Source organism: Vreelandella subterranea, from assembly GCF_900111305.1.
Taxonomy (GTDB): domain Bacteria; phylum Pseudomonadota; class Gammaproteobacteria; order Pseudomonadales; family Halomonadaceae; genus Vreelandella; species Vreelandella subterranea.
This window is the reverse complement of the sequence record NZ_FOGS01000015.1, coordinates 1-49,438: the sequence shown is the minus strand read 5'-3', so window position 1 is coordinate 49,438 and position 49,438 is coordinate 1. Positions and strand designations below refer to the sequence as shown.

46 protein-coding genes are annotated in these 49,438 nt (G+C 56.1%); 16 read left to right on the top strand and 30 right to left on the bottom strand.

What is annotated here, in order from left to right; translation table 11 throughout:
• Together BMX75_RS17160 and BMX75_RS17155 are read right to left on the bottom strand one after the other, a co-directional pair.
• A partial coding sequence (locus tag BMX75_RS17160; protein ID WP_139197180.1) for a transposase occupies positions 1–233 on the bottom strand: 233 nt, incomplete at its 3' end.
• 143 nt (positions 234–376) lie between these two features.
• Positions 377–1,414 (bottom strand): restriction endonuclease, encoded by a 1,038-nt coding sequence (locus tag BMX75_RS17155; protein ID WP_175474765.1) that lies wholly within the window; start codon positions 1,412–1,414, stop codon positions 377–379.
• Between the two features lie 388 nt (positions 1,415–1,802).
• On the opposite strand from BMX75_RS17155, the gene BMX75_RS17150 reads away from it, so the two are divergent.
• Positions 1,803–3,218 (top strand): amidase, encoded by a 1,416-nt coding sequence (locus BMX75_RS17150; protein ID WP_092830801.1) that lies wholly within the window; start codon positions 1,803–1,805, stop codon positions 3,216–3,218.
• 2 nt (positions 3,219–3,220) lie between these two features.
• On the opposite strand, the gene BMX75_RS17145 is transcribed toward BMX75_RS17150, so the two are convergent.
• Positions 3,221–3,655 (bottom strand): hypothetical protein, encoded by a 435-nt coding sequence (locus BMX75_RS17145; RefSeq protein WP_092830799.1) that lies wholly within the window; start codon positions 3,653–3,655, stop codon positions 3,221–3,223.
• A gap of 181 nt (positions 3,656–3,836) precedes the next feature.
• Between BMX75_RS17145 and BMX75_RS17140 the strand changes: the two genes are divergently transcribed.
• From BMX75_RS17140 to BMX75_RS17115, 6 genes are all read left to right on the top strand, one after another.
• The gene (locus BMX75_RS17140; protein ID WP_092830797.1) at positions 3,837–5,573 is read left to right on the top strand and encodes a proline--tRNA ligase; all 1,737 of its coding nucleotides are present in this window, start codon (positions 3,837–3,839) and stop codon (positions 5,571–5,573) included.
• A 52-nt stretch (positions 5,574–5,625) separates the two neighbouring features.
• Positions 5,626–6,159: a transglycosylase SLT domain-containing protein gene (locus BMX75_RS17135; protein WP_092830795.1), complete on the top strand. Its 534-nt coding sequence runs from the start codon at positions 5,626–5,628 to the stop codon at positions 6,157–6,159.
• 118 nt (positions 6,160–6,277) lie between these two features.
• Positions 6,278–6,949, top strand: a complete 672-nt coding sequence (locus BMX75_RS17130; protein WP_092830793.1) for a cupredoxin domain-containing protein — start codon at positions 6,278–6,280, stop codon at positions 6,947–6,949.
• Positions 6,950–6,985: 36 nt separating this feature from the next.
• Positions 6,986–9,313, top strand: coding sequence for a bifunctional diguanylate cyclase/phosphodiesterase (locus BMX75_RS17125; RefSeq protein WP_092830791.1), 2,328 nt, complete (start codon positions 6,986–6,988; stop codon positions 9,311–9,313).
• Between the two features lie 27 nt (positions 9,314–9,340).
• Positions 9,341–10,201 (top strand): DUF3034 family protein, encoded by an 861-nt coding sequence (locus tag BMX75_RS17120; protein ID WP_217639894.1) that lies wholly within the window; start codon positions 9,341–9,343, stop codon positions 10,199–10,201.
• A gap of 20 nt (positions 10,202–10,221) precedes the next feature.
• Positions 10,222–10,656, top strand: coding sequence for a group I truncated hemoglobin (locus BMX75_RS17115; protein WP_092830789.1), 435 nt, complete (start codon positions 10,222–10,224; stop codon positions 10,654–10,656).
• Here the strand turns inward: BMX75_RS17115 and BMX75_RS17110 are convergent.
• From BMX75_RS17110 to BMX75_RS17065, 10 genes are all read right to left on the bottom strand, one after another.
• On the bottom strand, positions 10,640–11,788 hold the full coding sequence (locus BMX75_RS17110; protein ID WP_245748634.1) for a GGDEF domain-containing protein: 1,149 nt from the start codon (positions 11,786–11,788) through the stop codon (positions 10,640–10,642). The two genes, BMX75_RS17115 and BMX75_RS17110, sit on opposite strands and share 17 nt — an antisense overlap.
• Before the next feature lie 3 nt (positions 11,789–11,791).
• Entirely contained in the window at positions 11,792–12,292 is a 501-nt protein-coding gene (locus BMX75_RS18275; RefSeq protein ID WP_245748632.1) for a hypothetical protein, read from the bottom strand.
• A 123-nt stretch (positions 12,293–12,415) separates the two neighbouring features.
• Positions 12,416–12,820 carry a monovalent cation/H(+) antiporter subunit G gene (gene mnhG / locus BMX75_RS17100; protein WP_092830787.1) on the bottom strand — a complete coding sequence of 135 codons (405 nt, stop codon included), beginning with the start codon at positions 12,818–12,820 and terminating at the stop codon, positions 12,416–12,418.
• Positions 12,813–13,082, bottom strand: a complete 270-nt coding sequence (locus BMX75_RS17095; RefSeq protein ID WP_092830785.1) for an MrpF/PhaF family protein — start codon at positions 13,080–13,082, stop codon at positions 12,813–12,815. The genes mnhG and BMX75_RS17095 overlap by 8 nt, the downstream gene beginning before the upstream one ends.
• Positions 13,082–13,555 (bottom strand): Na+/H+ antiporter subunit E, encoded by a 474-nt coding sequence (locus tag BMX75_RS17090; protein ID WP_092830783.1) that lies wholly within the window; start codon positions 13,553–13,555, stop codon positions 13,082–13,084. The genes BMX75_RS17095 and BMX75_RS17090 overlap by 1 nt, the downstream gene beginning before the upstream one ends.
• Positions 13,552–15,153 (bottom strand): Na+/H+ antiporter subunit D, encoded by a 1,602-nt coding sequence (locus BMX75_RS17085; RefSeq protein WP_092830781.1) that lies wholly within the window; start codon positions 15,151–15,153, stop codon positions 13,552–13,554. Before BMX75_RS17085 ends, BMX75_RS17090 begins: the two co-directional genes overlap by 4 nt.
• Positions 15,150–15,497, bottom strand: coding sequence for a Na+/H+ antiporter subunit C (locus BMX75_RS17080; RefSeq protein ID WP_092830779.1), 348 nt, complete (start codon positions 15,495–15,497; stop codon positions 15,150–15,152). The genes BMX75_RS17085 and BMX75_RS17080 overlap by 4 nt, the downstream gene beginning before the upstream one ends.
• 18 nt (positions 15,498–15,515) lie before the next feature.
• The gene (locus tag BMX75_RS17075) at positions 15,516–15,947 is read right to left on the bottom strand and encodes a Na+/H+ antiporter subunit B (RefSeq protein WP_092830777.1); all 432 of its coding nucleotides are present in this window, start codon (positions 15,945–15,947) and stop codon (positions 15,516–15,518) included.
• Positions 15,940–18,291, bottom strand: coding sequence for a putative monovalent cation/H+ antiporter subunit A (locus BMX75_RS17070; RefSeq protein ID WP_092830775.1), 2,352 nt, complete (start codon positions 18,289–18,291; stop codon positions 15,940–15,942). Before BMX75_RS17070 ends, BMX75_RS17075 begins: the two co-directional genes overlap by 8 nt.
• 205 nt (positions 18,292–18,496) lie before the next feature.
• A complete protein-coding gene (locus BMX75_RS17065; RefSeq protein WP_092830773.1) occupies positions 18,497–19,015 on the bottom strand; it encodes an FKBP-type peptidyl-prolyl cis-trans isomerase in 519 nt (172 codons plus the stop codon).
• Between the two features lie 98 nt (positions 19,016–19,113).
• Here BMX75_RS17065 and BMX75_RS17060 point away from each other — a divergent pair, with 98 nt between their 5' ends.
• The gene (locus BMX75_RS17060) at positions 19,114–20,481 is read left to right on the top strand and encodes an AmpG family muropeptide MFS transporter (protein WP_092830771.1); all 1,368 of its coding nucleotides are present in this window, start codon (positions 19,114–19,116) and stop codon (positions 20,479–20,481) included.
• A 3-nt stretch (positions 20,482–20,484) separates the two neighbouring features.
• Here the strand turns inward: BMX75_RS17060 and BMX75_RS17055 are convergent, their stop codons facing one another.
• A complete protein-coding gene (locus BMX75_RS17055) occupies positions 20,485–22,314 on the bottom strand; it encodes an SEC-C metal-binding domain-containing protein (RefSeq protein ID WP_092830769.1) in 1,830 nt (609 codons plus the stop codon).
• A gap of 153 nt (positions 22,315–22,467) precedes the next feature.
• On the opposite strand from BMX75_RS17055, the gene BMX75_RS17050 reads away from it, so the two are divergent.
• Entirely contained in the window at positions 22,468–23,061 is a 594-nt protein-coding gene (locus BMX75_RS17050) for a GNAT family N-acetyltransferase (protein WP_092830767.1), read from the top strand.
• On the opposite strand, the gene BMX75_RS17045 is transcribed toward BMX75_RS17050, so the two are convergent.
• A complete protein-coding gene (locus BMX75_RS17045) occupies positions 23,058–24,305 on the bottom strand; it encodes an ABC1 kinase family protein (RefSeq protein WP_092830765.1) in 1,248 nt (415 codons plus the stop codon). The genes BMX75_RS17050 and BMX75_RS17045 overlap by 4 nt on opposite strands.
• A 172-nt stretch (positions 24,306–24,477) precedes the next feature.
• Between BMX75_RS17045 and BMX75_RS17040 the strand changes: the two genes are divergently transcribed.
• Positions 24,478–26,388 (top strand): DNA topoisomerase III, encoded by a 1,911-nt coding sequence (locus BMX75_RS17040; protein ID WP_092830763.1) that lies wholly within the window; start codon positions 24,478–24,480, stop codon positions 26,386–26,388.
• Between the two features lie 303 nt (positions 26,389–26,691).
• On the opposite strand, the gene BMX75_RS17035 is transcribed toward BMX75_RS17040, so the two are convergent.
• From BMX75_RS17035 to BMX75_RS17000, 8 genes are all read right to left on the bottom strand, one after another.
• Positions 26,692–27,186, bottom strand: a complete 495-nt coding sequence (locus tag BMX75_RS17035; RefSeq protein WP_092830761.1) for an MgtC/SapB family protein — start codon at positions 27,184–27,186, stop codon at positions 26,692–26,694.
• 66 nt (positions 27,187–27,252) lie between these two features.
• Positions 27,253–28,539, bottom strand: a complete 1,287-nt coding sequence (locus BMX75_RS17030; protein ID WP_092830759.1) for a cation:proton antiporter — start codon at positions 28,537–28,539, stop codon at positions 27,253–27,255.
• Between the two features lie 166 nt (positions 28,540–28,705).
• Positions 28,706–29,296 (bottom strand): O-methyltransferase, encoded by a 591-nt coding sequence (locus BMX75_RS17025; RefSeq protein WP_092830757.1) that lies wholly within the window; start codon positions 29,294–29,296, stop codon positions 28,706–28,708.
• A gap of 43 nt (positions 29,297–29,339) precedes the next feature.
• Entirely contained in the window at positions 29,340–29,579 is a 240-nt protein-coding gene (locus tag BMX75_RS17020; protein ID WP_092830755.1) for a hypothetical protein, read from the bottom strand.
• A 13-nt stretch (positions 29,580–29,592) separates the two neighbouring features.
• Positions 29,593–30,834: a S8 family serine peptidase gene (locus BMX75_RS17015; protein ID WP_245748630.1), complete on the bottom strand. Its 1,242-nt coding sequence runs from the start codon at positions 30,832–30,834 to the stop codon at positions 29,593–29,595.
• Between the two features lie 221 nt (positions 30,835–31,055).
• The gene (locus BMX75_RS17010) at positions 31,056–32,417 is read right to left on the bottom strand and encodes a CHAD domain-containing protein (protein ID WP_092830751.1); all 1,362 of its coding nucleotides are present in this window, start codon (positions 32,415–32,417) and stop codon (positions 31,056–31,058) included.
• A 53-nt stretch (positions 32,418–32,470) separates the two neighbouring features.
• A complete protein-coding gene (locus tag BMX75_RS17005) occupies positions 32,471–32,878 on the bottom strand; it encodes a DUF2784 domain-containing protein (protein WP_422822081.1) in 408 nt (135 codons plus the stop codon).
• Between the two features lie 19 nt (positions 32,879–32,897).
• Positions 32,898–33,509: a LysE family translocator gene (locus BMX75_RS17000; protein WP_092830749.1), complete on the bottom strand. Its 612-nt coding sequence runs from the start codon at positions 33,507–33,509 to the stop codon at positions 32,898–32,900.
• 242 nt (positions 33,510–33,751) lie between these two features.
• Between BMX75_RS17000 and BMX75_RS16995 the strand changes: the two genes are divergently transcribed.
• The gene (locus BMX75_RS16995) at positions 33,752–35,161 is read left to right on the top strand and encodes a DUF2254 domain-containing protein (protein WP_245748629.1); all 1,410 of its coding nucleotides are present in this window, start codon (positions 33,752–33,754) and stop codon (positions 35,159–35,161) included.
• Between the two features lie 142 nt (positions 35,162–35,303).
• On the opposite strand, the gene BMX75_RS16990 is transcribed toward BMX75_RS16995, so the two are convergent.
• Both BMX75_RS16990 and BMX75_RS16985 read right to left on the bottom strand, forming a co-directional pair.
• The gene (locus BMX75_RS16990) at positions 35,304–36,416 is read right to left on the bottom strand and encodes a mechanosensitive ion channel family protein (protein WP_092830745.1); all 1,113 of its coding nucleotides are present in this window, start codon (positions 36,414–36,416) and stop codon (positions 35,304–35,306) included.
• Between the two features lie 287 nt (positions 36,417–36,703).
• Positions 36,704–37,498: a 2OG-Fe dioxygenase family protein gene (locus tag BMX75_RS16985; RefSeq protein WP_092830743.1), complete on the bottom strand. Its 795-nt coding sequence runs from the start codon at positions 37,496–37,498 to the stop codon at positions 36,704–36,706.
• Between the two features lie 351 nt (positions 37,499–37,849).
• Here BMX75_RS16985 and BMX75_RS16980 point away from each other — a divergent pair, with 351 nt between their 5' ends.
• Positions 37,850–39,631, top strand: coding sequence for a putative bifunctional diguanylate cyclase/phosphodiesterase (locus tag BMX75_RS16980; protein WP_245748627.1), 1,782 nt, complete (start codon positions 37,850–37,852; stop codon positions 39,629–39,631).
• A gap of 125 nt (positions 39,632–39,756) precedes the next feature.
• On the opposite strand, the gene BMX75_RS16975 is transcribed toward BMX75_RS16980, so the two are convergent.
• Positions 39,757–40,731, bottom strand: coding sequence for a calcium/sodium antiporter (locus BMX75_RS16975; protein ID WP_092830739.1), 975 nt, complete (start codon positions 40,729–40,731; stop codon positions 39,757–39,759).
• A 119-nt stretch (positions 40,732–40,850) separates the two neighbouring features.
• Entirely contained in the window at positions 40,851–41,531 is a 681-nt protein-coding gene (locus tag BMX75_RS16970; protein WP_092830737.1) for a TVP38/TMEM64 family protein, read from the bottom strand.
• A 117-nt stretch (positions 41,532–41,648) separates the two neighbouring features.
• On the opposite strand from BMX75_RS16970, the gene BMX75_RS16965 reads away from it, so the two are divergent.
• From BMX75_RS16965 to BMX75_RS16950, 4 genes are all read left to right on the top strand, one after another.
• Positions 41,649–43,880, top strand: a complete 2,232-nt coding sequence (locus BMX75_RS16965; RefSeq protein ID WP_092830735.1) for a glycosyltransferase — start codon at positions 41,649–41,651, stop codon at positions 43,878–43,880.
• Positions 43,881–44,086: 206 nt separating this feature from the next.
• Complete coding sequence (locus BMX75_RS16960) at positions 44,087–44,698, top strand: exopolysaccharide biosynthesis protein (RefSeq protein ID WP_092830733.1); 612 nt, start codon at positions 44,087–44,089, stop codon at positions 44,696–44,698.
• Positions 44,699–44,730: 32 nt separating this feature from the next.
• The gene (locus tag BMX75_RS16955; protein ID WP_422822082.1) at positions 44,731–45,639 is read left to right on the top strand and encodes a PDZ domain-containing protein; all 909 of its coding nucleotides are present in this window, start codon (positions 44,731–44,733) and stop codon (positions 45,637–45,639) included.
• Between the two features lie 230 nt (positions 45,640–45,869).
• On the top strand, positions 45,870–46,352 hold the full coding sequence (locus BMX75_RS16950) for an invasion associated locus B family protein (RefSeq protein WP_340148054.1): 483 nt from the start codon (positions 45,870–45,872) through the stop codon (positions 46,350–46,352).
• Positions 46,353–46,600: 248 nt separating this feature from the next.
• Here the strand turns inward: BMX75_RS16950 and BMX75_RS16945 are convergent, their stop codons facing one another.
• The 3 genes from BMX75_RS16945 to BMX75_RS16935 all read right to left on the bottom strand — a co-directional run.
• A complete protein-coding gene (locus BMX75_RS16945) occupies positions 46,601–47,353 on the bottom strand; it encodes a Crp/Fnr family transcriptional regulator (RefSeq protein ID WP_092830727.1) in 753 nt (250 codons plus the stop codon).
• A gap of 515 nt (positions 47,354–47,868) precedes the next feature.
• Positions 47,869–48,927, bottom strand: coding sequence for a hypothetical protein (locus tag BMX75_RS16940; protein ID WP_092830725.1), 1,059 nt, complete (start codon positions 48,925–48,927; stop codon positions 47,869–47,871).
• A 189-nt stretch (positions 48,928–49,116) separates the two neighbouring features.
• The coding region (locus tag BMX75_RS16935) for a transposase (protein ID WP_139197179.1) at positions 49,117–49,438 on the bottom strand (322 nt) is incomplete at its 5' end.

Sequence of the window (49,438 nt, the reverse complement as noted above, 5' to 3'; positions counted from 1 at the left end):
GAGGTGATGCCTTTTGAGTAAGCAAACAGGATGATCTTCAACAAGATGGCCGGATCATAGGCCAGCCGACCGGTCGCGTCGTTTCGATACTTGGGATGGAAAACGGATAAATCGAGCTTGTGCTCGATCAGGTAGTGTACGGCGTGTTCGAAGGTGCCTGGCTGGAGCTGATCTTGGTAATTGATCACCACCATGGCGTTCTGATCGTAGTTATAAGCCTTGAAGCGCGGCATGCTGACCACTCCTCGTCTGTTTCCTCGATCCTATCAAAACTTAGGGGCCAGCGGGGTTTTTCTACAGCCTCAACGCCATGCGCAGCGGCCGTTTTGTTGCGCGCAGCGTGACAAAACGGTCCGACTGACGCTACTGGTTAGGCTCAAAGAACCCTGCATTCCAAACCGCCCATACTAGTGTAACCAAATTTCTCTTTTTCGTTGCTCCAGATTAATTGATCATTGAACGTTCTGATCAAAGGCGGCTGTTGATTTGTCCACCTATCAAACTCTGTCATTTCAGACAGGTCACCGATTCCGTAAAACGCATGAAAAAGAGGCTTTTTAAACAAAGTGTAGTATTCAGGATCATCAGGAGAATAGTAGTCTGACTGAGGTATCGTTATTTGAAGTTTGATATGCCAGACAACGTGGCCACCGTTAACACAGCACTCGTCAAGCTGATTCATAATATCGGAGGGAGACATAGCTGGCGGTTCTTCACACGGAACCAGATAATCAGCAGCAACGCTATAGAAAGGACCATTGGGCGTATCGTGCCAGATTGCACGAATTCGAAGGGACTCATTTTTGCCAAGATCCACGTTTTCAAGTTCACGCACAATCGACTCGAGGGCAACTAGTGATGGAGGCTCAATCCCAGAGCGGCTTTCAACATATAGAAAGTAGCCCTCAAAGTGCGCCATCCAACGCTCTTCTCGCTCAGTGTAGAACATTCTCCACGCTGGTGATGCTAATGAAACCGGAAAGAACTGCTGCGCTACCGAATAAGAAACTGGGTTGAGCAACAATTTCTCGATCGTTATTGAGTCCCAAACTTTTGTGGCAATACCGGTATTTTTGTCTATTTCATCGAGTTTTCGTGAAAGCTCAGATGAAACAGTTGTTGAACAAACTAAAAGAAATCCTTGTGTTCCGATACGCTCACACCTGTCACGAATATCGGTAACATCATTTATGCCAACTACCTTTCCGGATGCTGCATAATGCTTGCAGTCAACGAGCCAAAGCCGTTTCGTATTTTCTATTTGGCTATTCATTTCTTCTTCTACTAATAAGTCACGCCCACTATCTGGCCCAACTCCAGTCCAATGAGGTCTTAGCCCCTTCTTTAATAAAATCTCTCGAACGAGTTGCTCGAATCTCGTCCCATCCTTTGGTAGTTCTCCGAAATCTAACACCTTCACTCCCAATAATGATCAATCGATAGGCCTAACAGCGATTATACGTCCGACTGAACAATCTCAATGAAAGTGCCGATGCATTTATTGAGATTATCAAGCAAGTCTCCCCCTATAACCCATTGTTTTACAATGCATCAACCTGGCCACTTGGCAGCATATACAAAATTCGCGTGCCCGCTTGCTTTGCTTTGTTCCATCACACTCTATTCATAAATTTAGCTTAGGTCACGCCTTGGAAGGAATTTTTGTCCGCCACTTATCACAGGGCATGTACCGGTAGCCGACTTGGGTGATAAGTAGTGCGTGAGGTGGGTTAGACGCTGATCGACCCGTACATTAGGCTTTGGAGAGCCCCTTCTGAGTCATGACCAACAAGGAGAGTGAAATGAGTGATACGGACCTTGGCACCTTAGATGCGCAAACTCTCAACCAGCTCTTCGAGTCGCGAAAGGCATCCCCCCTTGAAGCCACTCGCGCCGCCCTGGGTCGCATTGACCGTTTTAACGAGGCTGTCAACGCCTATGTCTATGTGGATGCTGAAGGCGCCGAAGAGGCTGCCAAAGCCTCGACTCGTCGCTGGCAACAGGGGAAACCGCTGAGCCCTATTGATGGGATTCCAGTGTCAATGAAGGACTTGACCGAAGTGGCGGGCATGCCCTGCCGTGCGGGTTCATTGACGTCCTCGACGGCACTTTGCGATACCGATGCGCCGCCTGCGCGGCTGCTGCGCGAGGCCGGTGCAATTTTTCTCGGCAAGACCAACACACCTGAATTTGGCTGGAAAGCCGTCACCGATAATCGTGTTTTTGGCGCCACCTGTAACCCCTGGGATACCCGTCTGACGCCCGGCGGGTCCTCAGGGGGAGCCGCCGCAGCGGCCGCCCTTAACATGGGTGTCCTTCACCAGGGCGGCGATTCGGGGGGCTCAATTCGCATTCCCGCTGCCTTTACCGGCGTATTTGGCTTCAAGCCTACCTTTGGCTGGACTCCTCAATGGCCGCCAGCCCAAGAGCCAACGCTTTCACACCTGGGGCCGTTAACCCGCTCGGTACGTGATGCGGCGAGCATGCTGAACGTGATGGGACGCTATGACTATCGCGACCCTTATGCGACCAGAGGTCAGCCCGACTGCTGGGGAAGCGATTTGAATAAAAGTCTCGAGGGGCTTCGCATTGGTTACTCTGCCGATCTCGGCTACGCGAATGTCGATCCGCAGATTGCCAGCCAGGTGAAAGAAGCCGCCCATAAAATGCAAGCATTGGGTGCTGAAATCGTCGAAGTGGACCCTGACTTCACATCACCCCTGGATACCTTCCGCAAGATCTGGTTCACCGCTTCCCTGGCCCAATGGCAGCAAATGGATCAAGAAAAGCGTGACCAGCTCGACCCGGGCATGGTGGCCAATGCTCGCGAAGCCGAAACGTGGAGCGCCCTTGATCTCTTTCATGCGCTGTCGGACAGGGCCGAACTGACCCGGCGACTCGAGCATTTCAATCAGCAGTACCACCTGATCATGACGCCAGCGGTGGCCGTCATGCCGTTTGACATCAACCGGGAGGTCCCGCCGGGAAGCGGCATGCGCGATTGGGAAGAATGGGCACCGTTCTCTTACCCCTTCAATCTCAGCCAGCAACCTTCTGCCTCGGTTCCCTGCGGCTTTACTGACCGCGGCCTGCCGGTAGGTTTTCAACTGTCCGGCGGCAAGTTCGACGATGTGCGGGTACTTCGCGCCTGCCATGCCTTCATGGAAGCACATCCGCCGCGTTTCCCCTCTGTTCCCAACCTCCCTCAAAACGCTTGAAATTACATCGCCGATAGACGATCGTCATCCATGATGCCCGACATACGCACCATGGCCAGCGCTTCTTCGAGGCTATCCACCTGTTCGACCTTGACCAATTCATTCTTCAGCGTCACCGGCTGCCCAGCCTGTTCAGACAGCACCTTTTCCAGCGAGGCTATGTCCATGTCGTCACCCAGCGACTGCATCTCGATATCGCTGCTTGTCCGGCTGGGCAGGTAAATCGTGCCATTGGAGAAATCCACGGCGTAGGCAATCACGCCGGGGACAATAAAGAAGAGCAGCCCAACGCCATTGGCCACTGCCACGGCAGGGTCAATATCGCCACCCAATTGACCTTTTCTTTCCGGGTGAAAAAGCGTTCCGCAACCGCTGATGGCGACAACCGCCGCGCCAATGACGGCCCCCTTCAACCACTGGTTAACTGTGCGTTGCATGCAGGGTCTCCCCGTTAATAATCAATTGTGTATAGGGTTAAAACCCGCTGATTTTAGCACACCGAACGGATAAGTCAGCTTGGGTAATCTCAGCGCAATTTTGCCGCCTTAACCGCTTGGCCGTACAATGTCGCAACGAACGATAACGGGTCCACCCCATCAACAAGGAATGCTCTCGCCCATGCGCGCCAGCCAACTACTCATTGCCACCCTGAAAGAAACCCCGGCGGACGCCGAGGTGATCAGCCACCAGCTCATGCTGCGCGCGGGCATGATCCGCCGCCTCACCTCGGGCCTTTATACCTGGCTGCCGCTGGGCCTGCGCACGCTGCGTAAAGTGGAAACCATCGTACGAGAGGAAATGAACAACGCCGGTGCCCAGGAAGTGTTGATGCCCGCGGTTCAGCCAGCCGAGCTCTGGCAGGAATCCGGTCGCTGGGAAGAGTACGGTCCTGAGCTTTTACGCTTTAAAGACCGCCATGCCCGCGACTACTGCGTTGGCCCTACCCACGAGGAAGTCATCACAGACCTGGTGCGCAAAGAAATCGCCAGCTATAAGCAGCTGCCGATCAATTTCTACCAGATCCAGACCAAGTTCCGCGACGAGATTCGCCCGCGTTTCGGGGTCATGCGCTCGCGGGAGTTCATCATGAAAGATGCCTACTCCTTCCATCTGGACGAGGCATCGCTCAAGGAAACTTACCAGGGTATGTACGATGCCTACTCGCGCATCTTCACCCGTTTGGGTCTCGACTTCCGCCCGGTGATTGCCGACAACGGTTCGATCGGTGGTACGGGGTCGCATGAGTTTCACGTCCTGGCCGACTCGGGCGAGGACGATATTGTGTTCTCCGATGGCTCGGACTACGCTGCCAACATGGAAAAAGCCGAGGCAATACCTGCCCCGCTGAATAGCAATGCCTCGCGCGAAGCCCCCAAGGAAGAAATGCGTCTGGTCGACACGCCCGACGCTAAAACCATCGCAACGCTGGTCGAGCAGTTTGGTCTGCCCATCGAGAAAACCATCAAGACACTGATCGTGAAGGGTGCCGATGGCCAGCTCATCGCCCTGCTGGTGCGCGGTGACCACGAGCTGAACGAAGTCAAGGCGGAGAACCACCCCAAGGTAGCAACGCCATTGACCATGGCCAGCGAGGAAGAAATTCGCGCCGTGGTTGGCGCAGGTCCCGGTTCGCTTGGCCCAGTAGGCCTCGAGCTGCCCATCATCATCGACCGCAGCGTGGCACTGATGAGCGATTTTGGTGCCGGTGCCAATACCGACCACAAACACTATTTTGGTATCAACTGGGAGCGCGACACGCCCTTGCCAGAGATTGCCGACCTGCGCAATGTGGTTGAAGGTGATCCTTCACCAGACGGACAGGGCACGCTGTCGATCAAGCGCGGTATCGAAGTGGGCCATGTCTTCCAACTGGGCCAGAAATACTCGCAAGCCATGGATGCCAACGTGCTCGGCGATAATGGTAAAACCAGCCACCCCTGGATGGGTTGCTATGGCATTGGCATTACCCGGGTGGTGGCGGCTGCTATCGAGCAGAATCATGACGACGCTGGCATCATTTGGCCCAATGCCATTGCCCCTTTCCAAGTGGCGCTCGTCCCCATGAATGCTCACAAGTCCCAGCGGGTGCGCGAAGAGTCTGAGCGCCTTTACCAAGCGCTCAGTGCCGCTGGCCTGGATGTGTTGCTGGATGACCGCGACACGCGCCCAGGGGTTAAATTTGCCGACCTGGAACTCATGGGCATTCCCCATCGCCTGGTCATTGGCGACCGCAGCCTGGACAACGGCGAACTCGAATACAAAGGCCGCCGTGACAGCGATGCCACCATGGTGCCTGCCGAGCAGATTATCGACTTCCTGCGAGAAAAAGCCGGTCTTGCGCCCAACGGTCAATAGACGCGTAACCTGCCGCGCCCGACGATCGTCGCGGCTGACACTGGCGGCCTGTATGGCCGCCAGTGTCCTCATCGGCCCGCCCGTCCAGGCCGAGCCATTGCCTGAATCCCTTCGCCCGACCTTGGCGGATACCCACCAGCGTCATCAGACACCCCAACAAAAATGGCTGATGCGCCAGTGGCGACAGCGTATGGACGGCCATCTGGCTGACTTTATCAGCGCACCCACCGAGCGCCGCAAGCTGCTTACCCGTGTCTACCAGGAGGCAAGCCTTGCCAGGCTACCGCCCGAGCTTGTTCTGGCATTGATTCAGGTGGAAAGTGGCTTCGATACACAGGCCGTATCATCCGCGGGCGCCGTCGGCCTCATGCAGATCATGCCGTTTTGGATCGAAGAGCTGGGGCTGCCGATGGATGACTTGACGAACCCAACGCGCAACCTGCGCTATGGCTGTACGATCCTGGCCCACTATCTCGCCGTCGAGCAGGGCGACTTTACCCGGGCGTTGGCCCGTTACAACGGCAGCTTAGGCAAAACCTGGTACCCGGAACGGGTACTGCGTACCTGGCATGACCACTGGCGATAAGCCTGATGCCTGCTCGAGGTATACCTGTGGGCCTATCGTTAAGTAAGTGGCATGACTTTCCTGGCATAAACTCGCATTATAGGGGTTCAATATCCGGCTCTGTTAACCAAGGAAGCTTATGGTATCTCTCAAACATGCGTATCGGGCGCTTTTATGCAGTGCCGCCTCGCTTGCTCTTCTCAATATCAGCCCTGATACGCTTGCCAGTGATACCCGTATCAGCGTCTCTGACAGTCATGGTGAACCGCTGCCCAACGCCGTGGTGGAAGTCTATTTTCCACACTCGGCGTCACGCGATACCCGCGTAGAGCACATTTACCAGCGGAATGCGGCCTTTCATCCCGAGGTGTTGGCAGTACCTGTCGATAGCCAGGTCGCGTTTCCCAATGAAGACACAACACGTCACCATGTGTTTTCTTTTTCAGACGCCAAAACCTTTGATCTGAATCTTTATCTGAACGAGACGCCGCCGCCCGTGCATTTTGATACGCCTGGCGTGGTGGTCCTGGGCTGTAATATTCATGATCACATGCAGGCCTTCATTGTGGTCAGCAATGCCCCCTTTTATGCCATGACCGATGACAGAGGGCAGGTCAGTCTGCCATCGTTGCCATCTGGCCAGCATCGTGTAAGGGTTTGGCACCAGCGACTCCACGATAGCCAGCAGCGTTGGTGGGAAGGCGAAATTGCCTCAGACGAGCAGTTGTCGGTCCCGCTGGAGCTCCGCGCCACACCGAAGCCTCCCGAAAAGCTGTCGCCGTTGCAGCAACGTTTCAAGGAGGCCACCTAGTGCCCAGCGACAACTTGAGGGCCCGATAATAACAATATGCGCTTTCGTACCCGTTTAATGCTCGTACTGTTAACCGTGGTGGTGGTCTCACAGCTGGCCACCGGCCTCGCGTTTCTGCGAGCCACCCAGCAAGATGCCCTGACCAAGGGCAACCAGCGCCTGGAAGTAGGTGCCCGCGTTCTCGACCAGTTGCTCGAAAGACGCGGCGATCAGCTACGCGATAACGTGGCCATCCTGGCCGATGATTTTGGCTTTAAAAGCGCGGTCGCGTCGCAGGACCGTGAAACCCTTCAGTCCGTATTGGTTAATCACGGCACTCGGGCTGATGCAGACATCGTGCTATTAAGCGACCTGGACGGCCAACTGCTGGCCAGCAGCCACCATCCCTCGCAAACGCCCATGCCCTTTCCCGAGCTGTTCGAAACCGCTCGCCAACAGGGTTCTGCGTTCAGCGTCGTGATCGCTGATGGAGAACCCTATGAGCTTGTCATGATGCCGGTTCAAGCGCCCAACGTGATCGGCTGGGTGGGCATGGGCTTTTTGATTGACGACGCCGTCGTCGAGGAAATCAATGCCCTCACCGGTCTGGACATCAGCGTGGTCAATTACACCTCTGGCCAGACACCAACGTATCTAGCCAGTTCGCATTCCCCACAAGCAGCCGAGCCGTTAAGTCAGTTCAGTAATGCAGCTGAGGCCGGGGCGTACTCAGACACCAGCCAGATGACGCCTGACGATGGCTATCTTACCTACGCCAGCGAACTTTATAAGGACTCAAAGAACCAAACGTTTGCGCTCATTCAGCTGTCACGTAACGAATTATTAGCGGCCTACGACGACCTACAGTGGCAGCTATTGGTTATCGTGGCGCTTATACTGCTGTTCACGATCGCCATTGCGGCCTGGAGTGCCCGGAGTATCAGCCGCCCGCTTGTCGCGCTGGCCGACGTAGCCAGACGAATCGGTCAAGGCGAACGGGTCACCGACGTCCCGGCAGAATCATCCCAAAGCGAAACCGGGCTGCTCGCCGGAACGCTGCGCTCGATGCAAGACGATATTGCCGAACGCGAAGCGATCCTGCGGCACCAGTCACGCCATGACCTGCTCACCGATTTGCCAAATCGCATCAGTGCGCTGGAAGACATCAATGCCCGCATTGAAGACGGTCACCCCTTCACCCTGCTACGCCTGGCCATTAAAGACTTTCGCAACATCAACGATACCTTCGGCTACGAACTGGGCGACCATGTACTGGTAACCCTCGCCAACCGTATGAAAGCGCTGACCTCTCCTATTCAATCCGCCTATCGCCTGGCAAGCGATGAATTCTTGCTGCTGATCAATCAGCCTTACACCACGCCAAAGTGGCGCATCAGTGAGCTCGCATCACTGTCCACGCCCATTGACCTGGATAATTCGTCAATCGGTCTTTCACTGGCTGCGGGTGAGGTGAGTTATCCAGAACACGGTGCAAAGGCCCAGTTGCTGCTCCGGCGCGCCGATATTGCTCTCGACATGGCACGTCATCACCCGGATGCCCACCAGCGTTACGCCGAAGGCCAGGACGAACGCCACTTACGCCAGTTGACGCTGATTCATGATCTTCGCGACGCGGTGAGCAACAACCAGCTTTGGATGGCCTATCAACCCAAAGTGGCAACGCGTGATGGAAAGGTATGCCAGTTTGAAGCGCTGATGCGTTGGCGTCACCCATCGCTTGGGTTTGTGCCCCCGGATGAGTTCATTGGCCTGGCCGAACGCTCTGGCAACATTCGCAAGCTTAGCCAATGGATGCTTGAACACATCGCCTCACAGCTCCACCAGTGGCAGCAGCAAGGCGTGCGAATCAGCGTGGCTGTCAACTTATCCGCCAGCGATGTCACCGACGCCCAGCTTCCGGAGCAGCTAGCCGAGTTGCTGGCCCGCCACGATTTAGCCGCGGATCAATTGAGTCTGGAGGTCACCGAAAGTGCCGTCATGCAGGATATCAATGCCGCCGCCAGGACGTTGGACGAACTGAGCCGTCTCGGCGTGTCCATCGCCATAGACGACTATGGCACCGGGTATTCCTCCCTGGCCCAGATCAAGCGATTGCCGGTCAACGAGCTCAAGATCGACAAGTCCTTTGTGCTCAAGCTCGACTCCCAGGAAGACGACCTGACGATTGTGCGTTCGACGATCGAGATGGGTCACAGCCTGGGGCTTAGCATTGTGGCTGAAGGGGTTGAAAATGCGGCTAGCGCCACCCTGCTGAATGACCTGGGCTGCGACTATCTACAAGGCTACTGGATCGCCAAACCCATGCCCAGTGACGAGGTCATTCCCTGGCTGAAAAGCGCCGAAACCTTCACCTTCATACATTAACCGCGTACTTACCGAGAGAGCCTGCCCATGTCCACTTTCATCCCCAAGGCAACAGCAAACGGCATGCGGCTGCTTATTATCGCCCTCGGGCTTTCAATAAGCAGTTCTTCCCTTGCTGGCAGTCGTCTTATAGGTACCGGTGGCGTGGGCGCTATCGAGGGAGCCGCTGGCGGTGGCCTCTCGCCCTGGGCCGTGCTTACCAGTACCGCCAGTGAGCAGGAATTCGGTGCAACGGCAACCGTCTCGCGGGCCTGGCTGGATGATTATCGCTTAACGGTAGAGGCCGCCAGCGCCAACATCTACGATCGCGTCGAGCTCTCTGCGGCACGCCAAACCCTGGATCTCGAAACCTTAGGCGGCGAGCTGGAGCAAACCATTGTCGGAGCCAAGGTACGCTTATTCGGCGATGTGCTGTACCACCCCTGGGGGATCTGGAGCGCGGGCGTTCAACATAAGAACCTGGCCGATGACAGCACCCCCAAAGCGTTGGGTGCTGAGCACGGCCAGGGCAACGACGTTTATTTAAGTGCCAGCAAACTGGTGTTCAACGCCGTGGCTGGGCGCAACCTGTTGCTGAATGCCACGCTGCGCAATACCAACGCCAATCAAGGCGGGTTGCTGGGGTTTGGCGGCGATAACGGCGGCCGCGAATGGGTTGCCGAAGGCAGCCTGGGACTCTTTTTGACACCTAAATGGGTCGTGGGAATGGAATATCGACAAAAGCCTGATCGGCTTAGTGCAGCCCGTGAAGACGACTGGCAAAGCCTGTATAGCGCGTACTTCTTCAACAAGCACGTATCGCTGACCGCTGCCTGGTTATCACTGGGCGATATTGCCGGGCTGCCTTCGCAGAATGGCGCCTACGCGTCGCTTCAGGCAACCTTTTGACCCGCCAAGGAGACTCCATCATGCGTTTTCACCGCTGCGCCACCCCGCTACTGATGGCACTCTGGCTGACAGGTTGTGCGGCCCAGGATGCGACCCAACCATCGCTTTATACGCAGCTCGGCGGCATGCAGACCATCGATCGCGTGGTCGAGAACATGCTGTATCGCGTGGCAGATGACCCCGAGGTCGTGGTCTTTTTTGCCAACACCAACATCGACCATTTTGCGGAGGCCTTCGCCACCCAACTATGCGATATCAGCGACGGCCCCTGCCAATATGAGGGGCCGCCCATGGATCGCGCACACCAGCACATGGGCATCAACGATGCGCATTTCAATCGCGTGGTTGAGTACCTGGCCGACGCAATGGCAGAGGAAGGTGTTCCGCTGGCAGCGCAAAACGAGCTTTTGGGGCGATTGGCACCGCTGTACGATGATGTCATGCGATTGCAATGATGTGCCAGTCATCCCGACCCGCCGTCTTCACCTGATAAAGGGCCTTATCCGCGGCTTCATAGGCCCGGGGGAAGCCCACTCTCGACGGAATAAAGCAGGTTGCCCCGATACTCAGCGTCACCTGTTTTTTGTTCGGGTGGGCGGCGTGGGAGAACGCTGACTGTTGCACTTGCAGGTGAAGCTGTTGGCAGTAACGACCCAGTGCATCAACATCCTTGCAAGGCAGTAGCGCCGCGAATTCATCGCCGCCCAGCCGATAGAGGGTCGCCTCTTCTGGCAAGGCATCGGCAATTAATAGCACAAGATGGCGCAACAGGGCGTCGCCCGCCGGATGCCCCATGGTATCGTTATACTGTTTGAAAAAGTCGATATCCACTAACACCAGACCAAGCGATTGCTGTTCCTGCTGCATGACGTCCTGGTGGAGTGCGCTGCGATTGCCAATGCCCGTCAAAGGATCGCGCATGGCGCGCTCCATCCATCGCAGCGTTTCCTGCGTCGCTTTTTCTGTACGTCTTAATTGCCGATCATGTAGCCACCAGAACAGCAGGCCAAAGGCGAAGATCAGCAGGCTGGTATAGATAAGCACCTGGTTGTGCCAGCGGGTTCTGTCCGAAAAGGAATTGATGGCTTCCCCGCGGAGATCCAACTGCCCCATTTCGATGCGCGTCAGGCAGGCAATCGGGTCGAGAAGCTCTCGTGCGAGTATCACCGGTAACACATTATTGTTTTCAAGCGCGGTCACCGTCTCATCCAGCACGCTTAAACTGGGCGACGTACAGTCGTAGTGCTGATGGTAAACATCCACGTCGAACAACCCGTAGGCCAACTCAATGTCGGTTATCGCCGCTGCCCGTTCTTCGGGCCCAGGGATGTCCAGCAGACGGGCCTGGGCATCCTGTAAATAGTGCCGGGAACGTGTAGCCAACTGCTGGCCCGTCAGATTTCCCGACTGGCTGAAGTAAGTCTGGATCTCGGGAAGCACCCAACGGGCTTCATAGATGATCAATACCATCAAGGCCATGAAACTCATCAGGCTGAGTGATAGCCATTTGATGTAGCGAACGGGCCGCTTGCTGCTGGCTGGGCCTTTACCATCAATGTCCCGTGATGAGTCAAGGGTTGGCTTCATGATTTACCCACGCGCTTCGATACTGCGAATCATCCAGATCCAGTCGTTGAACTCGCGCAAGCTGTTAACGTCCCGGTCACCGTATTCCCGCTCTACCAGCCGCACCGGGCCCCTTGACCGCAGGGTCAAAGGTTTGTCATTTTCAATCGTCACCAGATACCAGTTGGGATCATCCCAGCCGCCTAGGGTGACCTCGTAACCGTCCCAGGCAGTAAAGCGCAGCTTGTCGGGTACACGGCCAAAATGGCGGGCAAGGAATTCAGCAAACGGCATGCCTTGCATTGCCACATTTTCTCCCTGATAAGGGTCAAACACTTGAAAGTGGCTGTCTGAAGACTGGCGAAGCTGCTCGACATCGACCTCCTTGACCATGTCACCGTCGATCAATCGTAGCGTTTGCGCCACGCTGGCGACAGGCATCAGAAGAGCGGCGATACCCGCCCCTAGCGCCCACTGAGCTAAGGGGGAGCGGCGTAGACAACGCTTGAAAACGGCAGCATCCATAGCGGGAACTTCTCAGTTGCTGGCAATGGGACCGACTGTACCACTTCCAAATTCCCTTTACCTTTCAATCACGATGAACTTACGCCGAACACAATAGGCTTCGAAGCCTTCCTGGACGGCAGGTCAATCAGGGTCTGAATCGCGGGGGTATCGTTTGGCATTCTCCTGGGTTTCGAGACCGCTTTTCAGCTCATGGGTCAAGGGGTCATAATTGGGTCTCAGCTCGTCCTTGACCGTGCCGCTCCACAATCGCGATCCCACAAAGTAACCCGCCCGCCCAATGACGTGGGCTGCCACCGGCGCTGTCATCAAGATAAACACGATAATGGCAAACGAGCGAGCGACGACACCCACCTCAGCAAAGTGCATGGCTGATGCCAGCATGATCAGAATCACACCTAACGCAGCCGCTTTGGTGGTGGCGTGCATGCGTGTCAACAAGTCGGGCAATCGCAATAAGCCAACCGCAGCCAAAAGCATGAACAACGCCCCAGTAATGAGCAAAGCACCTTTTATAAAATCAATCATCCCGTGGCCCCCCACGTTCCAGGAAGCGGGCAAAACCAATCGCGGCCAAAAACCCCATCAGGGCAATCACTATCGCCGCATCAAGAAAACTCGCCACACCGGACTGAATGGCGTAAACCCCGACAAGCCCCACAACCGTAGTTGAAAAAAGCTCCAGAGCCATCACCCGGTCTGGCAGGCTCGGGCCGCGCACGACACGCACAAACGTCAACAGGAGCGTTAACCCCATGATGACTTGGCTAATTAAGATAACGGTTTCCATTAACGAAATAACTCCAGAGCACGGTGTTCCATATCTTTTAGGTTACGCCGCAGCTCGTCCTCGTTGTCCAGAAACATCGCATGGATGTAGAGTACTTTGCGGTCATCGGATACATCCAGACTGAGGGTACCCGGGGTTAGCGAGATCAAGTTGGCTACCATGGTGATCTCCATTTCCGTACGTGCCGAGAGCGGCAACGCGATAACACCAGGTTTCATATGCCAAGGCGGAGTGACAATATCGAACGCGACACGAAGGTTCGCCTGCACCAGTTCCTTGATAAAAAAGCCGACGAAGCTGATGAACCTGGGTATACGGGCCGGGTAACCCTTTAATGCATCTACCTGAGGCTCCAGAAGCACCAAAGCAAGATAGCCGAATATCATCCCAACCAGCAGATTGAGTCCTGTAAAGTCACCGCTGAGGAGCACCCATGCCAAGCCTAGCAGCAGGTTCCAAATTGCACCGGTCATGGCAAGTCCTCCGAACCATTCTCTGTCTCCTCAGCCTGAATCTCACCGGGTGAGGCCAACGCACCTTCAGGACTCACCGAAGCGCCCAGCACCGCTTCAATATAGCCGGAAGGCGTCGTCAACTGATCCCCTATCGCGGTCATGACATTCATCACCGGCTCTGCGAACAAGCCAATCAGCAAGGACATCAGGGCTAGAACCCCAACTGGCAAGTACATCATCCACAAGCTGGGTTTTACGAGCCGACCATCATCGCCCACTGGCGTTTGCGAACTAGGTACGAGGTTATCCTCGGGTAACGCTTTCCAAAACACCTCGTTCCAGATCTTGACCATGGAATAAAGTGTCATCAGCCCCACCGCGAGGGCAAACCCGGTGGCAACATAGGCGCCCGCCTCCAGGCCGGCACGAACCAGTACAAACTTGGCAAAAAAACCTGACAGAGGCGGAATACCGGCCAAAGAAAAGGCAGAGATAAAGAAGGCAACGGCAAGCCATGGCCGTTCCCGATAAAGCCCGCCCATTTTCTTCAGTTGATAGGTGCCTTGCAGGCGATGGGTAATACCGCTGATCAAAAACAGGTTCGTCTTGACGACAATATTGTGCATGATGGCAAAGGCACCGCCGGCAATGGCGAGCGGCGTATACAGTGCCAACCCAAGGATCATGTAGCCGATCTGACTGACAATATGAAAGGACAAGATGCGCCTGAACTCGTGCTGAGCCGCTGCCCCCAAGACACCGGTGACCATGGTGAACACGGCCCCCCACAACATGATGTCCTGTAAATATCCCATGGTCTGATCGAACATCAGCGTAAAGACACGGAACAAGGAGTAAACGCCCACCTTGGTCAGCAGACCAGCAAACAATGCTGACACAGCCACCGACGGCGTGTGGTAAGAAGCAGGAAGCCAGAAGAAAAGCGGAAACGCCGCGGCCTTGATGCCGAACGCCACCATGAACATAACCGCCAGCACCTCGACCATCCCGGTATGCTCAGCAACATCCAGACGCAAGGCGATATCGGCCATGTTGAGGGTACCCAGGGTACCGTACAAGAGCCCCACGGCGGTTAGAAAAATCACCGACGCCAACAGATTGAGCGTTACATATTTAATCGCCCCTTCCATCTGCGCGCGTTCGCCACCTAGCGTGAGCAGTGCGAACGAGGCCACCAGCATGACCTCGAACCACACATAAAGGTTAAAAATATCGCCGGTTAAAAATGCCCCCGCAACCCCTGCCAATAACAGGTGCATTAACGGATAGTAGCCAAACTTTTCATGGCCACGCCCCGTCGTGGCCAGCGAATAGATTCCCATCGCCAGGCCAATAATGCCTGTGAGCAGCACCATGACGGCACTGAGCATATCGGCCACCAGCGTGATGCCAAACGGCGCTGGCCAATTGCCCATCTGCATGGTGATATAGCCGTCAGACAGTGTGGCAACAAACAGCCAGAGGCTAACGACGAGTAACGCTACATTCCCGGCAACGGCGATAAACCGCTGCATGGGGCGCGAACGCCAGAAAAGCAGCGATATGGCACCGGAGAGGAGCGGCAGCAGGACGGGCAGTGCAACTTCAGGCCTCACGTGTCGGTTTCCTTCATCTTGTCCAAATCATCGGCTTTGACAATTTCATAGGCGCGCCGAATCAACACCACGGCAAAGGCCAGCACCCCGAAAGCGATCACGATGGCGGTCAACACGACCGCTTGGGGCAACGGGTCGGCGACCTCACCCAACGGTTGTTGAAGACCTTCGGGTATCAATGGCGGCGCTCCCCGCGTCATTCCCGCCGTGGTAAAAATCAACAGATTCGCCGCGTTGGAAAGCAACAGTAAGCCAATTACCAACTTGACGATGGAGCGGCGCAACATCATAAAAACAGCGGTGGCATAAAGCAGCCCAATCGCCAGTGCCATTAGCGGTTCCATATATCGCCTCTTATTAACTTAAGGTTCATCCTTATCGGCCTCCATCAGCGCCATGACCATGCCCATCACCGAACCAAGTACCGCCAAAAAGACGCCTACATCAAAAATAAGCGGCGTGGAGGCTTTAAAGTCGATAACCGGAATTGTCCACCACTGGGCCGTCAGGAACGGCTGCCCCATGAACCAGGCCGGAAGCACGGACACCATACCAAACAATAGCCCCACACCAATCAAGTCCCGAGGGTCGACCATGCGAAGCAGCTCCCGGGTTGCGCTGACGCCAAAGGCAAACAAATAAAGCGTAAAGGCCCCGGCTGCCACCAGGCCGGCGATGAACCCACCGCCTGGTTCGTCGTGGCCGCGAAGCAACAGGAAAACCGAAAACATCAACTGCAACGGCATCAGAAAGCGGGCCGCCGTATTAAGAATAATGGTGCCTGACTTAACCATCGTACGGCTCCTTTGCATTTGGTTTGCCGCCATTGACAGCAGAGCTGTCGTCGTCTTCAACGGGTCGCAGCCTCAACATGGCAATGACACCAATGGCGGCCAGCGCCAGAACAAACATTTCACCCAAGGTATCAAGCGCACGGTAGTCGACCAGGATCACGTTAACGATATTCAGCCCATGGGCCAAAGGCACGCTGTTTTCCACCATGTAGGTGGAAATCGACTCAAACTGATCAATGCTCCAGGCCGTCATGATCAACAGGAAGACCAGCACCCCGAGCGAGGCCGCCGCCACGCCATCGCGAATACGCTCCAGGGTGGTGGAGAGATTTGAGAAACGCGGAAGGCGGAAGAGCACCAATACCAGCAGGATGACGGTCAACGTCTCCACCAGCAGTTGGGTAATGCCTAGATCAGGGGCGCTGAACAGAATAAAGACCAACGCAATGGAGAACCCCATGATGCCGACTGACACCACCGCGCCCAACCTTGATCGGGAAATCGTGGCGAATATCGCCCCCATCGCCATGGTACCCACCACGATGACTTCGTGGAAATGCACATCCAGCTCAAATGCCAGCTGCGGAGAATGACGCAATAGAATCGAATTACCAATCAGGGCAATCAGCACGGTCAGCATGACGAGAATATAGTTGCGCATATAGCCGTTTTGCAGCAATCGCGTTTGCCACTCGGAAAACAGCACCACACCGTTCATAAAGCCCTCATAACCTGCCTCAGGGCCACGGCGCATGATGGGGTTGAGGTATGCCAGTTTCGAACGCACCCCCCCCCAGCGCTTGAAGACCAAAAAGCCAAGACCAAGACTGATAATGGATATGATCAACGGGAGGTTAATGCCATGCCAAAGCGATAAGGAGACGTCCATCGACTGACCGGACACCGCAATAGCCGCCGACGTCAACAGGGCATTACCGCCCAGCAACCCCGGCGCCAATCCGACTAGAAGCGACCCCAAAGCCAACAGACCCGGGCCCAGCAGCATGCTGAGCGGCGCTTCATGGGGGTCTTGAGGTGTCGACTGACGTTGACCATAAAACGGCCGCAGCGCAATGATAGCGGCAACGGCTATGGTGAGTACGGCGGAGGCAAAGGCAAACAAAACGATCAATGGCCGAAAGCTACCCGCCCCCAATGCGGCTTCAAGCATTAGCTCTTTACCGATAAAGCCCAACAATGGCGGGACACCGGCTAACGATAATGCCGCCACCATCGTGATGGCTGCCGTCACCGGCATCAGTTTACGCAGCCCGCCCATGGCCGTGACGTCTTTGGTACCGGTCTCATGATCCAGAATACCGGCCACCATGAACAGCGCCCCCTTGTACATGGAGTGCGCCAGCAAGAAAGTGACAAATGCCGTCATGGCGTATTCAGTGCCGATGCCCAACAGCATGGTCAGAGTACCCAATGCCATGATGGTGGAATAGGCCAGCAATTTTTTAATATTGGTATGATGGATTGCTAAAAAGGCGCCGGTCAGCATTGTAGTCGCGCCCACCAAGGAAAGGATCCCTACCCATAATGCTGTACCACCGAGCTCGGGATGTAACCTTGCCAGCAGATAAATACCCGCTTTTACCATGGTCGCCGAATGCAGATACGCCGATACAGGCGTTGGTGCCGCCATGGCGTTGGGCAACCAGAAATGGAAGGGGAACTGGGCTGACTTGGTGAAGGCACCGATCAGCAGGCAGATGAGCATTGGTGTATAAAGCGCATGTTGCCGCAGATCGCCTTCCATCTGGCTAATCTCATGGAGCGACCAGCTACCTGATGCGATCCCCAACAGCACCAACCCGGCCATCAACATCAGCCCACCCGCAACGGTGACGAAAAGTCCTTGGCGAGCTGACTTACGGGCTTCAATATCGGTATGGTTGAAGCCAATCAGCAAGTAGGAGGTAATACTGGTCAGTTCCCAGAAAACGAATAGCGTGAACAAGCTATCTGCCAGCACCAGCCCCAGCATTGACGCCATAAAAGCGACCAGCGCCACATGAAAACGGGCTATATCAGCATGGCCTTTAAGATAGCCGCCCGCATAAACCAGCACAAAAGTACCGATCACGGTAATTAACAGGCCAAAAAGCAGCGACAGCCCGTCAAGCAAGAAGCTAAGACTAATGCCTAGCGAAGGCACCCACTGCCATTCCAGTAACATCGGACCATCATTGACGACCGATGGCGCAAGGCTAATCAACCAAGCGGCGAGGAAAGCAGGAAATATCGCCATCACCAGGCTTGCCCGCTGTCCAAACCAACGATTGAGCAGCGGCGATGCCGCCGCCAATACAAATCCCATTAACAAGGCGAGTTGCATCTAGCGGTAACTCCTGTGTGTTGACTCTGATCTAGATACCAACCAGAGTTTTCCATTGGCAACAACGCAGCCTAACGCATGAGTGAATGCGGTAGGCATAAAACCGACCGCCAGAATTGTACAAACATCCTAGCATTCAAGATATTATTTGACTCGTTAAAGCGTAACGCACATCACCAACGCTGTGATTTTGAAGGCACCCTGGCTACAGAACTTTGCGATCTTCCACTTTGTCGTGCGCGGTACCCGGCGGTAGCGGGTGGCCTTTCGCCAATTCGGCCCGCGTCGCCTCGCGGACGGTCAGCACCCAGACTTGATAACGCAACGTATGGCCTGCCAGCGGGTGGTTGGTATCGATACTGACGCTGTCCCCATCCAGGCCAAGCACGGTCACGATCTGCGGCCCGGCTTCCCCCTCGGTTTGAAAACGGCTGCCCACCTCAAGTTGGGTATTACCGAAAGAGGCACGGCTGACCGTTTGTATCAATGACTCGTTATAAACCCCGTAGGCGTCTGCCGGGGCTAGTGTTACGTTAAGCTCGGCACCTGCTGGCTGGTTTTCCAAGGCACGCTCAAGCCCCGGCAGAATATTGTCATGGCCATGCAAATATTCGAGCGGTTTGTCCCGCGCCTGTGAATCATCCAGCAATTGCTCGCCGCCATCGTTCAGCACGTCATGCAAACGATAGTGCAAGGTAACCACCTGATGTGCTGAAATCGACATACAAAACTCCTCTCCGGTAAGCTGTTGGCCGTGTGTCCAAGCGTAGGCACAGCTTATCATCCGGCCGCTGTCACCGTCTTACCCAGGAGTCGCATTTCATGCCCACCCTTAAACCCCAGCGCAGTTGGCGCGCTGCCCTGGCGATTTACCTGCGCGCCCCGGTCATTACCATGCTGTTCTTGGGGTTTTCCGCCGGACTGCCCTTCCTGCTGGTATTCTCGACGCTTTCCGCCTGGCTGCGTAGCGACGGCGTCGAGGTCGCGGCGATCGGTTTTTTCGCCTGGGTAGGTATGCTCTATTCGATCAAGTTCTTCTGGGCACCGGTGGTCGACCGTCTGGCGCTGCCGGTACTCACCCGCCATTTTGGCCAGCGACGCGGCTGGATGCTGCTCGCCCAGGCCATGATCGCCGGCGGGCTCATCGGCCTTGCCGGGCTCGACCCCGTAGGCAATCTGGGCTGGGTCGCCGCCTTCGCACTGCTGGTGGCCTTCGGTTCCGCTACTCAGGATATCGCCATCGATGCGTTTCGGATTGAATCCGCTGACGACGATATGCAAGCCGCGATGGCGTCAACCTATATCATCGGCTATCGCGGCGGGTTAATCGCCGCCGGTGCATTGGCGTTGTATGTCGCCTCGGCGGTGTCCTGGCAGGTGGCGTACCTGACCATGGCAGCACTGGTCGGCATTGGCGTGATAACGGTGCTGCTGCGGCCGGAACCCAAGCGCGCCTCGTTGACGGTGCAATTGATTCACGAACCCAAGGTGCGGGCCTTTATTCGTGCCAGCCGTGGCCAGCCCAAAATACTGCGCAGAATGGGCGCCTGGGTGATTGGCGCCATCGTCTGCCCGTTCACCGACTTTTTCCGCCGCTATGGGATCAAGGCGCTGTGGTTGTTGGTGTTTATCGGCGTGTTTCGCATCAGCGATCTGGCCATGGCCTCGATGGCCAACCCGCTCTACATCGACTTGGGGTTTTCGCTGGAGACCATCGCCAACGTGACCAATGTATTCGGTATCGTGATGAGTATTGCGGGGGGGATTCTCGGCGGGCTGCTGGTGGCGCGCTACGGCATTGGGCCGCTGCTGATCTTTGGGGCGGGCATTGTCATGGCCACCAACCTGCTGTTTGCGGCCCTGGCGCTGATCGGCGATCAACTGCCCATGCTGGTACTCACCATCACCGGGGACAACCTCGCCAACGGCTTGGCCAGCGCGGTATTCATCGCCTTTCTCTCCAGCCTGACGTCCCGCGCCTATACCGCCACCCAGTACGCGCTGTTTTCATCCTTGATGACGCTACCCGGGAAGTTCCTCAGCGGCTTTGGCGGGCTCGTGGTGACTGACCAGGGTTATGCCAGTTTTTTTGTGCTGGCCACCCTGCTCGGCTTGCCCGCCATTTTGCTGGCCATCTGGATCAACCGCGACAAGCAGCTCGTTCCCGCCCCCGTTACGGCCGCCCGCTAACGCTTAACGACTCGCAGGGCGATGGGCATCGAGCCAGTCCAACGCTCCCTGGGTCGTCCGCCACTGATCACGCATTAGCGTGCGGTACTGCCAGGCCTCGGCGCGTGACCCGGGGTCAACCTGACCATCGGAGTGCGGCATGACCGGGCGCGGGTTTTCAGCGCATATCATATCCAGCGTATGGCGATTATGGGCGACCACCTCCTTGAGCGAACGTTCTGCGGCTTCGTGATGGCCTAGGCGGTATAGTGCCAGCGTGCGACCCATCAGCAACCCAAGTTCCAGCGAGCTATCGCTGCTGGCTTGTTCGGTAAGCGCCAGCGCCTCTTCATTGCGGTCGTCGCGCAGCAGCTGGTCCAGCACCAGTTCGCTCAGCCCCAGGCTGTCCTCCTGGTCGATCGCCAGAAGTTCTTCAGCCAGTTCGCGTGAATGCTGACGCGCGCCACGCTCCATGCCCACTACCAGGGCCAGGCCAATGCGCAACAGGATGGCGTTATTGGCATCGTCCCAGCGCAGGCTACCTTCGCCCTCAGCGCGTGCCTGGGTCAGCCAGCGCGAGAGACGCTTGGCAAGCGGAGCGAGCAGACTGGGCGCCATCCACGGCAAACTGCCAAAACGGCTGGTGAGGGCCAGCGTCAGGTCCTGCACCACTTGCGGCGCATCCAGCCACTCGGGATGGGCGCACAATGCCGACATCCACTCCACCGCATTGCCCCAGGGGTCGCCTCGGAACCCCAGCGCGACCTCATCGTCAACCATGACCTGAAACTGCTCGTGCCAGGCGGCAAAAAGCGTCGCTTCGCGTGCGCTGACGTGGTACTCCAGATGCCCGGTATCAGGATTTGGAGTGATGTCGATCTTCGGCGCAGTGGGCAGCGCGGCGAGCAGCGCCTGCAATGAAATCAACGGCGTTGCCAGGTCTTCCTCAGCGCTGAGCAATTGATCCGCCAGGGTCGCACCGGGGTTGTCGGCAAGCGCCGCCAGGAAGTCCAGCTGATCGTCGTCAAGATCGCCCTGCCGGACCAAGCGGCGATACCAGAAATTGGCGCGCTCCTTGGCTTCACGCTCGTGCCCTTCATGCAACAACAGCATGGCTTCGATATACGCCAGCGTCGGCGAGTCAGGCAATGCCTGCTGGGCTTTGACAAAGGCTGCACGGGCGCTATCCAGGTCATCGTTGTCCAGGTGCGTCAGGCATAGCCGTTCAAGTGCCACCCCGCGCAGAAACAGCGGCCCGCGTTCCAATACTTCATCCAGCAGGTCGGCGCGCTTGCGGGTAAAACCGCGCTCCTGGTAAATATCCAGCAGAATTTCGAACGCGGGCTCTGCCTGCTCCGGTAGCCGCGACCAGTCGCTGCCATCGAACAGCGATTCAAGAATCTGCATGGCACGGCCGCTTTGGCCACTTTCGGCGGCAATCAACCCGGCCTCGAGCAGTGCCTGGGGCAGCGCGCGCTGGCTCTCCAGCGCGGCTTTCAGGGTCGCGCCCTTCCACTCGCGCAGTGAAAGCATCCACATCATCTGCTCGGGGATTTCGGTGGGGAATTCGACCTGCGCGCAGCACTGCTTGTACTTGTGCCCTGAATCGCACCAACAGGGTTCGTTGCGACCGGGCGTGGCCAGGGGCTCGCAGGCAAAATCCAGCCGTTCCAGTGGCGTTTGCGACCATAAAATAGGGGCAAGCGCCTGGGCCGTCGCCAGATCACCATTGAAATATTCCGCCCCCTCGGCACGCACCCAGGTCATAAAATCGGGATAGTGTTCATCCTGCCTGATTGCCGAGAGTGCCCCGGAGGCAAATCCCAGCAGCTGATCGACCCATACCGCCAGCATTGCCGTCTCCACTTATAAAAGACCCTATTGAAAAGCGACATAGTCTAGCATGACCATTGGGGGCACGCAGAGAGGATTGGCAAGATCGCCAAGGGCTGCCAGCAGGCAGCCCTTTTACCCAGCCAAGCAACGCTTTATCAGGAGAGCAAACCAATGGACACGCTAACACTGACCACCTGCCAGGGCGCCGAAATAACGCCTCATGTCCAGGCACTGGCACGCCTGCGCATCGAGGTATTTCGTGATTACCCCTATCTGTACGATGGCGACCTAAGCTACGAAGCGGATTACCTGGGTCGCTACGCGGATAATCCAGACAGCCTCTTCGTTCTGGCCTTCGACGGCGACTCACTGGTGGGTGCCGCCACCGGACAGCCCCTGGCCGATGAAGTCGACGAGTTCCGCCGCCCGTTCGAGGCTAACGGCATTACCCCCGCGAGCGTGTTTTATTACGGCGAATCGGTGTTGCTTCACGCTTACCGTGGCCGCGGCATTGGCAAACGCTTCATGGCCGAACGCGAGGCGCATGCCAAGCTGAAGGGATTTGATATTGCCGCTTTCTGCGCTGTCGAGCGCCCCGCCGACCACCCGCTCAAGCCATCCAACTATCGTCCGCTGCACGGCTTCTGGAATGCCCAGGGGTACCAACGTCACCCGGAACTCACTACCACTTTCGCCTGGAAAGACATCGGCGAAAATGAAGAGAGCCACAAAACGATGGTGTTCTGGATGAAGCGTCTCGATTAAGCCGTTCGGACCCATTCAAGCAGGGGTGCCGTCCGCGAGTGCATATCGAGCCGTGCCCGCAGGCGCACCAGGTTCCAGTAATGGCCATTCAGGGCGCGGGAAAGCAGCAGCGTATCGGCGGGGGGCTGCAGACGGTCCATGGCCGCCCATACCTTGGGCGTCAGTTCGCGCAGGCGGCGATGGACACGCACATCGCTGAAGTCCTGTTCACCGAGGCTAAACAGCGGCGCCACACACTCAGCGGATTCGCGGTAAAGCGACAAGGGGGCCCCCTGCCCCTGGCGGCCGCCCATTTGCATCAGCGCTTCATCCATCGCCATCGGGTCATGGGCAAGGGTCGCATCGAGGAGCTGCATCATTGCTTTCAGGCGGGCCTCGGGCACCGGAATCACAGCGCCAAAATCGTAAATCACCAGTCGACCTTGGTCATCGGCCGCAAAGTTACCCGCGTGCGGGTCAGCGTGCAGCTCGCCATAGGTGAACAACTCTTCAGTGATCCAGTCCGCCAGGGCCGATGCGACTTTCTGACGAGTATTATCGTCGGCGCTCTCCAGCTCACGTAGCGGGGTGCCGTCAACAAAGCGCATGGCGAGCACGTGCTGGCCGGATAGATCAAACAGCGGCTCAGGAATGACCAGGCGCGCGTCTTGCTGATAACGCTCGCGGTAGCGCGCCATCGCGTCGGCCTCAGCACGATAGTCGAGCTCATCGCGCAGCCCCGCCGCCAGCTCTTCAAACAGCGCATCCAGCCGCGCCTGGGGAACCTTGAACCAGCGGCCCAGGCTCATGATACGCCTGACCTGCTTGAGATCTCTTTCCAGTACATCCGCCAACCCAGGGTATTGCACCTTTAGTACCACCGTCTCGCCAGCATGGGTGACCGCCTTGTGCACCTGCCCCATGGAAGCGCTGGCAAAGGGGCGCTCTTCAATTGCCTGGAAATGCTGTTCAATATCACCGTACTGCATCACCAGCGCCTCGCGGATGCGCGGCCAGGGCATTGGTTCCGCCTGGCGTTGCAGGCGCGCCAGCTCCTCGGCAAGATCCGGCGGCAGCAGGTCATCCCACTGGGACATGATTTGCGCCAGCTTCATGGCCGGGCCCTTCAGCTCGGAGAGACCCTCGAATAGCGCCTCGCCCAGGGACCGCCAGTCTGCCTGGCCACCCAAGCGTGTCTTGAGCAGCGCTCCGCCGGTGCGTGCACCCAACCCCATCAAACGTCGTGTTCTTCCGCGATCTCGCATTTAAGTCGCCTCGTTGACCATCTGACATGCAGCTTACGCAATCCGGTTAAATTATACAAAAGCTATACGAAGAATCGCCACATATCATTTTCCAGACAACCTTTCACTATGCTCACCGGCATACGGTGTCTGTTACCATATTCCTACGTTACACAATTTAAGGCATGCCCGTATGCGCTTGATTATCGCCGAAAAACCCAGCCTTGCCCGAGCGATTGCCGAGGCGCTCCCCGGCAGTGCCAGGCGCCAGGAAGGCGCGATCAGTTGCGGCGATACCACGGTGACCTGGTGCCTGGGCCACCTGCTGGAACAGGCGGCACCGGAAGCCTACGACCCCGCCGACAAACAGTGGCGACTGGACCGGCTGCCCATTGTGCCGCAGCAGTGGAAACTGATGCCGCGCTCAAAAGCCCGAGGCCAACTGGCGGTGATTCGCAAGCTGATCAAACAGGCCAACGAGGTTGTTCATGCCGGTGACCCGGACCGCGAAGGTCAGTTGCTGGTACAGGAAGTGATCGACTACATGAAGTACCGCGGCCCGGTACAACGGCTGCTGATCAGCGACCTCAACAGGCCTGCCGTCAGCCGCGCGCTTGCCAGCCTGCGACCCAATGCCGAGTATCAGCCGCTGTTCCAGGCGGCCCAGGCCCGGGCTCGTGCTGACTGGCTGTACGGTATCAACCTGACCCGCGCCTGGACCCTCACCGGCCGCCAGGCGGGCCACGACGGCGTGCTTTCCGTGGGCCGTGTGCAAACCCCGGTACTGGGCTTGATCGTGCGCCGCGATAACGCCATTCGTAATTTTGTGCCCCATCCGTTTTATCCCCTATGGGTGGATCTCAAGGTCGCCAAGGGCCAGCTGCGTGCCTGGTGGGTGCCCAAGGAACACCAGCCGCTTGATGATCAGGGGCGTTTGATCGACCGCCAACCCGCCGATGCGTTGGCAGCGCAGCTACCCGGCGCCTCAGGTCAACTGACAAAGCTCGACCAGCAGGAGAAACGCCAGGCACCGCCGCTGCCCTACTCGCTGTCTGCCCTTCAGGTCGATGCCGCCCGCCGTCACGGGCTTTCCGCACAGGTGGTGCTGGATATTTGCCAGCGGCTATACGAGCAGCACAAGCTGATTACCTACCCGCGCTCCGACTGCCGCTACCTGCCCGAAGAGCACCTTCCGCTAGCCCAGCGTAGCCTGAGCGGCGCCTGCCAGAACGACGATGCGCTTCAACAGTGGCTGAAAGGCGCGGACTTCTCGCTACGTTCCAAGGCCTGGAACGACAAGCAGGTAGGCGCCCACCACGCCATCGCCCCCAGCGGCAAACCGGCCGACTTTAGCCAGCTCTCCGCCACCGAAGGCCATGTGTTCCGACTGATCGTACGCAACGTCATGGCCCAGTTTTACCGTCCCCTGCGCACCTTTGAGGTCAAGGCCGAGTTTACGCTGCTTGATGAGGCCTTCCGCGCTCGCGGCCAGAGCATCCTCGACCCCGGCTGGAAACCGCTGTTCACCACCCGCGATGAAAGCCCGCCGCTGCCGCCGCTCACCCAAGGAGAAGCCTGCCAGGCGCTGGGGGCAGGCGTTGAGGAGAAGGAAACCCGCCCGCCGGAACCCTTCACCGATGCCAGCCTGATCAAGGCAATGATGAACATCGGCCGCTACGTGGACGACCCTGCCGTGCGGCGCACCCTGCGCGACACCGACGGCCTGGGCACCGAAGCCACCCGCGCCGGTATTATCGAAACCTTGGTACAGCGCGGCTATCTGGTACGCCAGCAAAAGGCCCTGCGCGCCACCAAGCTCGGCAGCGCCCTGATCGCCGCCCTGCCTGAAGCGGTCAGCACCCCCGAACGCACCGCACTCTGGGAACAGCGACTGCGCGCCATCGCCGAACAGCAGGACGACGCCAACACCTTTCAGCAGGCGTTACTGGATGACTTGCGTGGCCTGCTCAACCATAGCGATGCAGGGAAACTCAGGCAGAGCCTGCAAACGGCACAGGGAGAAGCCGGAAGCCCGGCGAAGCGCTCAGGCAAGCCGAGAAAGCGTAGAGGAAACGTGAAACGCCCCCCTGCCAAGCAAGGCTGATAGTCAACAGGCGAATCCTTATAACCATATACATGGCACCTGACGTCTTAGTCCGAAACCTCATTCAAACTATGTGCGAGAGGCCTCACTATCGAGTTTCAATCCTCCATGCTAGTGACTAAGCGGAAGGCCCTGCATCAGACAAACTGTCACCAGATATAAACAAGTGGTGACGGTTTGTCTGACACTGACTCTGCCCTATCCCCCAGGGCGCAACTCCAAACCCTTTTCTGCCAGCACGGCGGCTAACTTCGCCTGCTAAATGGTGACAGTGCTTCGGTATCAAATATCGGAATTATCTTCTTAATCATCAGAGATTGAAGCTTTTTTCTTGCTGATGGGCCGGGAAAAGAAAGGCACCACATAAAGCACCAGCCAAGCCAGAAGCGTGCACAGTACCGCCGTTTGCTCACGCCCAAGGCCAACCGCTATGCCGATGGCCGCTGTGAACCAAATACCGGCTGCCGTGGTAAGCCCTGTAGCAGCCTGATCATTCTTGCCAGTGATGATACTTCCGGCGCAAAGAAAGCCGATCCCGGCAATAACACCTTGAATAACTCGGCTCATCTCCGAATCCGAAATACCTGCTTGCTGCGGAATCAATATAAATAACGCAGCGCCCATGCAAACAAGCATATGGGTGCGTATTCCAGCCGCCTTGCCGCTCTGTTGACGCTCAAGCCCCAGCAGCCCGCCCAGCAAGATAGCCATCAGTAGCCGAACTATCAAAATAATAAGCTCACTTACGTCATTGAAATCCGAAAACTCAGAAATAACGACACTGCGGATCGATTCCATCACTTCATTCCTGTTAGTTAACTAAAAAAGCGGGTTGTAAAGGGAAAACCGGTGCACTGTGCCTGATTATGGCCACCACTTTGTCATCATCGGTTTGACGGTTAGTCCGTGGATGACGATCGAGAGCACGATAACCACTAGCGTAATGTGGATGAGTTCCACGGCCAGCGCTTCCGGCAGACCAAAGACGATTGAGAACATCAAATAATAGATCGAGCCGATTCCACGTACGCCGAACCAGCCAACCAGCACCTGCAGCCGCAGCGGTGTGCCAGAACCCAGCAGACCCAAGAATACGCTGGCGGGGCGAACCACGAGAAAAAGGAACAGCGCCACCCCGACGGCCCTTAAACTCCATGAGTCAAGAAACAACATTCCACCCAGCAGCATGACCAGCACCAGCTCGGACAGCCGCTCCAGAGACTCCTTGAACAACATGGAACCTTCAGATACTTGGGTGCTATGCGGTGGCGTCGGCTCTTCGGAATGAACCGGAATTTGCCGGTTGAAGCCCGTTTCTTGGTTAGGCCCGTGAATACTTGCCAGCTTAAGTTCCGACTGACGAAGTGAAATGGCCGCCGCGAAAACGGCCAGAAACCCCCAGGCATCGAGTAGCAGACAGACACCATAGACCACGCCGATCAAGCCCATACCCAGAAAGTCATCCAGCAACGGGCCTTCGTTACTGAGAAAGCGCTGTTTCCATACCAGCTGTGCTAATAAGCGGCCCATTACGAGCCCGACAACCAGGGCAACGATTGTCGACCATAAAACATCCTTTAACACCCAAGCCCCAAAAAGTTCGTAACTAACCGGGGAACTGAGCATTGCCAGCCCCAGCATGACAAACGGAAAAGCACTGCCGTCATTCATGCCCGCTTCACTGGTCAGCGTGAAACGTAAAGGATCTTTATCCCCCATGTGCCGGACTTGAACATCGGTGGCTAAAACGGGATCAGTGGGTGCCAGAATAGCCCCCAGCAGAATCGCCGCCCCCAGTGGCAAGGCCAGCACGTAATAGCCAAACACAGCGGTCAGGGCGACACTGATGGTCATGGAGATAATCGCGAGACGAACGGGGGCATTCCACTCCCGCCATTTGAACGGCATCGGCATTTTCATACCCGCGATAAACAACGATACGAGAACCGCAATTTCAGCGAGCACTTCCAGCAAATGCGCCTGTTCTAACGGATTAAAATGAAATGCGCCCAAGACCGACGGACCCAGAGTCACCCCAATAGCCAAATAGACAATGGAAGGTGTCAGCCGCAGGCGTTGGAGGACGGGCGAACGCAACCCCATCATGATCAGCAGGGTTCCGATCAATACAAACCAGGTAGCGTTGGTCACAGGGATTCATCCGAGGCGGGTTGAGTAGCAGTGTGGCGCATGAAAGCGGTCCGGTCACGAACACAATACGATGGCACCCACAAAACTGGCGATCACCTCAGCTAAATCGTCATTCCATGTTACGGAACAAAGCTGCCAGAATTGGCGGTCCCTGCAGGCTATGCCGCTAAAAGGCACACCGAGTGGCCAGGAACTGTCCATTCCCGACGGGTACTGTGCAGGTAGTGACATCAGCATCTGCCGATACCAACGTCATAAAAGAATCCATTTCATCGGCGTGGGACGTGGCGTTGTCAACGACAAGAAGCCCGCCCCTGCGTAGTAAACGTTTAAGGGTAGGCCACCAGGCCACATACGCCGAGCGTTTGGAATCCAGAAAAATAAGGTCACAGCTTTCGTCATGCAGGGCGCCGATCAGGCCGCCTGCTTCCCCACGCAGCTGGGTGATAAACGCAGAGAGGCCAGAACGTTCAAAGTTCTTGGCGGCGAGTTCAAGCTTGAAGTCAGATTGCTCAATAGTTGTAACGTGCCCGCCAATCTTTTGCGCCGCCTGAGCCAGCCACAAGGTGGAATACCCGTTGGACGTGCCAATCTCAAGCACACGCTGAGCGTTGGTTGCCTGGGTAAGCACCAACAGAAACTCCCCGGTATCACGGGTGATATTCAGCATCCGCTGTGGGCGCTCGGCGATTGCAGCATCGTTTTCCTGCCCAAATTGTTCTAATTCGACTAGCAGCGCTTGTAATGACTCGCTCAAACCCACCCCCTTTTCACCCCGTATTGGCTAATAGCCAGCTGCCTTACCACGTCTCTTCAGAGCCCGGTGGCCCCACATCGATGTGCATATCAGGGGCAATATCCACCACCCCTTTAACCCTTTTCAGCCGCTCAGCCGTGACCTCGTCTGCCGACCCGGTAATACACCCGATCTCTTCAAGGATCTCCTTAACGGTCAACCCCTCCTCACTAAGGCGTGTGGCGATGTCATTGATCGATTGATCGTTAGAAATCGTAATTATCCATAGCGCTATCTTCGGCATCGATCATCCTCTCTCAGGGCGCTTGTACCAATCCTGCACCAATGCAGGATTCACGCGATGGCAGCGTTTGCACCGACGCCACCAACTGTTGCCACAGCTTCATCCCGCGCAGTGACGAGTCAGACTGCGCCCAGAGCGCCGCGCAACCTGCTACGTGAGGCGCCGCCATGCTGGTGCCACTGATCGTTTTATGGCGACTCGGCCGTGGCCAGGAAGAGAAGATATCCCGCCCGGGCGCGGCAATCTCGATTTTGCCATGATTGGAAAAACGGGAAGGCGTCAGGTTCTCATCGAGTGACGCCACGGACATGACGCTGGGCGAATTGGCGGGCGCGCCAGTGCGTGCAGAGGCATTGCCCGCGGCGGCGATGACCAGGCACCCATTACGCAGTGCCGCCTCACCCGCATGGGTGTAGGCGGCCTGTACCGGGCTCTGGCTGCCGAGGGACATCGAGATCACTTCACAGCGCTGGGCAATCGCCCAGTTCAAGCCTGCAAGTACGCCCGCTCCGGTGCTGCTGCCTGAATTAGTCAGCACCTTGCCGACCAAGACCTGAGCATCGAACGCGATACCGTAACGCGACGTACTGTCGGAAGGCGCTTTCGGGCCACAGGCTGTGCCTATACAGTGCGTGCCATGCCCATTGAGATCTTGAACCGGTTCCCCAACGAAGGATCGGGTAACGAACTCCCGGCCAGCGAAATCCGGGTGGCCAAGATCCATCCCGGTATCCAGCACGGCGACTTTAATTCCAGCGCCACTCCAATGGCTTTGCGGCACCTTGCACTGGCTCAGCCCCCAAGTCACCTCAAGCTCGTCCATTTCGCGCGACTCATCGTGCTCGTTACTATCAAGATCAACGCCCAAATCACGCGCGATGACACTCGCTGCCCGCAGAAAGCCCCGCAGGTACTCAGAATTTTTAGAATCAGAGCTTTCAGAAAACGCAAAATACTCGGGCTCAATAATTTCGATCGGGCTGTCCGCTGCGATCTTATCGAAAACACTCATCCCGTGCTGTCCTAGGGCGTCACCGCCAACCAGTGCGACACCCAACTCCGGGAACACCATCGCCTCAGCATCTCCGGCCTCTTCCAGGCTGACGGCCTGATCGGTAAAGTCGCGCGCATCGGCCACCCGGAAGTTCTGAGCCTTGAGTGCCTTGATACCCTCTTCGACTCTTCCCTTATGGTAACTGATAAGAAAGCGGCCCGTTTCCAGACAGCTACCGCCACGCTCCAGAGCGGCCAGCAAAAGTTTCTCAGTGCTACAGGAAACAGAGTTAAGTGACCCGCTCGAGTCAGAAGGCGAGCTGCCGCTTCCTTGCGGTTTTTTAACCATCCCAGGCCTCCTTTTGCGTTTGACTGTAAAACGTTATGGTTCAAGTGCTTGACTATGGAAACCCTTGCGTCGTCATGTAGAAACCCACGGCTTTAGCTTAACGTACCTGGTGATCTTCGCCAGATTGGTGTCGATTAGCGGGCCAATGGCGACAACGCCAACACCTCCTTGCGCAGTTCATGCTTCGACTTCTCTAACGAGGCGCCCCATGACGCGCACTCTTCCTTCTGTTCAGAGTCATTATCCGGACTTTCGCTGAAGGCACTCAGCCAGGCCTGCCGGGTACATAGGTCCTGAAAGTCACCGAGCAGGCGCTGGCGGCGCTTCAATTCTGTCAGAAAGGGCTTGGAGCGCTTTGGATTCAGATCGGCCAGATAACGGATGCGCTTCACGCCCTTGCGAAGTTCGTGCAAAGCAGTGTCAGAGCTATCTGAAGACAGTGCTGCCAGACCCTCATCGTGACGCGCAATGCGCTTATTGAGCACCGCCTTGATGCGCTTGGGCGTCAGCTTGGCGAGCGCCTTACTGACGTCATCGGAAGCGATAAACCTCTGCCAGTTTTGCATTTCCTCAGCGTAGGCTGGCGCGCTCAACTGCTCGCAAAGGGCTTGGTGCTCTGCGCGTTGGCAACCCTGCAGCCAATGCTGCAACCCCTGATAAGTCGCGGAAGAAAGCGGCGGCGGCGTATCGGCAATATCCTCCAGAAACACATCAAGGTCACGGAGGTCACTGGTGGCCCGGGCACGGTGCTTGAGCCGCTTGAGCATTTTTTTCAGGCCAGGCACTTTGGTAATGGAACGTATGGATTCCCCCACGGCTCGGCTGCGACGCAAGTTAACCCGGTACTGATGCAAAAATTCAGTATCAACGCCCGCCATCACCCCTGGCTCAAGGGCCCTGACCATCCGGTACTGATGCGTGAGCATGGCTCGGAGTTGTTTAGACGTGCTGCCCTTGCGATCAGGTGGCTTGGGGGCAAGACGCTTGAAAAGTGAATAGCTGGCCTCTTCCGGGGTCAGCCGCCCCACCAGCTCCGCACAGCCCTGTTCCATGGCTGACCAGGGCGTATCGGGCAAAGTGAAATGCAGCACGCTGCCGGTAGGCAGCGAAGTCGGCGTTGCCTCATCGAGCCAACGGGCAAGATCAACCAGTGCCGGGTTGTGACCAATGACCAGCACTTTTTCAAGCTCATCAGGCAGTGCCTTGAGCCATGCAAGCACCTCTTCACCATCGAAGGTGTAGAGAGCGTCATCAAGGTGAAGCTGATTGATGAGTGCTCGTTCGGGCAACTGCGCGGCGATGTCGTCGAGGGTTTCCCGCGTACGCGCCGCCGTGCTGACGTAAACCTGCCCCTCCAACGCTTGCCAGCGCTGTAGCACAGGCGCCATTGCCGTCGCCTGACGTTTCCCCCGTTTACGCAACGGCCGTTGGTGGTCGTTCATGTTGCCACTGGGCTGCTTGGCCTTGGCGTGACGCATTACGTAAAGGTGCCGCATGTGTGCCTCCTTATTGCGACATGCTTCACAAAGCCTAGTACACACCCCCTATGCTAGTGAATCCGTTTACCCGGCTTGACCACCCACCAGCTTGTCAGCACCAAGCCGCCAAATACGCTGTAAACGATGCCAAACACCCAGTCCGGGGCGCTGTAGTAAAGCAGGCTATGCAGCCAATGCTGAATAAAAGACCCGGCATAGGTGGCCGCCCCCGCCTCGGCTCTGAGCGCCATCTCCCAGGTCGTCAGCGGGCAGATCATTCCCAGCCAGGCTTGCCCCACGACGTAGCCGATGGCGCATAAGTGCACGATACGAAAAACGCGATGACGCACCCACTGCCACGCCAGGAAGTACCCTGCGTAAATAGCCAACAGGCCAAATACCACGAAGGCTACAAATAGTACGTGGAGTATCAGGATAGCGTCTGCGAGCAACAGCAGTAGCCACTCTTCAGATATCACGATTCATTCCATAGACGCTTCAGGCCCGCAACGGCAGCGCTGCACCAATTGCCATGAAAAGACCTCCGCAAACGCGATTAAACCCACGCCCGGCACGCTCTAACCAGTGCCGGATACGGCTAGCGGCGCTTGCAAGGATGAATTCCGCCAGAAATTCCGTCATCACGAAGGTCGCGGCCATGATGACAAACTGATGCACCAGGCTATTTTGCGGGTCAAGAAACTGCGGCAAGAAGGCGCTAAAGAACAGCAGCACTTTGGGGTTTGTTATCGAGGCAAGCGCCCCTTGGCGGAAAAGCGACCAACTGCTGGTCACCCTTTCGTCAGCATCAGCCGTCGTGGAAACCGGCGGTGAGCGCCATACCTGAATGCCAAGCCAGATGAGATAGGCACCCCCTACCCACTTGAGCACGGAAAGCCAGATGACGGAAGACTTGACCAGCGCCCCAATACCAAACATGCAGAGGGCTATCACGATGACAAACCCTATCGCGCCGCCTGAAATAGTGAACAGCGTCTTGCGACTTCCGTGAAGCACCCCATGCGTCAAGGCGAGCAGACCATTGGGGCCGGGCGACAACGACAAGCCCACACAACTGACGAAATAGATCAACCACATATCGAGCTGCATTGATAAACTCCTGAACACCCACCATTAAGCGCCTAAAAGATGCAAGCACTCGCTGCCGACGATAAGCGGTAATCCTGGCATACCTGGCCGATGGAATGCACTTTTTACAACGCTTATGCGGCGCTCGCTGTATTCCTCCACATCTCGGTAGGGCGTACACTCTCAAGATACCGGTTCTCGCCTGGGCGCTTGTTGGGTTGCCTAGGTGGGTGCAGACACGGGAGTACGAAGACAGCATATGTGTGGCCGTTAGCTCGACTGGGTTCGACGTCGGACAGCCCCTTAAATTTTCACAAGTCGGCCTCAGAATCCTGAGCCTAACCACAGAGAATGGAATTATGGCTCAATCAAAGCTGTTCACCCTGGACAAGCTACGCTTTGCCTTTGGTCGGATTAACGAGCGTCTTTGGGTCAAGCCACTGCTCCTTTGCGTGCTTTCTATTGGCGGTACATTCATCGCCATGCTCGCTGACACGATGGGGCTGTCGAGTGTGCTACCCGATATCACCCTGGCGTCTGTCGAATCGCTATTGACCATCATGGCATCCAGCATGCTGGTGATTGCGACATTTGCAGTGGGCTCCATGGTCGCCGCTTATGCATCCGCCAGCACCGGGGCAACGCCCCGCTCCATCCCGCTGGTGATTGCGGATGACGTTACCCAGAACGCATTGTCGGCGTTTATAGGCGCCTTCATCTTCAGTATTGTTTCGCTGATAACCCTCCAGAATGACATGTTTGACGCGGCAGGCCGGTTTGCAATCTTCGCCCTGACGCTTTTGGTGTTTGCCATTGTCATCATCACGTTCGTTCGCTGGGTGGACAGAATCGCCCGGCTAGGCAAAGTGGTGAATACCATTGAGAAAGCGGAAAAGGCAGCAGGCGACGCACTGGACCGCCGCCGACATGCACCTTCACTCGGCGCGTTGACAGCCTCCCCGCATCAAGCGGCTAACAAGGGCGTTCCCGTCTGTTCTTCAAAAGTTGGCTATGTCCAGCATATCGACCTGGAGGCATTACAAGCCTGTGCTGAAGCGCACAATTGCCACGTAACGGTAGCGGTACTGCCGGGTACCTTTGCTCATACACGCCTTCCACTGCTTCATATTGATAAAGACGTCGAACAATGCAAGGCGTTCGAGACAGAGGCTTTCTCCAGTGCCTTCACAATTGGCTCAAGCCGCACCTTTGAAGATGATCCTCGCTTCGGGCTGCTGGCGTTGTCCGAAATCGCCGACAAAGCGCTGTCACCGGGCATCAATGACCCGGGAACCGCGATAAATGTTATTGGCACATTGGTGCGACTATTCACCCTTTGGCAATCCCCCGTAGAGATAGACCGGTTGCAAGCGATTACCTACCACCGTATCTCAGTGCCAGAACTGCTGATCGACGATCTGTTCGACGATGCCTTTACGGCAATTGCCCGGGACGGCGCGGATATGGTTGAGGTGTCGATCCGATTGCAGAAAGCCCTGTTCGCTCTGGCCGGAACAGATGACAGTGCGATGGTGGCGGCCGCCCGAAAACATTCAAGAATGGCACTGGCCCGTTCAGAAATCGCCATGTCGCTTCAAGACGATATCGATGCTGTGCGCAAAACTGCTGAGTTTTCGGCATTGCCACCCATAACAGAACCAAACGCACCATAACGGGTATTCGACTTGATTGATCCCCCCTTTGCCGCGAACCCCGTAGCCCATGATCAACAGCCACCTTGGCCATCATCACCGGCCAGTCCCAGGTAAGCACCTACCATTCATGTCAACCGAGAGACTGGCAGGCTACACCCACTCAAGGTTTGGAGCCTCCGGAAGGTTCGGAACGATTCAGTATGGCGCCGCCCTCAAACTCCGGAGCCGTATTCTCCAATCGCGCCCGAAGGCGGGGTAGTTGCGAGGGGTAATGCTGCTGTATAAACGTCACCAGCCCTTCACGAATAGCGCATCGCAGATCCCAATTCTGGTTGGAGTTAGGTGCACTCATAAGGAAGCGCACCTGTATCGCCTGTTCATTGGCGTCGGTCACCTGAACCGTCGCCACCTTGCCATCCCACTGCTTCATCGTATCCAGCAAGCGCGAGAACTCCTGGCGCAGAGGCTCAATGGGCATGGTGTAATCCACCCAGATAAAGACCGCGCCCTGCAAATCCGCTGTGTTCCGCGACCAGTTCTGGAAAGGGTTCTCGATAAACCACTGCAACGGTACGATAAGCCGACGCTGATCCCACACCCGCAGGACGACATAGGTTGCGGTCACTTCCTCGACCCAACACCATTCGCCCTCCACAATCAGCACATCATCAATGCGGAACGGCTGGGTGAGCGCAATCTGAATGCCCGATAACAGGTTACTGAGTACCGGCCGTGCAGCAAAACCCAGGACAATACCGCCAACACCGGCGGACGCCAGCAGACTGGCGCCTACTTTCTGCACCGGTTCGAAAGTCATCAGCGCGGCACCAAAGCCCACGATGACAACGAGGACATTCAGGCAACGGACCAGGAAGCGTGTCTGTGTCTCTACCTTGCGGGCCCGTTTCCACTGCCCTTCCAATACCGGATTCAGAAACACGATAACGTCGCCAATGACGGAGGTCAGACGAACGGCCGCCCAGGTCAGTGACAGAATCAGTAGCAAAGTGGCCATCTGCTTCAACGGACTCAAGAGCAGCAGGCCCTCCGGAGCGCCATCAAGCATAGCCCTGAGTACCAGCAGGCTGATAACCAAGCCCAGCGCCTTGTCAACCGCATCCAGAAATAGCCGGGGGACGGTTCGCCGTTTCGAAAAATGGCGGATCACCGCTAGTGTCAGCCGGTAGAGGAAGTAACTGGCTATCACGGCAAGCAACGTCAAGATGCCCGGCAACATCCAGGCCTGTAAACCAGCTTCCAAAGTTTTCAGCATTGCCCTTCCTTATATACGGTGGCCCCACCCCGAATAACCTAAAATATGCGGTTCGGAAAGGCCAGAAAGTCACCTACAGACTTTGATAAATCTCTGCAACTGTACGCACTTATGAAATTAGCGTCTCTAGCCCAAAGATCCTCGTCGGATGTTGCGCCCTCTGCCACGCTTGAGGAACTTGCGGACACGCTGCACCAGGCGCTGCGTGTCTTGCCTGGCGCACAACCAAGACGCCCCCGGAATTCCGGGGGCGTGGGTGTTGCTAGGTTCTGAATTTACCGAGAGTGTCATTCGCTCTCATTGAGGACCGCTTCCGGGAAGTGGCGACGCAACATCCGGTTCTGGAACTCGTCCACGAAGCGGCTGTTGATGATGATGATGAACCGCTCGAAGGGTGCCTCGCTGTCGAGCTGTTCGATTCCGTCGACACTGTGAAATAGCCGGTCATCGCGCAGATGAAGGATATCACCCGGATCCATGGTGATATCAACCAAGGGTTGCGTGCCGGCCTTGTCTGCGTAGAGGTGGTTCTCACCCCCCGCCACGTTTTCCCGATTGATGACCAGAATGCTGAGCGCCTTGCAGCCATCGGCATGAATTCCCTGTCCCTGAAGGGGGTCGATGTTGCCTTCTCCGCGAACCCCGGTGATCTGCATCAGAATGGGTTCGTGCGCACCGATACTCCAAAGCCTTGCCCAGGCGCGAACGAAGGCCTTTACATCGGGGCGTAGCATGAACTCCCGAGTCAGCGGATCATAGTACCGCAGGCGATCCGCCATGCTTTCCGCATCGTTGAAGGCCCCTCCCTGGGCCATGGGGCATTGGCCCATATCCTCGACATCTCCCTGATCATTCAGGGCAAGCCATGACATCCGCTTCCATCGCTGATTGACATAGGGATCGCGCGGCAGGTCAGCGGTAAACCCCTGCCAGGCGGTCAGATCGATTCGCTCCCGAATATCGGTTTTCGCCCAATCCTGTTGTCTCAGCGCCTCGGTCACTCCTGGATTCCAATAGTCTGCGAGTGAATCGGCAGGCATGGAGGTGGGGTCGAAACCGTGCTTGAGGGTATCGAGTTTCATGTTGGTACTCTCCTGTTAACTGGGCAGAATTGCCCGGTGTTGCCGTTGTAAACATCGCGGTCAACAGGAGAAAAATGAAAAGATTTGCAAGGATAAGTCAAAGAAATGTACTAAATAAGCGTGATTTTTTTGAAAACAGTATCAGACCGTTGATGAGGTATATATGTAGGTTTTCCTGCCAATAGGTGTAGGATAATCACAACGAAGTGCCTATCGTTACCATTATGATGGCTCTTGACCGTGTTGTTTCTTTAAGTGGATCCCATGACTGCCAGCGATTCCCGACATCACAGAGATCCGGAACGCCTGAAGAAGAACCGCAGGAGGTTTTCCGGTGCGCTCGTGTTGAAGATGTCAAAGACATCTTCAACGCATGGCAGCGATTCGCATGATGCCGACAGGGAAGAAGTCGAGTTAGTACGCCGCCAGTATCTGGAGAGTGAGCAGCGATTCCGCGCCCTGCTGGAGAGCCTGCCGAAGGTGGCGGTTCAGGGGTATGATCGCGATCGGCGGGTGATTTACTGGAATGAAGGTAGCACTCGTCTCTATGGCTATACCGCTGAGGAAGCGCTGGGACAGTTACTGGAAAATCTGATCATCCCTGCCTTCATGCGTGACGAAATGATCCAGGCGCATGCTGCCTGGATCAATGAAGGCGTCGACATACCCCCCGGTGAACTCGAGCTCAAGCACAAAACCGGTGAACTGGTATCGGTCTTCTCGCAGCATCTGATGCTCAATGAGCATACCGACTCACCCTTGATGTTCTGCGTGGATGTCGATCTTTCCGATCAAAAACGCGCCCACCGTGACCTGGAATTCGCCACCCGTTTCGACAGTCTCACCCATCTCCCTAACCGCCAGACCTTCGAGGTCGACCTGGACAGTCTGCTGGATTCCTGTCGACGCCAGGGCAATGGCCTGGCAACCATCTATCTGGACATCGATCACTTCGCCGATATCAATGATGCCCTTGGCTATGATCAGGGTGATCGCCTGCTCGTTGAGCTGACTCGGCGACTGAGAGAGTGCCAGCGAGTCACTGACCTGGTGTCCCGTGTCTCTAGCGATGAATTCGTGCTGGCCTTTCCCGGCGTCCACTTGGACCCCGATGTCAGACGGGTCGTGCGTCATGTCCAGAATGTCTTTCGGGAACCTTTCGTCTTGGATGGTCGGGAGCATCATGTCACGGCCTGCCTGGGCGTGACGCTCTTTCCCGAGAATGGTGAATCGTCACGCGAATTGATCCGTAATGCCGATGTTGCCAAGAATCGTGCCAAACTGGAGGGTCGGGGCGCTGTACGTTTCTTCCAACAGAAACTCCATGATGAGCTGGTTCGCCAGCACGATCTCTCGGCGCGACTCGAGGAAGCCCTGGATAACGGTGAATTCTCCCTCCACTACCAGCCCCAGGTCTCGGCGGCCAGTGGGCGAATAGAGAATCTCGAGGCCTTGATACGCTGGGAGCCTGCCGAGGGCCCGACGATCTCGCCTGGGGAGTTTATCCCCCTGGCCGAGCGTTCCGGTTTGATCCATCGACTGGGCGAATGGGTCATCGAAGAGGCTTGCCGCCAGCAGGTGGAATGGCGTGCCAAGGGGTTTCATGAGCACCGCATCGACATCAATGTATCGGGTCGTCAACTGGTGCGCCCCGATGCCCTCAAGAACTTCGAGGACTCGCTGCAGCGTCACGGCTTAGGCCCGCGGGATATCGGCATCGAATTGACCGAGAATGTCCTGATCGAAGCCGACGAGACCGTCCTCGAGGACCTGCGGCGCCTCTATCATCGCGGTATTCGCATTGCTATCGACGACTTCGGGACCGGTTATTCCTCCCTGAGCTATCTCAAGCACTTTCCAGTCACCGCCCTGAAGATCGATCGCTCCTTCATCCACGACGCACCCACGCAGCCGAAGGATAGGGCCATCATGGAAGGTGCCATCTTCATTGGTCATCGGTTGGGGTTGGAAGTGGTGGCCGAGGGCGTCGAGAACGCCGAACAGTTGTCATTGCTTCTCGAAATGCATTGCGACCTCGTCCAGGGGTTCTTCTTCTACCGTCCGATGCCTGCCAAGGAAATCGAACGCCTGCTGGGCGGTTTTGTGCCTGGTAACGAAGAGCCGTCGAGCTGAACCGCGTCGTGATTTGACGTACAACCCCGGGCTTTCAGTTGGCCGACCGTGCCTTTATCGCACGCCTAGAAACGGCACCCTTGGCCGCCCAGTCATTCGCCCGACGGCATGACTACTCAGCTCCATCAGACTGTCAGCACAGCACTTACCAGCCAGACGTTGTAGACCACTAACCCCAGCAGTAGCAGGCTCGCTTCGATACGGTTGATCCGCCCCTTTCCGCGAATCCCAAAGCCCATGATGAACAGGCCAACGACCATGGCCATCATCACCGGCCAGTCTCGGCGCATGACCTCCGCGGAAAGCGCCTCCATCGGTGCGATAACACCCGCGATGCCCACCACCGCTAATAGGTTGAACATGCAGGAACCCACGACGTTGCCAATGGCAATATCGTGCTCCCCCTTGCGAACCGCGGCGATCGACGATGCCAACTCCGGGAGCGAGGTACCCAGCGCCACGATCGTTAATCCGATGATGAGGTCACTGACGCCCAGAGCACTCGCCACCGAGACGGCACCCCAGACCAGCATCCGCGAACTCACCAGCAGCAGCGCCAGGCCAACCAGGAGCCACAGGATGGCCCGGCCAAGCGTCATGGCAGGCGATGAGAGTTCCTGTTCAGTCTCTGCGGCTAATGGGTCACCCTTGCCACGCAGTGCTGCCCAGGTCGTCCAGGCCATCAGGCCGAAGAACCCCATCAGTAGCAACACGGATTCCAGCCGACCCAGTTGGTCATTCCAGAAGAATGCCCCTGCCACGGCGCCAAACAGCAACAGCAGCGGTAACTCGCGGCGAATGATCGTCGAATGCACCGCAATCGGCACGATCAGCGCCGTCACTCCGATGATCAGGCCAACATTGTAGATATTGGATCCCAGCGCATTGCCGAGGGCCAGTTCGGGATTCCCCTCCAGGGCCGCCATGATGGACACGACGATCTCGGGTGCCGAAGTACCGAACCCGACGATGACCATGCCGATCACCAACGACGGTAACCCAATGTGCCCAGCCACCGCCGAGGCGCCATCAATGAAGCGGTCAGCACTCCACAGGAGCAGTAAAAAACCCAGGATGATGGCCAGAATCGGTAAGATCACGACGTCTCCTTAAACGTTGCCAGTGGCACTGTATGTAGCCCGCCTTCTCCTGACGTGGTGGCGAGGCTTTGCATGGCGGAAGCGGCGCTAATTACGGCCGACTGTGTAACAGCAAGCCGCTAGCGCGTGCGTGATTTGCGCCGGGAGTAGTGGCGCAATGCAAATAGCAGCAAGATGCCAAGCCCCAGACCGGCCAGCGACAGCATGACATCGCGCGGGTCACTGGCCGTCACAAGCGCACCCAACTGACTGCCCAGCAGGGTGACGGCGGCGAGCCCCGGCACAATGCCAAGGGTTGAACCGACCATGTAATCGCGAAACTTGATGTGAAACGCACCCGCCATCATATTGGTAAGGGTAAAAGGTGCCAACGGGAGCAGGTTAATCAGCGTCATTGCACGGATGCCACGACGGGACAGGTAGTGCGAAAGCCCCTTCATGTGTTTGCCGCCATGGTTCATCAACGCCTCGCGGCCCAGGTGATGCCCTACAGCATACGACACGACCGACGACGCCAGCGTCCCCATCGTTGCATAAACAAACCCCCATACCGGACCGAATATCAAACCGGTGACGGCCACCAAGATACTCAGTGGAAACATCACCAAAAGGGCGAGCACATAGACAATCGTCACCAGCACAAACACCCAAGAAGAATCTCGCCACTGAGGTGATGCGGCTACCCAGGCACGGAGGCTATTGACTGTCACAACGTCATTGACCGTCAGCCATTGCCATAACCCACCGAGTGCAAGCAGCAATGCTAAAACACTTAGCGCTATTGTGACGGGACGCACCATCCGCTTTTTCTCCCCAAATTCGATTGCAAACATGGTAAAAAATTGGGTTGTCGACGCGCGGGCACGTTTGTGTCAGCTTATCGCCCCTGTTACCCACCCAGCCAGGAGACACTCCGAGTGCCCCGCCAGCGACTCATTTCGTGGTTTTTCTATCTCAACCTTGCCCTTATTGCGGCACTGCTGGGTTACAAAGCTTACCTGAATTTTTTTGAGCAGGACTTTGCCAGCGCTCACGCCGACCAGGTCAACGCCATTGAGTCGATGCTTACCGAACGTGAGACGTACCGTTTTGCCGTGCTGGGCAACATTAACAACTCGGTGGGCATTTTTGAGCGCAAAATTATCCCTCGCCTCAATCGCGAGGGCTATGACTTTATCATCTCGGCTGGCAATGCTGTCGCCAGCGGTGGCGAAGACAAATACCGCGCACTGTTTGGCACCCTCAGTTATTTGGATATGCCATACCTGCTTACCTTCGGCCCCCACGAGGAAAGCCGACTCGGTGGCTTTCGCTTTTACGACCACTTCGGCCCCTATCACTTCAGTTTTGCCGCAGGCAAAAGCCGCTTCACCTTTCTTGACAGCACCGGCACCACCGATTTTGGCTGGCAAATGCGGTGGCTTGATGAAGTGCTCGCCGCACGGCGCGAACCCAACCAGTTTCTGTTCAGCGCCCACCCACTCTACCCGGTGGACCACCCAGGGCTTTTCGGCCTGGACGATGATGACGACTATCACCTTGAGAACCCCGCACGCCAAGGGTTGACCCGCCAGATCGAGCAAGCCGGCGTGGATGCAGTGTTCTCTTCACAAGCGCCCCTGTTTGACCGCCAGCAACATGGGGGCACCACTTACATCACCACCGGCGGTGCTGGCGGATTAGTGCTCAATGATGACGAAAGCTACCACCACTTTGTCTCCGTCAGCGTTGACGGTGATGAATTCCAGATTAGCGAACGGCGCCTGGATATCGGCCAGCACCCGATCTGGCGCACGCTGGAAAGTTTGTGGTTTTTTATCTACTCACTGTTTTACGTTGGCTACCTGAACTTCATCCTGATCGTTTCCACGTTCATTGCCATCGCGCTCTGGTTATACAAGCGGATTTTCACCGAGCAGGATTACTACCCTGATTTTGATATTGATCCGGATGCCGGTGGTAATACGCCACTTCACGTGGCCATGTTCACCAATAACTACCTGCCATTTATCGGTGGCGTACCGATATCGGTTGAGCGCTTAAAACGCGGTTTGAAAGGGCTTCACAATAGCGTCTTGGTCGTCGCCCCGGGCTACCCTCACCAGCCTCCAGACGAGGAAGCCGACATACTGCGCCTGGCCTCGCTTTTGCCAATGGGCCGCCACAAAGAGTTTCGCTTGGCGAACATTTTCTCTTGGCGCTTGGTTAAGCGTGTGCGCGCCTTTGCTCCGCAGGTGATTCACGTTCACCACCCGTTCTGGATCGGCCGCGCCGGTCAGCTGTTGGGCCGGTTATTGAGAGTACCCGTGGTTTACACCTACCACACACGCTTGGAGCACTACGCTCACTATGTGCCACTACCAGGACCGTTGTTCCGCAATTTGATTTCCCACGCCCTGGTGAAGCGCTTTGCCAACGGCTGCGATGCGGTCATTGTTCCCACCAGCTCCGCGGAAGAGTACATGCGGATTATCGGCGTCAAACAACCCATCTTTGTCCAGCCGACGGGTATCGAATACGCGCGTTTTGCCACCGCTGACAGTGCCACGCTCGACACGCTACGCCAACGCTACCGGCTTGAAGGCAAACGCGTGCTGGTGTCAATTTCACGCCTGAGCAAAGAGAAGAACATCGATTTTATGCTCGATGGTTTAGCGCTTTTACGCGATAGCAGTGAGCACGACTTTCACTTGCTACTGCTTGGAGAGGGTCATGACCACGAGCGATTGCAGGCACGAATCGAAGTGTTAGGCCTTAGCAAACACGTTACATTGGTGGGTGCCGTCCCTCCCGACGAAGTGGCTTGCTACTGCCACCTGGCCGAGCTTTTCGTCTTCGCTTCCCGCTCGGAAACGCAAGGCATGGTGGTACTCGAAGCCATGGCAGCAGGACTGCCGGTTGTGGTAATCCGCTCCAGCGGTATCGAGGATATCGTGCAGCACGGGGTTAACGGCTACAAAACCGCCCCCGACCCTCAGGCTTGGTGCGGACGAATCGACACCCTGCTCAGCGACGATACATTAAAAGCACGCATGAGCGAGCAAGCCTCGCACTGTGCCGCCGAACACCGTATCGAGCAGTTTGCCACAGCAGTGCTACGTGTTTACCGCTACGTGATCGAAGCACGGCGTAAGTCACATGCTGATTAAGCGTGCGAGTCCCGACGACTTAATGGCTTGACTGACCCGGACTTATGAACATGAGCCTGGCGAAATAGCAGTGGCTTTTGTCAAACAACGCAGACTTGACCTTGGCTGTCGCAAAAAATGGGAAGAGATGGATATCTATTTACCGTCCATCTATATATATTCCACTCGTCGAACTTCTAACGACGTGGATGAGGGATGCATAAGAGATGAGCTTGGCCAATGTATTGCGTGCTCTTCCTGGTAGCTTGAAAAATCAACGCCCCTCCCTAAGTGACATTCTGGACGCTCTCGATGAGCGCGCGACTCCTTTGGTATTAATGCTTTTCGCGATCCCTGCGATTGTGCCCACGCCTGGTATTCCCGCTGGCATGGTGTTTGGGACAGCGCTAGCCTTCATTGGCATGCAGATGGCTGTCGGCGCCAAGCGTATCCGGCTGCCTTCGCGTATTGCCCAACTGCGTATCGGAATTGAGCAGTTGGAGCGGGTCCTGGGCAAGGCAACGCCTCATCTCGAAAAGCTTGAACGGCGCCTGAGCGCACGCTTGGCGTGCCTTAACACACCGCTGGCGATTCGCAGCATCGGCGTCGTCATTTTCATCATGGCCGTGTTGATAGCGCTCCCGATTCCATTCGGTAATACGCTGCCCGGCTTGGCAGTACTGATTTTGTCGTTAGGCCTCGCCCAGCGGGATGGCATCGCTGTCGTCGCGGGACTCGGCCTTGCCCTGATAGCCGGTGTGGTCTCCACAGCCATCATCGGCAGTAGTTGGTGGCTCATCGAAGGCTTCTTCAACGGGCCGCTCATCACATCAACCTGATGCGAAGATCATCATGAGATGAAGACGGCTACATCATGACCAACGCCCATGTGGTCAAGGATGCCGACAGAATTCTGGTGCGCCTCAACGATCGCCGCGAGCTTGAGGCAGAATTGATCGGGGCCGATGAGAAGACCGACGTGGCGGTCCTCAAGGTCGAAGCTGACGACCTGCCAACCCTGGAGATGGGCGAGTCCAACGACCTCAAGGTCGGCCAGTGGGTCGCCGCCATCGGCTCGCCCTTTGGCTTTGATCACTCTGTCACCTCCGGCATCCCCATCGATGTGGCGATGGATGTTGCCAAACAATTGCGTGAAGACGGCTATGTGAGTCGCGGCTGGCTCGGCGTCAGCATCCAGCCGGTGTCCAAAGACCTGGCTGAATCCTTCGGTATGGAACAGGCCGAAGGCGCCTTGATCGCCGAACTCGACCCCAGCGACCCAGCGGCGGAAAGTGGCCTCCAGGCAGGCGACGTCATCCTGGAAGTCAACGGCCAGGAGGTGGACCACTCCACCACGCTGCCGCGCCTGGTCGGTAAGACGACACCCGGCGAAGAGGTCGAGCTCTCCATATTGCGCGACGGCCAGAATGAGACCGTCACGTTAGAGGTGGGCGAGTGGCCGAATGCCGGTCCTCATCAATCAGACGGCGATCCGCTTCGACTCGGCATCGCGGTCCAGCCGTTGAACGACATGGAGAAACGTCAGCTCGGCATCGAACACGGGGTACGCATCGTCAGGGTCGACCCGACCGGCCGCGCCGCTGCCGCTGGCATTCGCCCCGGCGATGTGCTGGTCAGCATCGGCCAGCAGCCGATTGAAAGCCCAGGCCAGTTGAAGGAAATGCTGACCAATCTGTCTGGCGATCAAACGCTGCCTGTGCTGCTCAATCGCGAAGGCCGCGCCTACTTTGTCGCCATTCGCCTTGGCGACGAGGACTGACGTCTGAGAGAAAGTTCACCCCGTCAGCGCATCGGTGGCACATATCACCGATGCGCTTTTTCATAGCGGCTCGAGGCGGTGACCGCCTTTCTTGACCCTAGGGGCTCGACCTCAAGCGAACAAGCAGGCATGGTAGATATTATCATTTACTATCAGCAAACCAACGTGAGGTTCCGCCAATGCCGTACTGTCTGACTAAAAACCTATGCAGGATAGGGCTATTATCTATCTTGGCGTTGTCTCCCAACGCCTTCAGCCAACAACAACCGGGGACAGCTTCCGGTGGTAATGTTACCACCGAGTCGTTCCAGGACTGGGAGGTCCGTTGCCAGCGTAATGCTCAGGGCCCGACGCCTTGTGCGATGGCGCAATTGGTCACTCAACCTGACAGCGACCAGCCCTTGATGCAGGTAATGCTCGACTACCCACCCCAGATCGATGACCCGGCGATGAGCTTCTTCGTGCCGCTTGGGGTTCGTCTGGCCCCGGGCCTGCAATTGAGTGTCGATAACGGTGAGCCTATCCAGTTCCCCTACCAGGTCTGCATGGAGCAAGGGTGCCGTGCTGACGTCCCCATTGAGCCGTCGATGTTGCAGCAGCTCCGCAGGGGCAATACGGCAACCCTCAGCATGATTGGCCCAAGCGGTGACCGCATGGACCTGGATATTTCGCTGATCGGCTTTACCGACGCAATTAACCGCATCGCTCCCTGATCTTGGGAGCCTTCCCAGACAAAACCGGCCGACGAAGGCTGGTTTTGTCTACCCAGCCGTTGTCGGCAGGCCCTAGAAGCGAGCCGCTGTACTTGATGCAGACCAACACATCTTTCTACCATCCGTCGGCGCGAATTGTGAAAGCATGGGTAAGCGAAATTGGCCTACATGCATCCTCCAAGACATACACATGGCGATGTTGCTTCAAGCTAGCAATCATACCAACGGATGCGACCCGCGCGTTTGCCTTATGGGGTAGCTCTTAGCAGCTCAGAGAACGCGGAAGGTAGGAATTCATCGATATAGCTGTCATTGAACTCGACTAGCCGCGCCAACGCCTCGGGATCGGGCAACTTGACATGCTGGCGATCTCGGATCACGAGCCCCTCCTCCCGCAGCATCGAGAAGGTCCGGCTAACGTGTACCGGGCTCATTCCCAGCGCATCGCCGATCAACTCCTGAGTAAGCGGCATGAGAAAGCTATTGTCCTCCACCGCCCCAATCCGCTTGAGTCGCAGATAGATCTCGTAGAGAAAGTGTGCCAGCTGCTCATGAGCGGCATACTTACCAAGATAGACCAGCCGCTCGGAAAGAAGCGCTTGCTGACGCATCGCGGTGGCCATGATCCCGACAGCCAGGCTTGAACGCCCAAAGAGTTCAAAAAGCTGCTGATAGGAGAACGGATAGATCACACCGTCATTTATCATCGCCGCACTTGCCAGTCGACGGGTGAAGCCAAAATCGCGGATGCCGATGATATCCCCGGGGAGGTAGAACTTTAGAATCTGCTTCGAACCATTTTTCAAGTTACGATAGGAATATCCCCAACCTTCCTTGACCACGCAGAACAGATCAGCTTGACCGTTCTCCAACCACAGCACCTCGCTGGCTGACATGTGCCGAGGGTTAAGCTCAAGTTCCAGCAAAAAGGCTTTGTCTTCGGTTGACAATGCCCCTTGGTTGCTAAGGCCCCGCATGACGACTGTATCGAGGAGAGCCACTCTATTACCTCTCAGGCAAATGATTTTTTCACCTTATTCTAATGCATATGCCTACGCGCTCACTTAACATAGGTTATGGATAATGCGCATTATCAAGCAGTTGAGTGCATTCCTGCTGGGCGGCAACAGGAAAGACCTGTGAGCCGCACTTGGCGCTGAGCCAGCTTGGATTTTGGTAATCAGGCATAACAGACAGAAAATATTTTATTTCTGTCGATTGGGATATTGGTGCGCGTGTTTAATACGAACAGCGCTAAAAAGAGTCAGACTTAAAGGGGTAAGGAAATACATTTAAAGAAACGGCCGTGTTCAGTACGCTCCCTATCGGCATTTTAGTTCTAGTGGTGTCGGCTTTCGGCCAAGAGCGGTCTTTTAGGTATCACTGATGTAGCGCTTTAACGCCCAATTAAGGTGTGAGCAACGCCGACACCTAACCTAAACCATTACAGCGTGAACACAAAAAACCAACTTTAGCTGAAATCGCCATGCGTTGTGAACCACCCTTGAATTGTTTGTTATTCCCGTATTTTTAACGCGTTCTCATAGTTTATAATCACACCATCACGAAACGATTGAAAGTCTGTCACAGACAAAATACGTCGTCCGTTCTCTGACGCAACTTGATCAAATGTAGTAGTAAATGATGAGATTAACGAAGGCGATAAATCTTTCGTTAAATCAACCTCTTCGCCCTCATTTTGTATATTAATCGCTGTCTTTAAGACCTCCTGCAATGGCTTGTCATTACTAGCATAAATAAACTCCTGGCCATCCGATTTACTCACCCAGTTCTCAAAGAACTTGTCTAATAAGAACAAATCCCAAGTCATGTTGACTAAGTGTTTCTTGTTTTTTTCAGCAGAATGTTTCGGCGCATACTTCATTAGCTTTGGCATGGGTTGCTTACCAAACATCTTAATTGCTAAACAAGTTGCAACCAATGAAAATAAGAACTCTTCATGGCACCAACGCCAAAATGTCTCCAACTTATCTTCATTCGACAAACCTCTTTCACAAAAGTATAAATCGGCTAGCTTCAAAACGATAGCATACAGAGTATCCCATTTTTTTAATCTGCGAAACTCCGTAAGTTTCGCTTTCAACTGAGAACGATCTATACATGTTGGCCTAGGAAGTTTAATTGAGTCGGTAAAACCTAAAGCAAATTCTGCCAAATGATCCATTTCAGCGTTGTCAATTTGACGAAACAATATTAGATCATTAATTAATTCATCTGGACATTGATTCCTATAGTTCAGCTTTTCATAGATTGCGATTGTTGGGTCAAACTTAATATTTGTAAATTTGGCAAAAACTACTAGAGCTATAGCACTTCTATGTAAAGAATTTTTCTTCTCTTTCTTGAATGCGCTCAATATGTATTGATATATATTGAGATCTAAATGAATTGTGTACTCTATCCCGCTAGTTTCTGCACTATACAAGTATGCAGATGGATTAAAAATATCCGCTTCATCACTTAAACGGAATGAATGAACAAGCCAATTTTCCTCCAATAGAAGACCAACTACTTGTTCAGCATAGTCAGGAAACTCATAAATCACATATTCCACTTTTGCTTATTTCTCCTCTTAGGGAATAACGCTCAAAACAGCGGCGCATTTATGCGTCAGCCTGCTTTTGCTTGTTATGAGTTATCGGGCCCAAGGTGCCGGCTCAAGTGCGATAGACGCATTCTTGATCCCAAACTTATGCTCCAGTTTGCTTGCAATTACGGAGATTATTTCTGGCTCTTCGTCACTTCATGTGGATTTGGCCTGATCGAATAGCCGGCCCACCGGGCTGCCAATCAAGTGGATCATAGCGATGAAATTAGCCTCGTTTCGATAGCCACGTGCACGTGACCGAGCCGCTTGAAAAAGACCGTTCATCCCTTCCAGTCTCGCGTTCGTCAGTCCCGAGTGCCAGCGCCTGACCACCGCGTCGGCGTGCCGCTCAAGGGTCGCCAAGGCCTTTCCCATCGGCTTCAGTAGTGGCTTTTCAGACACCGCCGCCTGCATGACCTTGAGGTAATTAGTGATGCGCCATCGAGCCGCTCTGGGCGTCGGGGCCTTCTGGATCCAG

Excerpts from the sequence above, each read along its gene's own strand:
- BMX75_RS17150 (WP_092830801.1), top strand. The coding sequence starts at position 1,803 with ATGAGTGATACGGACCTTGGCACCTTAGATGCGCAAACTCTCAACCAG.
- BMX75_RS17145 (WP_092830799.1), bottom strand. The coding sequence starts at position 3,655 with ATGCAACGCACAGTTAACCAGTGGTTGAAGGGGGCCGTCATTGGCGCG.
- BMX75_RS17140 (WP_092830797.1), top strand. The coding sequence starts at position 3,837 with ATGCGCGCCAGCCAACTACTCATTGCCACCCTGAAAGAAACCCCGGCG.
- BMX75_RS17135 (WP_092830795.1), top strand. The coding sequence starts at position 5,626 with ATGGCCGCCAGTGTCCTCATCGGCCCGCCCGTCCAGGCCGAGCCATTG.
- BMX75_RS17130 (WP_092830793.1), top strand. The coding sequence starts at position 6,278 with ATGGTATCTCTCAAACATGCGTATCGGGCGCTTTTATGCAGTGCCGCC.
- BMX75_RS17125 (WP_092830791.1), top strand. The coding sequence starts at position 6,986 with ATGCGCTTTCGTACCCGTTTAATGCTCGTACTGTTAACCGTGGTGGTG.
- BMX75_RS17120 (WP_217639894.1), top strand. The coding sequence starts at position 9,341 with ATGTCCACTTTCATCCCCAAGGCAACAGCAAACGGCATGCGGCTGCTT.
- BMX75_RS17115 (WP_092830789.1), top strand. The coding sequence starts at position 10,222 with ATGCGTTTTCACCGCTGCGCCACCCCGCTACTGATGGCACTCTGGCTG.
- BMX75_RS17110 (WP_245748634.1), bottom strand. The coding sequence starts at position 11,788 with ATGAAGCCAACCCTTGACTCATCACGGGACATTGATGGTAAAGGCCCA.
- BMX75_RS18275 (WP_245748632.1), bottom strand. The coding sequence starts at position 12,292 with ATGGATGCTGCCGTTTTCAAGCGTTGTCTACGCCGCTCCCCCTTAGCT.
- mnhG (WP_092830787.1), bottom strand. The coding sequence starts at position 12,820 with ATGATTGATTTTATAAAAGGTGCTTTGCTCATTACTGGGGCGTTGTTC.
- BMX75_RS17095 (WP_092830785.1), bottom strand. The coding sequence starts at position 13,082 with ATGGAAACCGTTATCTTAATTAGCCAAGTCATCATGGGGTTAACGCTC.
- BMX75_RS17090 (WP_092830783.1), bottom strand. The coding sequence starts at position 13,555 with ATGACCGGTGCAATTTGGAACCTGCTGCTAGGCTTGGCATGGGTGCTC.
- BMX75_RS17080 (WP_092830779.1), bottom strand. The coding sequence starts at position 15,497 with ATGGAACCGCTAATGGCACTGGCGATTGGGCTGCTTTATGCCACCGCT.
- BMX75_RS17075 (WP_092830777.1), bottom strand. The coding sequence starts at position 15,947 with ATGGTTAAGTCAGGCACCATTATTCTTAATACGGCGGCCCGCTTTCTG.
- BMX75_RS17070 (WP_092830775.1), bottom strand. The coding sequence starts at position 18,291 with ATGCAACTCGCCTTGTTAATGGGATTTGTATTGGCGGCGGCATCGCCG.
- BMX75_RS17065 (WP_092830773.1), bottom strand. The coding sequence starts at position 19,015 with ATGTCGATTTCAGCACATCAGGTGGTTACCTTGCACTATCGTTTGCAT.
- BMX75_RS17060 (WP_092830771.1), top strand. The coding sequence starts at position 19,114 with ATGCCCACCCTTAAACCCCAGCGCAGTTGGCGCGCTGCCCTGGCGATT.
- BMX75_RS17055 (WP_092830769.1), bottom strand. The coding sequence starts at position 22,314 with ATGCTGGCGGTATGGGTCGATCAGCTGCTGGGATTTGCCTCCGGGGCA.
- BMX75_RS17050 (WP_092830767.1), top strand. The coding sequence starts at position 22,468 with ATGGACACGCTAACACTGACCACCTGCCAGGGCGCCGAAATAACGCCT.
- BMX75_RS17045 (WP_092830765.1), bottom strand. The coding sequence starts at position 24,305 with ATGCGAGATCGCGGAAGAACACGACGTTTGATGGGGTTGGGTGCACGC.
- BMX75_RS17040 (WP_092830763.1), top strand. The coding sequence starts at position 24,478 with ATGCGCTTGATTATCGCCGAAAAACCCAGCCTTGCCCGAGCGATTGCC.
- BMX75_RS17035 (WP_092830761.1), bottom strand. The coding sequence starts at position 27,186 with ATGGAATCGATCCGCAGTGTCGTTATTTCTGAGTTTTCGGATTTCAAT.
- BMX75_RS17020 (WP_092830755.1), bottom strand. The coding sequence starts at position 29,579 with ATGCCGAAGATAGCGCTATGGATAATTACGATTTCTAACGATCAATCG.
- BMX75_RS17010 (WP_092830751.1), bottom strand. The coding sequence starts at position 32,417 with ATGCGGCACCTTTACGTAATGCGTCACGCCAAGGCCAAGCAGCCCAGT.
- BMX75_RS17000 (WP_092830749.1), bottom strand. The coding sequence starts at position 33,509 with ATGCAGCTCGATATGTGGTTGATCTATTTCGTCAGTTGTGTGGGCTTG.
- BMX75_RS16990 (WP_092830745.1), bottom strand. The coding sequence starts at position 36,416 with ATGCTGAAAACTTTGGAAGCTGGTTTACAGGCCTGGATGTTGCCGGGC.
- BMX75_RS16985 (WP_092830743.1), bottom strand. The coding sequence starts at position 37,498 with ATGAAACTCGATACCCTCAAGCACGGTTTCGACCCCACCTCCATGCCT.
- BMX75_RS16980 (WP_245748627.1), top strand. The coding sequence starts at position 37,850 with ATGTCAAAGACATCTTCAACGCATGGCAGCGATTCGCATGATGCCGAC.
- BMX75_RS16970 (WP_092830737.1), bottom strand. The coding sequence starts at position 41,531 with ATGGTGCGTCCCGTCACAATAGCGCTAAGTGTTTTAGCATTGCTGCTT.
- BMX75_RS16960 (WP_092830733.1), top strand. The coding sequence starts at position 44,087 with ATGAGCTTGGCCAATGTATTGCGTGCTCTTCCTGGTAGCTTGAAAAAT.